This is a genomic window from Nocardia puris (assembly GCF_003315035.1).
GTDB classification, from domain to species: Bacteria; Actinomycetota; Actinomycetes; order Mycobacteriales; family Mycobacteriaceae; genus Nocardia; species Nocardia puris.
The window spans coordinates 1-57,671 of record NZ_QNRE01000016.1 but is presented as its reverse complement, the minus strand read 5'-3'; the positions used below and the strand labels follow the sequence as shown (position 1 = coordinate 57,671).

General features: G+C 66.5%; 49 protein-coding genes and 3 pseudogenes (1 of these 52 running past the window's edge). 19 read left to right on the top strand and 33 right to left on the bottom strand.

The window, feature by feature from the left end; translation table 11 throughout:
* The 4 genes from DFR74_RS29440 to DFR74_RS29425 form a co-directional block, all read right to left on the bottom strand.
* Positions 1 to 103: the start of an alpha/beta hydrolase gene (locus tag DFR74_RS29440; protein ID WP_232110914.1), read on the bottom strand. The gene continues 662 nt to the left of window position 1, outside the view; the window shows 103 of its 765 coding nt (coding positions 1–103); the start codon lies at positions 101 to 103; its stop codon lies beyond the left edge, outside the window.
* A gap of 42 nt (positions 104 to 145) precedes the next feature.
* A complete protein-coding gene (locus DFR74_RS29435; RefSeq protein WP_051047386.1) occupies positions 146 to 862 on the bottom strand; it encodes a HalD/BesD family halogenase in 717 nt (238 codons plus the stop codon).
* A gap of 29 nt (positions 863 to 891) precedes the next feature.
* The gene (locus DFR74_RS29430) at positions 892 to 1,830 is read right to left on the bottom strand and encodes a phosphotransferase (RefSeq protein ID WP_051047385.1); all 939 of its coding nucleotides are present in this window, start codon (positions 1,828 to 1,830) and stop codon (positions 892 to 894) included.
* A 188-nt stretch (positions 1,831 to 2,018) separates the two neighbouring features.
* Positions 2,019 to 2,573 carry a GNAT family N-acetyltransferase gene (locus DFR74_RS29425; protein WP_043737892.1) on the bottom strand — a complete coding sequence of 185 codons (555 nt, stop codon included), beginning with the start codon at positions 2,571 to 2,573 and terminating at the stop codon, positions 2,019 to 2,021.
* A 360-nt stretch (positions 2,574 to 2,933) separates the two neighbouring features.
* Between DFR74_RS29425 and DFR74_RS37410 the strand changes: the two genes are divergently transcribed.
* The 3 genes and pseudogenes from DFR74_RS37410 to DFR74_RS29415 all read left to right on the top strand — a co-directional run bounded on the left by DFR74_RS37410 (position 2,934) and on the right by DFR74_RS29415 (position 6,343).
* Positions 2,934 to 3,728 (top strand): site-specific integrase, encoded by a 795-nt coding sequence (locus DFR74_RS37410; RefSeq protein WP_232110913.1) that lies wholly within the window; start codon positions 2,934 to 2,936, stop codon positions 3,726 to 3,728.
* Positions 3,729 to 3,782: 54 nt separating this feature from the next.
* A pseudogene (locus DFR74_RS37405) lies at positions 3,783 to 4,124 on the top strand (tyrosine-type recombinase/integrase); the annotation flags it as partial.
* Positions 4,125 to 4,201: 77 nt separating this feature from the next.
* Positions 4,202 to 6,343, top strand: a complete 2,142-nt coding sequence (locus DFR74_RS29415; protein ID WP_054814846.1) for a tyrosine-type recombinase/integrase — start codon at positions 4,202 to 4,204, stop codon at positions 6,341 to 6,343.
* Between the two features lie 94 nt (positions 6,344 to 6,437).
* On the opposite strand, the pseudogene DFR74_RS37400 reads toward DFR74_RS29415, so the two are convergent.
* The 4 genes and pseudogenes from DFR74_RS37400 to DFR74_RS29395 form a co-directional block, all read right to left on the bottom strand.
* Positions 6,438 to 6,563: pseudogene (locus DFR74_RS37400) on the bottom strand (recombinase family protein); the annotation flags it as partial.
* Between the two features lie 138 nt (positions 6,564 to 6,701).
* Positions 6,702 to 7,229 carry a PaaI family thioesterase gene (locus DFR74_RS29405; RefSeq protein WP_051047383.1) on the bottom strand — a complete coding sequence of 176 codons (528 nt, stop codon included), beginning with the start codon at positions 7,227 to 7,229 and terminating at the stop codon, positions 6,702 to 6,704.
* Positions 7,230 to 7,250: 21 nt separating this feature from the next.
* Positions 7,251 to 7,694 carry a universal stress protein gene (locus DFR74_RS29400; protein ID WP_043737890.1) on the bottom strand — a complete coding sequence of 148 codons (444 nt, stop codon included), beginning with the start codon at positions 7,692 to 7,694 and terminating at the stop codon, positions 7,251 to 7,253.
* Positions 7,691 to 9,274, bottom strand: a complete 1,584-nt coding sequence (locus DFR74_RS29395) for an MFS transporter (RefSeq protein ID WP_067510767.1) — start codon at positions 9,272 to 9,274, stop codon at positions 7,691 to 7,693. The genes DFR74_RS29400 and DFR74_RS29395 overlap by 4 nt, the downstream gene beginning before the upstream one ends.
* Before the next feature lie 127 nt (positions 9,275 to 9,401).
* Here DFR74_RS29395 and DFR74_RS29390 point away from each other — a divergent pair, with 127 nt between their 5' ends.
* A complete protein-coding gene (locus tag DFR74_RS29390) occupies positions 9,402 to 10,049 on the top strand; it encodes a TetR/AcrR family transcriptional regulator (RefSeq protein ID WP_011212399.1) in 648 nt (215 codons plus the stop codon).
* 19 nt (positions 10,050 to 10,068) lie between these two features.
* Here DFR74_RS29390 and DFR74_RS29385 read toward each other — a convergent pair.
* The 9 genes and pseudogenes from DFR74_RS29385 to DFR74_RS29340 all read right to left on the bottom strand — a co-directional run bounded on the left by DFR74_RS29385 (position 10,069) and on the right by DFR74_RS29340 (position 19,778).
* A pseudogene (locus DFR74_RS29385) lies at positions 10,069 to 13,084 on the bottom strand (Tn3 family transposase).
* Positions 13,085 to 13,307: 223 nt separating this feature from the next.
* A complete protein-coding gene (locus tag DFR74_RS29375; RefSeq protein WP_043737886.1) occupies positions 13,308 to 14,216 on the bottom strand; it encodes an IS5 family transposase in 909 nt (302 codons plus the stop codon).
* 128 nt (positions 14,217 to 14,344) lie between these two features.
* Positions 14,345 to 15,451: a DUF4238 domain-containing protein gene (locus DFR74_RS29370; protein ID WP_170160818.1), complete on the bottom strand. Its 1,107-nt coding sequence runs from the start codon at positions 15,449 to 15,451 to the stop codon at positions 14,345 to 14,347.
* 64 nt (positions 15,452 to 15,515) lie between these two features.
* Positions 15,516 to 15,950 (bottom strand): GNAT family N-acetyltransferase, encoded by a 435-nt coding sequence (locus tag DFR74_RS29365; protein WP_068049986.1) that lies wholly within the window; start codon positions 15,948 to 15,950, stop codon positions 15,516 to 15,518.
* A 280-nt stretch (positions 15,951 to 16,230) separates the two neighbouring features.
* Positions 16,231 to 16,740, bottom strand: a complete 510-nt coding sequence (locus DFR74_RS29360) for an AAA family ATPase (RefSeq protein WP_043737884.1) — start codon at positions 16,738 to 16,740, stop codon at positions 16,231 to 16,233.
* Positions 16,712 to 17,311: an NUDIX domain-containing protein gene (locus DFR74_RS29355; protein ID WP_082393302.1), complete on the bottom strand. Its 600-nt coding sequence runs from the start codon at positions 17,309 to 17,311 to the stop codon at positions 16,712 to 16,714. Before DFR74_RS29355 ends, DFR74_RS29360 begins: the two co-directional genes overlap by 29 nt.
* 134 nt (positions 17,312 to 17,445) lie before the next feature.
* Positions 17,446 to 17,970 (bottom strand): hypothetical protein, encoded by a 525-nt coding sequence (locus DFR74_RS35655; RefSeq protein WP_138456832.1) that lies wholly within the window; start codon positions 17,968 to 17,970, stop codon positions 17,446 to 17,448.
* A gap of 81 nt (positions 17,971 to 18,051) precedes the next feature.
* Positions 18,052 to 19,005 carry a TRM11 family SAM-dependent methyltransferase gene (locus tag DFR74_RS29345; protein ID WP_082393303.1) on the bottom strand — a complete coding sequence of 318 codons (954 nt, stop codon included), beginning with the start codon at positions 19,003 to 19,005 and terminating at the stop codon, positions 18,052 to 18,054.
* A gap of 104 nt (positions 19,006 to 19,109) precedes the next feature.
* Complete coding sequence (locus tag DFR74_RS29340; protein WP_043737879.1) at positions 19,110 to 19,778, bottom strand: hypothetical protein; 669 nt, start codon at positions 19,776 to 19,778, stop codon at positions 19,110 to 19,112.
* 425 nt (positions 19,779 to 20,203) lie between these two features.
* Here DFR74_RS29340 and DFR74_RS29335 point away from each other — a divergent pair, with 425 nt between their 5' ends.
* The 7 genes from DFR74_RS29335 to DFR74_RS29305 all read left to right on the top strand — a co-directional run bounded on the left by DFR74_RS29335 (position 20,204) and on the right by DFR74_RS29305 (position 31,542).
* The gene (locus DFR74_RS29335) at positions 20,204 to 21,577 is read left to right on the top strand and encodes a replication-relaxation family protein (protein ID WP_054814849.1); all 1,374 of its coding nucleotides are present in this window, start codon (positions 20,204 to 20,206) and stop codon (positions 21,575 to 21,577) included.
* Positions 21,568 to 21,975: a pilin gene (locus tag DFR74_RS29330; protein ID WP_228792423.1), complete on the top strand. Its 408-nt coding sequence runs from the start codon at positions 21,568 to 21,570 to the stop codon at positions 21,973 to 21,975. Before DFR74_RS29335 ends, DFR74_RS29330 begins: the two co-directional genes overlap by 10 nt.
* A 2-nt stretch (positions 21,976 to 21,977) precedes the next feature.
* Complete coding sequence (locus tag DFR74_RS29325) at positions 21,978 to 23,903, top strand: hypothetical protein (protein ID WP_198161768.1); 1,926 nt, start codon at positions 21,978 to 21,980, stop codon at positions 23,901 to 23,903.
* A complete protein-coding gene (locus DFR74_RS29320; protein ID WP_082393304.1) occupies positions 23,900 to 26,932 on the top strand; it encodes a PrgI family protein in 3,033 nt (1,010 codons plus the stop codon). The genes DFR74_RS29325 and DFR74_RS29320 overlap by 4 nt, the downstream gene beginning before the upstream one ends.
* A 12-nt stretch (positions 26,933 to 26,944) precedes the next feature.
* Positions 26,945 to 29,461 (top strand): type IV secretory system conjugative DNA transfer family protein, encoded by a 2,517-nt coding sequence (locus DFR74_RS29315; RefSeq protein ID WP_082393322.1) that lies wholly within the window; start codon positions 26,945 to 26,947, stop codon positions 29,459 to 29,461.
* 186 nt (positions 29,462 to 29,647) lie between these two features.
* Positions 29,648 to 30,529 (top strand): replication-relaxation family protein, encoded by an 882-nt coding sequence (locus DFR74_RS29310; RefSeq protein WP_197986985.1) that lies wholly within the window; start codon positions 29,648 to 29,650, stop codon positions 30,527 to 30,529.
* Positions 30,529 to 31,542 (top strand): C40 family peptidase, encoded by a 1,014-nt coding sequence (locus DFR74_RS29305; RefSeq protein WP_051047220.1) that lies wholly within the window; start codon positions 30,529 to 30,531, stop codon positions 31,540 to 31,542. The genes DFR74_RS29310 and DFR74_RS29305 overlap by 1 nt, the downstream gene beginning before the upstream one ends.
* A 504-nt stretch (positions 31,543 to 32,046) precedes the next feature.
* On the opposite strand, the gene DFR74_RS29300 is transcribed toward DFR74_RS29305, so the two are convergent.
* Positions 32,047 to 32,439, bottom strand: coding sequence for a hypothetical protein (locus DFR74_RS29300; RefSeq protein WP_043736124.1), 393 nt, complete (start codon positions 32,437 to 32,439; stop codon positions 32,047 to 32,049).
* Positions 32,440 to 32,985: 546 nt separating this feature from the next.
* On the opposite strand from DFR74_RS29300, the gene DFR74_RS29295 reads away from it, so the two are divergent.
* From DFR74_RS29295 to DFR74_RS29285, 3 genes are all read left to right on the top strand, one after another.
* The gene (locus tag DFR74_RS29295) at positions 32,986 to 33,678 is read left to right on the top strand and encodes a hypothetical protein (RefSeq protein ID WP_067510753.1); all 693 of its coding nucleotides are present in this window, start codon (positions 32,986 to 32,988) and stop codon (positions 33,676 to 33,678) included.
* A gap of 676 nt (positions 33,679 to 34,354) precedes the next feature.
* The gene (locus DFR74_RS29290) at positions 34,355 to 35,557 is read left to right on the top strand and encodes a cutinase family protein (protein WP_170160817.1); all 1,203 of its coding nucleotides are present in this window, start codon (positions 34,355 to 34,357) and stop codon (positions 35,555 to 35,557) included.
* A 297-nt stretch (positions 35,558 to 35,854) separates the two neighbouring features.
* The gene (locus DFR74_RS29285) at positions 35,855 to 36,820 is read left to right on the top strand and encodes a hypothetical protein (RefSeq protein ID WP_043736126.1); all 966 of its coding nucleotides are present in this window, start codon (positions 35,855 to 35,857) and stop codon (positions 36,818 to 36,820) included.
* 201 nt (positions 36,821 to 37,021) lie between these two features.
* On the opposite strand, the gene DFR74_RS38120 is transcribed toward DFR74_RS29285, so the two are convergent.
* The 9 genes from DFR74_RS38120 to DFR74_RS29240 all read right to left on the bottom strand — a co-directional run bounded on the left by DFR74_RS38120 (position 37,022) and on the right by DFR74_RS29240 (position 45,990).
* The gene (locus tag DFR74_RS38120) at positions 37,022 to 37,261 is read right to left on the bottom strand and encodes a DUF4314 domain-containing protein (RefSeq protein ID WP_218017685.1); all 240 of its coding nucleotides are present in this window, start codon (positions 37,259 to 37,261) and stop codon (positions 37,022 to 37,024) included.
* 22 nt (positions 37,262 to 37,283) lie between these two features.
* Positions 37,284 to 37,745, bottom strand: a complete 462-nt coding sequence (locus DFR74_RS29275; RefSeq protein ID WP_043736127.1) for a hypothetical protein — start codon at positions 37,743 to 37,745, stop codon at positions 37,284 to 37,286.
* A 76-nt stretch (positions 37,746 to 37,821) separates the two neighbouring features.
* Complete coding sequence (locus DFR74_RS29270) at positions 37,822 to 38,631, bottom strand: hypothetical protein (protein ID WP_043736128.1); 810 nt, start codon at positions 38,629 to 38,631, stop codon at positions 37,822 to 37,824.
* Positions 38,632 to 38,684: 53 nt separating this feature from the next.
* Positions 38,685 to 38,930: a hypothetical protein gene (locus DFR74_RS29265; RefSeq protein WP_043736129.1), complete on the bottom strand. Its 246-nt coding sequence runs from the start codon at positions 38,928 to 38,930 to the stop codon at positions 38,685 to 38,687.
* Positions 38,931 to 39,011: 81 nt separating this feature from the next.
* Positions 39,012 to 40,712, bottom strand: a complete 1,701-nt coding sequence (locus DFR74_RS29260) for a VWA domain-containing protein (protein ID WP_054814850.1) — start codon at positions 40,710 to 40,712, stop codon at positions 39,012 to 39,014.
* A 43-nt stretch (positions 40,713 to 40,755) separates the two neighbouring features.
* Positions 40,756 to 41,931 carry an AAA family ATPase gene (locus DFR74_RS29255; protein WP_067510755.1) on the bottom strand — a complete coding sequence of 392 codons (1,176 nt, stop codon included), beginning with the start codon at positions 41,929 to 41,931 and terminating at the stop codon, positions 40,756 to 40,758.
* 1,001 nt (positions 41,932 to 42,932) lie between these two features.
* Entirely contained in the window at positions 42,933 to 44,657 is a 1,725-nt protein-coding gene (locus DFR74_RS29250; RefSeq protein ID WP_138456830.1) for a BTAD domain-containing putative transcriptional regulator, read from the bottom strand.
* A 119-nt stretch (positions 44,658 to 44,776) separates the two neighbouring features.
* Positions 44,777 to 45,502 carry a hypothetical protein gene (locus tag DFR74_RS29245; protein ID WP_138456829.1) on the bottom strand — a complete coding sequence of 242 codons (726 nt, stop codon included), beginning with the start codon at positions 45,500 to 45,502 and terminating at the stop codon, positions 44,777 to 44,779.
* A gap of 20 nt (positions 45,503 to 45,522) precedes the next feature.
* Positions 45,523 to 45,990: a hypothetical protein gene (locus tag DFR74_RS29240; RefSeq protein WP_147265984.1), complete on the bottom strand. Its 468-nt coding sequence runs from the start codon at positions 45,988 to 45,990 to the stop codon at positions 45,523 to 45,525.
* A gap of 1,007 nt (positions 45,991 to 46,997) precedes the next feature.
* Here DFR74_RS29240 and DFR74_RS29235 point away from each other — a divergent pair.
* The 3 genes from DFR74_RS29235 to DFR74_RS29225 all read left to right on the top strand — a co-directional run bounded on the left by DFR74_RS29235 (position 46,998) and on the right by DFR74_RS29225 (position 49,893).
* Positions 46,998 to 47,660 (top strand): hypothetical protein, encoded by a 663-nt coding sequence (locus DFR74_RS29235; RefSeq protein WP_043735744.1) that lies wholly within the window; start codon positions 46,998 to 47,000, stop codon positions 47,658 to 47,660.
* 132 nt (positions 47,661 to 47,792) lie between these two features.
* The gene (locus DFR74_RS29230) at positions 47,793 to 48,494 is read left to right on the top strand and encodes a class I SAM-dependent methyltransferase (RefSeq protein ID WP_051047160.1); all 702 of its coding nucleotides are present in this window, start codon (positions 47,793 to 47,795) and stop codon (positions 48,492 to 48,494) included.
* 91 nt (positions 48,495 to 48,585) lie between these two features.
* Positions 48,586 to 49,893 (top strand): DUF2130 domain-containing protein, encoded by a 1,308-nt coding sequence (locus DFR74_RS29225; protein WP_054814853.1) that lies wholly within the window; start codon positions 48,586 to 48,588, stop codon positions 49,891 to 49,893.
* Between the two features lie 70 nt (positions 49,894 to 49,963).
* Here the strand turns inward: DFR74_RS29225 and DFR74_RS29220 are convergent, their stop codons facing one another.
* From DFR74_RS29220 to DFR74_RS29195, 6 genes are all read right to left on the bottom strand, one after another.
* Positions 49,964 to 51,397, bottom strand: coding sequence for a cytochrome P450 (locus DFR74_RS29220; RefSeq protein ID WP_086007582.1), 1,434 nt, complete (start codon positions 51,395 to 51,397; stop codon positions 49,964 to 49,966).
* 5 nt (positions 51,398 to 51,402) lie between these two features.
* On the bottom strand, positions 51,403 to 52,611 hold the full coding sequence (locus DFR74_RS29215) for an MAB_1171c family putative transporter (RefSeq protein WP_043735742.1): 1,209 nt from the start codon (positions 52,609 to 52,611) through the stop codon (positions 51,403 to 51,405).
* Positions 52,608 to 53,114, bottom strand: coding sequence for a hypothetical protein (locus DFR74_RS29210; RefSeq protein WP_043735740.1), 507 nt, complete (start codon positions 53,112 to 53,114; stop codon positions 52,608 to 52,610). The genes DFR74_RS29215 and DFR74_RS29210 overlap by 4 nt, the downstream gene beginning before the upstream one ends.
* Before the next feature lie 90 nt (positions 53,115 to 53,204).
* Positions 53,205 to 53,651: a hypothetical protein gene (locus DFR74_RS29205; protein ID WP_138456826.1), complete on the bottom strand. Its 447-nt coding sequence runs from the start codon at positions 53,649 to 53,651 to the stop codon at positions 53,205 to 53,207.
* A 148-nt stretch (positions 53,652 to 53,799) separates the two neighbouring features.
* Positions 53,800 to 54,981, bottom strand: a complete 1,182-nt coding sequence (locus DFR74_RS29200) for a GAF domain-containing protein (RefSeq protein WP_138456825.1) — start codon at positions 54,979 to 54,981, stop codon at positions 53,800 to 53,802.
* Entirely contained in the window at positions 54,978 to 56,138 is a 1,161-nt protein-coding gene (locus DFR74_RS29195; protein WP_138456824.1) for a cytochrome P450 family protein, read from the bottom strand. The genes DFR74_RS29200 and DFR74_RS29195 overlap by 4 nt, the downstream gene beginning before the upstream one ends.
* A gap of 34 nt (positions 56,139 to 56,172) precedes the next feature.
* Here DFR74_RS29195 and DFR74_RS29190 point away from each other — a divergent pair, with 34 nt between their 5' ends.
* Complete coding sequence (locus tag DFR74_RS29190) at positions 56,173 to 56,778, top strand: GNAT family N-acetyltransferase (RefSeq protein WP_232110912.1); 606 nt, start codon at positions 56,173 to 56,175, stop codon at positions 56,776 to 56,778.
* A gap of 360 nt (positions 56,779 to 57,138) precedes the next feature.
* Complete coding sequence (locus tag DFR74_RS35650) at positions 57,139 to 57,495, top strand: hypothetical protein (protein ID WP_068049976.1); 357 nt, start codon at positions 57,139 to 57,141, stop codon at positions 57,493 to 57,495.
* Positions 57,496 to 57,671 lie beyond the last annotated feature (176 nt).

The following is a 57,671-nucleotide window of genomic DNA, read 5'->3' as shown; positions in this document are numbered from 1 at the left end:
CGCCCTCGTCCATATCCACAGTGATCCCGTGCACCAGCAGCACGACCCCCTTGGCCGGAACGGATGCCATATGGACCGCTGCGTCGAGCCGCACACCGTCCACTGATCCCAATGTGACGCTCTCAACCGGCAAGGTTTCCTCCGCTCAATCCCCAGGCTCGGACCACAGTGCGTCCATCGTCTCGTGCGATACGGGCCGCGACAATTCATCCTCCGCCGCGAACGCCATGTTCACAATCGTGCGGCGGCCCCGCCGAATCGGGTGCACCCGATGCAGCGTCGTACTCGCCCGCATGAGATACACCTGTCCCGGACCGGCCTCCAGCCGGTGGATCGCGCGATCACGAAGTACCTGCTCGATGCCCGGCTGCTGCTTATCCCACACCGTGCCCGGGACACACTCGACGAATCCGCCGTCAACGGTGTCCGGGCATTCGGCCACCCACACCAGCGCGAAACTGTAATCGTCCCAATGCCATCCATGCGTGTCACCCACCCGGTCCAGCTGGGTAACCACGAACTGTTCGGGCTCATACGGGCATGAATACACAGCTTGACCGGCCACGGCAGCCACAACCTCGGCGACCTCGGGTGATGCATACGTCTCCCGGATCACAACTCCGCTCTCCGCGATCTGCGCCCGCCTCACGTTCCTCATCCGGCGAGGCGTGAAACCTGTCTCGGCGAAAGCCAAGTCCCGACGGACGCCCAACTGCTCCGCCAACCAGATGGCCTCAGCCGCAATCGCATACCGAACTGACGCGGGAAAGAGCCAGGACACCACCGCGGCACCGTGCCGCTCCAGGTCGTCATGCGCGGCGGCGATCCGCTGCGCATGTTCGACTTCGTACCTCGTGTTCACACCACCGGTCATAGCGGACCGCGCTGCGCTCACTTCCACCCGACCCGCCGCTGCAACCACGCAACCGTTGCGCGACCTGACTCGGCGCGGTGCCGACGCAGAGCCACCGACTGCGACCCTCCAGGCCGACGGCTCTCTCGGATCCAGTACCCCGCCAGCGCGCACACCAGCGCAGAGATCGCATCAGGATCGACGCCCCGGGTGAGGGCGTGCGAGCCCAGGATCGGTTCGGGATCGACCCCATGCAGGGCGAAGGCGGTCGCCAGGAACACCAGATCCACCCACGCCGCACCCACGGATGGCCAGGACCAGTCCACGATCATCACCGTGCCATCGGGGCGCACCAGCATGTTGTCGGCGCGAAGATCGGTATGCAGCAACGTCTGCCCGACCGTGGCACGCTCCCACCCGGATTCGAGAACAGCGAGCCGATCCACGTTCCGGGCCGACCACTCGTCCAAGTTACCGGCCAGCTCGCCGCCGGCCAGCTTCCGCCAACCTGATAAGTCCGATCCGAGATCATCGGCCAGGGTCGGTACGTCCGGTAGTGGGTTCGGTGTCAGCATCCGTGCCATGTCCTCGACCACGGCGAGCACCGCCGCCAATTCCGTAGGCTGGTCGAAACGGGGATGGCGACCGGTGACGTCGTCGAATACCAGGACTCGCCACCCGTCGATTTCCAGCATGAACCTCACCGCTGGTGCCGGGATCTCTGCTGGGAGCTGAGTCGCGGTGTCGCCTTCGATCCGGTACCGGTGGGCGAAACGGTCTCTGATGGGGATTGCTTTGGCAAACACCGTGCGACCGTCCACCATCGCTAGCCGGGATGCCATTCCGCGGCTGAATCCGCCCGGTTGGGTCGATCCCGAACGCACTCCCGCGCCCAAGCGACTCTCGATCTCGCCTCGCACCGAGATGGGCAGCTCGCTCCACGCGATCCGGGACACCGGGATTTCGATCTCGGTCATCGGACAATAGTGCCGCGCGAACAGCGGCCTTCACCAGCTAATTTCCCGCTCGGCAGCCCGTCCGGGATGATCGTCGTCCCGGGCGATAGCGGGTCATAGTAGCCCTGACCGAGTAGGAGGCCGTCATGGTCGTAAGCGACGGTACCGAATCTGGAGGTGCCCACCGAGGTCAGCCAACAGGCGGCCGATCAGGACAGATCAGAACCCAACATCGAATACATGATCATGTCCCGACGCTCCTCGCCGACCAGCTGCCAACTGCGGAGCAGGCCCTCACACTGGAAACCCACACGCTCAGCCGTCCGCTGGGATGCGGCATTCCAGGGCTCGACATATAGGTGAAGGCGGCGGATCTCCAGGTCAGTAAGGGCCCAGGCAGTGACCGCTCGAAGCGCTTCCGCAGCGACCCGCTGACCACGAGCGGACTTGACCACCCAGTAGCCCAGCATCGCACGCCCCTCGTCCAGGTCCCGCAACCACAGACCGACCGACCCGAGCGGCCGACCGTCCTCAACCCGCACGATGACGAACGGATACCCACTGCCGGTCGATACACGCTCCCACTGCCGACGCACGAAGGCTTCGCCTGCTTCTCGCGAGTACACCGCCGGAACGGTCGTGATCAACGGGATGTGATCGTCGCTCGACGCCTCTCGAACCAGAGGCAGGTCGCTGATCTCCCAGGAGCGGAGCACAAATCTGTCGTTTGCAGTCAAACGCGGGATATCCAACGGGGCAACCATGCTCGCATCCTGCCGAGATGCCCACGCAGGCGCACGCCCATTTCACACCCGAGATCTGCGGGTTCGGCCAACGGAATGGCTTCACCGCCAAGGTGCGGGACGGCGGTGGGACCACGATCGAGCAATGGCGCCTCTAGTCGATCCAGTACCGTCGCATCGTGCTGCCGTCGGCCCAAAGCTCGACCCCCTCCAAGACCCCGCCGCAAGCCTCGATGACGTATTGACTGAACTAACTTCGTAATCCTTGCAGGTCAGCTTAGGTTTCTGCTAGCTTTCCTCGCCATGTGCGAAGAGGGCGGCGAGCGATATCTGTCGAGACTCGTTGTGCCGGACGTCGGTCGGCTCCAAAGGACCGGTGACGTGTGGGAGCCATACCAGCTTCTCGACGCGAACGGCGCGGTCATCGAACCCGCGGCGAGGTACTTCGCCGAGCTACAGGCCACCGACAAGCAGCCGTCGACGATCCGGTCATATGGCAGCGATCTGCTTCGCTGGTGGCGGTTCCTCGCCGCGATCGGCATGTCGTGGGACAAAGTAACGCCAATGGAGGGGCGCGACTTCGGACGATGGAGGTTGTTGGCGGACAAGCCGATGAGAGTTCATTGGCGGCACCGGACCGACGGCCAGTTGCCCGGTTTGCCCCGCGGCCGCCCCAGCCAGGTCGTCAATGCCGTCACTGGCAGGCCGAGCCCGGGACCGAAGTACTCGCCAGCGTCGCGGGCGCACGCCGAGACCGTCTGGCGGGCGTTCTACGACTTCCAGCTGGAACTCGGCAAAGGCCCATTGATCAACCCATTCCCGCTGGACCGCTCACGACGCTCAAGGCGGGCTCACGCGCACCACAACCCGATGGATCCGCATCGGAAGGAGCGGGTCGGCCGCTATCGGCCGAAGGTTCCCAAGCGGATCCCGAAGAAGATCCCCGACGAGCAATTCAACACGGTGTTCGCGGCACTGAAGTCGAACCGGGACCGCGCCCTGCTGGCGCTCTGGGTGTCCACCGGCGCCCGCGCCGAAGAACTACTGTCCGCCTGCCAGGGCGATGAGGATCCCGGCCAGCAACTGATCACGGTTACACGAAAGGGTTCTCGCAAAGCTCAGCAGTTGCCGGCTTCGCCTGATGCGTTCGTCTGGCTGCGGCTCTACCAGGAATAACTCTGGCGCAAGGGCGCTTCCCGCGGTCACCGCCATCCACTCTGGTTCACGCTACGCCGACCTTGGCGGCCGCTGTCCTATCACGCGGCCCGAGCAATGTTCACCCGCGCCCAGGAAGCGCTCGGCTCCAACTATCCGCTCCACGCCCTTCGGCACACCGCGGCCTACCGCATGGCCGATGACCCGGACATGGACATCACCGACGTCCAGTGGATCCTTGACCACGCCGATCTGACGACCACGCAGCTCTACACCACCCCTACCCACGGTGAGGTGATCACGGCTGCGCTCGCCCACCACGCGCGCCAGAACGAGCGCGCGGCAGCCCCACCGGAGCCGCCAGCGTCGGGTTACGACCCACGTTCTCTCGACGTCATATTCGGCAGGACGCAGTGAAATCATCGACAACCACAGCGACGGCTGAGGTCGGTTCGACCAGCCGAAAGCAGGAACTGACGCGCGAAGCGCGTGGAGTGCTCGCCGAGACCATCCTGGATCAATTTCCCGCTCGACCAGTGCTTTCCGCTTCGCGTCAGGCCCTGACCGTCGAGAAAACCATTGAACGGCTCGAGGGGTTACGGCTTCCTCCGGTGTCGGACGATATGCGCTTTCGTCGCAGACTGTGTGTCAAGAGGCTGCTCGGCAGGCTGGAGATCTTCCCTGGCGAGACCTGGCAGCAGCGATGGCAGGCCAGCGGTGCCGAAACCGCTGAGCCGCACTGGACTGCGGCCGCCGCGGAATGGCACCGGGCACACGGCCGGGTAGGCGACAAGTCCCAGCTGCTGACCGCGCTGATGCTGCTGTCCATTGCAAGGATCATCTGTCCCAGCCCGACATTCCTGCTTACTATCAACCGAACCGGAACCTGGACGACTAGGATCGCCGAGTATCGCGATCCGTCGGGTTTCGGGCTACTCAAGACGGCGATGACGCCCGAAATCCGGTCGAGCACCTGCCTCCCCGTCATCCGATGGCAGCTCTGTGTCCTGCTGCTGACCAAGGGCGGCGGCGTTCGCGACATCACCGTCGGAGACTGTGTCGAGTTACGCAAGCAGGAGATAGCCATCGGTTTGCCCGGAAAGGGGCGCTATCTGTTCTACACCCTGCTCGAGGCTGCGGGATTCCTTCCGCAGGGTGCGCCGGTGACCCTGCGCGCAATCATGAACTATGGCGGACGATCCAGCATCGAGCGACTCGTGGATCGGTATCACGTCGCTGATCCCGAGGTCCGCAACCTGCTGGTCAGCTACCTGGCGGAACGGCAAGTCGCCCTGGACTACACCACACTCGACTCGTTGTCGCGGGTGCTGGTTATGAATTTCTGGACGGATCTGGAAGCACACCATCCAGGCATCGACTCGCTCGACCTCGACCCGAAAGTGGCGCATGCGTGGAAAGAACGCCTCCGCGTCAAGATCCAGAATAAGCGCCTGCCGGACGGGACCACCGTCGAGGTCACCGTCCCACGGGTGAACTACCTCCAACTCCTGACCACAGTCCGGGCGTTCTACCTGGACATCGCGCAATGGGCTACCGAGGATTCTGCGCGATGGCCGCGATGGGCCGTTCCGTGCCCCATCCGCGCGTCGGAAACCGCGCACTCGACCAGGAAGGTCAATTCGCGCCGAAAGGCGCGCATGGACCAGCGGACCCGCGAACGCCTGCCCTTGCTGCCAGTTCTGGTGCGGACCGCCGAACGCCGCACCGAGGAGGCCCGCCTCCGACTGGACGCAGCGTTGAATTCTGAACCCGGCAAGCCGTTCACCGTCTTCGGCGAGACCTTCACCAGAGTCTCCGCACGCAGAAACGAAAATCAGCGGCTCAGTATGGTTACGGGCGTCTTCGACTCGACCGGCCGCCGCCGCCACCTTCGTGCCGAGGACCATCGTGCCTTCTGGGGTTGGGCAGCAGTCGAGTTTCTTCGGCACACCGGCGTCAGGGTCGAGGAGATGCTCGAAACGAGCCATCACAGCATCATCCAGTATCGACACCCCCAAGCAGGGCAGATCATCCCGCTGCTGCACGTCGCGCCGTCCAAGACCGACGAGGAACGCCTCCTCGTCGTCAGTCCGGAGCTGGCCGATGTCATATCCGCGATCATCGCCCGAGTTCGGCAGAAGGACGGAGCCATTCCATTGGTCCCCTTCTATGACCTCTCCGAACGATGCTGGGCCACGCCGGCTCCGCTGCTGTTCCAGTGGAACAACGGCAGCCATACGCGAGCCATAGCGGCGTCGACGATCCGCAAATGCATCAGGGAAATACTCGAGTCGACGGACATAAAAGACGCCGGCGGCCAACCGCTCTACTTCGTGCCCCACGACCTGCGCAGAATATTTGCCACGGACGCAATTCTGAACGGGATGCCCCCGCACATTGCGCATGCTGCTGGGTCACAACGACATATCCACCACCATGGGTTACAAGGCCGTCTACCCACAAGAAGCAATCAACGGCCACCGCGCGTTCATCACGCGGCGCCGAGGAACGCGGCCGAGCGAGGAATACCGCACCCCTACCGATGCCGAGTGGGAGGAATTCCTGGGCCATTTCGAGCGCCGCAAGGTTGCGCTCGGCGAATGCGGGCGCGCATACGGAACTACCTGCCAGCATGAGCACTACCTGTCGCTCGTCGATGGCCGCTGCGGCGGAGGTGGCGGCGGCGAGTGCGTTGTCCAGGCCGGCCCGGTTCTTGCGGGTGGTCCCGGAGAACCCTTTGTCGATGAAGATCCGCTCGCGCGGCGCTCCGAGCGCCAGTAGTTGTTCGGTTTGGATCTCGACGTCTTGTTCGTCGGTGGAGCAGCGGCAGTATCCGATGCGGAACGGCTCACCCATGCCGAAAGTGTTCCAGATGGCGGGGGTTGACCGGCACAGTTTGCGGAACACCTCTACGGAACACCGGTGTGCTGGGCCGATGTTCGTTCTGCGTGGTGTTCCGGTGGACGATCGGGTTACGGAACAGGTCAGGGGGTGTTATCGGTGTGTGGGGGTTTGTTGTGGGGTGAGGAAGTGGTTGACGTCGACGATGAGGAACAGTGCGGTGGCGGTGGTGACCACGTGGGCGTGGTCGTTTTCGATGGTGGCTTTCAGGTGGAGTTTGCGGCCGTCGCGGGAGTGGATGTGGGCGCGGAGGGTGTAGGGGGTGTCGAGCAGGATCGGGGCGAGGTAGTCGATGGCGAGGTGGCGGGTGACGGCGGGTTCCCCGACGGTGTAGAGCAGGAGTCCGAACAGTTCGTCGAGGACGGTGGCGACCGCGCCGCCGTGGGCGATCGCTGGGGCGCCGACGTGGCGGGAGTCGAAGCGGTGGTGGGCGTAGACGCCGTGTGTGTCGCGTCGGGCGCGTAGCTGGTGGCCGTGGGGGTTGGCCGGTCCGCAGCCGAGGCAGTGGTCGTGGTGGGGCGGCAGGTCGGCGGAGTCGGGTGCGTGTACGGGGAAGGCGGGGATCCAGTCCGGGACCTGGCGGGGCTCGGGTGTGTGGGTGCTGGGTGTGTTCTCGGTCATGGGTGCTTTCTGTGAGTGTGTTTAGGCGGTGATGAGGATGTCGCAGTGGGTTTTGCGGGCGAGCTCGATCGGTGGGGTGGACAGCAGCTGGGCCAGCAGTGGTGACCGGTGGGGGTTGGCGGTGACGATGAGGTCGGCGGCGGTGGCCGCGGCCAGGTGCAGCAGCGCGGGTAGGGCGGGTTCGTCCAGGATGTGGGTGTCGACGTCGGTGGCGCCGTGGGCGAGGGCGTGCTGGTGGGCGATGCGCAGGACGGTGTCGGCGGGGGTGCTGCCGTGCAGCGGGGAGGTCTCGGGTCCGGGCCGGTCGAGGTGGGCCTTGGGTGTGTGTTCGTCGATGCGGTGGCGAGCGCAGACGATCAGTAGCCGGGCGTGGGTGGCGTGGGCGAGTTCTGCGGCGTGCTCGACCACACGGTAGGAGCGGTCGGATCCGTCGGTGTCGACGATGATCGTGTGGTAGGCCGTCATGACGGGCGTCTTTCACGAGGAGAGGCGTGTGAGGAGGGGGGAGAGGTTCTCATGTGCGGGCGTGGCGTGCGGCCGGGGGCCAGGACGGCCAGCACGATCGCTGTGGCGGTGGTGAGGGCGGCCAGTGCGAGCGCGGCCTGGCCGCTGCCGTGCACGAACGCGGCCTGGGCGAACTCGGCCAGCGGCGCGGCCACCGGTCCGGCCTGGTCGGCGACTTGCAGGGCGGCGGCCAGGGAATCGGCGACCGGGCCGCGGGCGGGCTCGGGTAGCCGGGCCAAGGCGGGCTGGATGCGGTGGGTGTAGCCGGCCGCGAGGACGCTGCCGGCCACGGCGATCCCGATCGCGGCGCCGATCTCGCGGGCGGCGTCGTTGACCGCGGCGGCGACCCCGTGTTTGGCCTCAGGGGTGTCGGCGACGATGGCATAGGTCGCCGGGGCGGTGCACAATCCCAGGCCCGCGCTCATGATCAGCAGCGGCCACAGCAGGTCGGGATAGTTTGCGGCCAGGGTCAACCGGCTCACCAGCACCAGCCCGGCGGCGATGGTGAGCAGGCCGGTCACGGTCATCACCCGTAACCCGACCAGGCTCGACAGCCACGGCGCGATCACCGAGATCGCGACCAGCGGCACCACCATCGGCGCCAGTGCCAGCGCCGAGGCCAGCGGCCCATAACCGAAGATCAGCTGCAGGTACTGCACCAGCAGCAGGAACACCCCGAAGGTGACCAGGAACTGGATGGTCACCGACAGCGACCCGGCACCGAAACCGCGGCGGGTGAACAACCGCACATCCAGCAGCGGCGCCGCGCTGCGCAGTTCGACGACCACGAACGCCACCGCCGCGGCCACACCGATCCCGGCCGCGGCGGCGACGAGCGGGTCGGCCCAGCCGCGTGCGGGGACCTCGATCGCGGCGAACACGATCGCGGCGACCGCGACCGCCACCGCGCCCGCGCCGACCCAGTCCACCGGCGGATGCTCACGCTGGCGGGATTCGGCGATGGTGCACGCCAGCACCGCCAGCACCGTCCCGGCCACGGTCAACCCGACGAACACCGAGGGCCACGACCATCGTTCGAGCAGCACCCCGGCACCGAGGATCCCCAGCACCGCCCCGGATCCGGCGACCCCGGCCCATATCCCGACCGCCCGGCCGCGATGAACAGGGGCGAACCCCGCGGTCAGGATCGACAGCGTCGAGGGCATCACCAGCGCCGCGCCCGCCCCGGCCAGGGCGCGCGTCGCGATCAGCCACACCGGCTCGTCCAGCAGCAGCGGCAGCGCCGAGGCGGCGGCGAACACCACCAATCCCGCCACCAGCACCACACGTCGCCCGTAACGGTCACCGACGGCGCCGGCGGGCAGCACCAGACACGCCAGCACCAGTGTGTAGCCGTCGACGATCCAGGTCAGCTGAGCTTGGGTGGCCCCGGTCGCGACCGCGATCTGCGGCAACGCCGAATACAACGCCGCCATCGCCGCGACCACCAGCGCCACCGCCAGGCACGACACCGTCAGCATCCACCACTCGGCCCGGGTCCACCGGGCGATCTCGACAGTGTCCGTCCCAGGCGTGTCCACCGGCACCTCCCGACTTTAGAGACCGATAGTCTCTGTGCGAGACCATTCGTATCATAGGGGTCGGGGTGTGGGATAGAGTCCACTCACACCCACAGCCGCACGGCACGAACCGGAGGAACACGCGTCCATGACCGACCCGCACCCCGCGGACGACGAGCAGGCCGATCCGCGGCTGGCACGCTCACGCAACCGGTTGCTCGACGCGGCCACCCATCTGCTGTCCACCGGCGGTGTCGAGGCGGTCACCGTCGAAGCGGTCACCCGCGTATCGAAAGTCGCGCGCGCCACCCTCTACCGGCACTTCGGCAGCACCACCCATCTGCTCGCGGCGACCTTCGAACGGCTGCTCCCCCACGTCGACGCCCCCACCGGCACCACCCCGGTACGCGAGCAGCTCCTCACGCTGCTCACCACCCAAGCCGACCTCATCGAACAGGCCCCGGTACAGATGACCACCCTGGCCTGGCTGGCCATGGGATCCATCGACGACAACCACACCGACCCGGCCGCGCTCACCTCACTACGCGCCCGCGTCATCGAGCAATACCGCCGACCGTTCGACCAGATCCTCACCAGCCCCGACGCCCGCGCCACACTCGGCGAACTCGACACCACCTTCGCCATCATCGAACTCCTCGGCCCGATCGTGTTCGCCCGCCTCACCGGACTACGCACCATCGACCACGACGACTGCGCCCGGCTCGTCGACAACTTCCTCACCGCTCACTCAACAGCCACCGCATCAACCAGCCCGACCGGCACCGGCAGGCCGTAACCACAGATCGGCCGCGCAGTCAGAACAAGGTGTCACGCACCCGCAGCGGCCGGTACCCGGTCGGGCCCAGCTGGGCCAGCTCGGCGTCGATGTCGACCTCGATCGCGCCGAAGAAATTGATGTTGGCACTGTGGGCCGGGCTGATGTGGGCCAGGACCTCGTCATCGATACGCTGCCCGGCCCGACGCATCTGATCGACAGCGAGCCCGTAATACTCCGTGGTCCAAGCGATCACAGCGTTGGTCGCCAAGGTCAGGCACCAGGCTTGCTCGGTCTGGTCCTCGAGATGGCGTGCCCGAATCATCCCCTTATGGGCATAGAGCAGGTCGCGCCGCAGCGCGTGCAGCGACTCGCCCTTGTTGAGCTGCCGCGAGATCTTGCGCCGATAGTCCGGATCGGAGAGGTACCTCGCGGCGTAGATGGTGCGCCGCAGCGCCCCGTACTCCTTGAGCGCCGCGGCCAGAGTGTTCTGCCGCCCCGACGCCGAGAGCTTGCCGACCAGCAGCGACGCGGTGGCGTGCCCGAACTTCAACGATCCGGCCAACCTGAGCAGATCGTCCCAGTGCTCGGCGATCAAACCCGAGATTCGCTTTGCGGGTCATCAGCGGGCCCGCGTGCGGGAACCGGGCCTCGGCCTGCGCGCGCGGGCCCGGCCGGTACAGGGTGATCCGGCCCAGATCCCGGATCCGCGGCGAGAGCTGCATCCCGAGCAGGTCGAACAACCCGAAGTTGACCAGGGTGACCCCGTGGGTGTCGGTGGCGTGCTCGGTGATCGGCAGATCCGCTGCATTGCCCAGGATCTCATCGAGCACGTAATGGGCTTCACGTTTGGTCGCCACGATCACCTTGGTGCCGTAGGTGGCATGCTGATCGGTGACATGGGTGTAGGTCGACAGGCCCTCGCTGGCGAAATACCGGCTCAACGGCCTGGCCGTGGTTGATTTCCCACGCGTCGGGAACCGCTGCCCATCGCTCGACGACAGCGTTCCGGCACCGAACACCGCGGTCAGCGGCAGCCGCTGATGGTAGCCGATCAACACGAGGTTGGCCGCGCGCAGGGTCTCCTCGCGCACATACCACTCATCGGTCCAGGCCAGGATGTCGTAGGTGATCCCGCACGCCTGCGCCATCCGGGTCAACCCCAGGTTCGTCGAGTGCGCCAGCAGTACCGCGATCAGATTGCGTTTGAGCTCCGGCGTCCGGGTGGCCTGGCCGCCGGCGTGGGTGAAGCAGTCCAGGTAGCCGGTGCGCTTGTCCAACTCGATCAACAAGGAAACGATCGGCGCGAACGGCAGCATCTCGGTCAGCTCGGCCTTGAGCGCGATCGCCTCGGCGGGAACATCTTCCGCGCTCAGCGGCGAGATCACCAGATCCCCGCCCTCGTCCACCCTGACCGGGCCGTCCCCGCCGGCCAGCACCGCCTCCAGCTCACCGACCGCATCGTGCAGTTCGGCGACCACGGCCGCCAGCGCGACGCCCGGATCGGCGGATCGCCCGACCAGGCGGCAGAACTCGCCGCGTTGCGGTTCCCACTGCCCAGTGGTGATCAGGTAGGCGGCCGGGTCGGCGTAGCGGCGCGAGCCGGGCACGAACACATCCCCGCTGCGCAGCCCGTCGCGCAGTCCGAGCAGTACGCACAATTCCCAGTAGTGCCGGTACGCGGTGGCGCTACCGGTCTTTCGGGCCTCGTCGAGGTAGCCGCGCCATTTCGTCGGCACGAACCCGGTCGGGGCGTCGTCGAAGACCTTGCGCCGCCCGGTCGCGTTCAGCTCGCGCAGCATGTTCACCGCGATCAGCAGCTCGGTAGCGGCGGTGCCGCCGGCGAAGCGCACCGCTTCAAGCACTGCGGGGGTGAACTGGCGCAGGTAGTTGTAGGAGGAATCCAGCGCTGCCAGATGCCCGTGATCACGCGGCAACCTGGGTTTGGCCTGGGCGATCGCCGCGCGCAGGCGCTCCCACCCGATCTTCTCGCCGCGGATCAGCGCGCCGATCTCCTCATCAGCCACCGTCGGGTCGGTGACGATTTCCAAGAGATCGTCCAGCAGCGCCTGGCGGTCCTCGCCGGTCTTGCCGCGCTCGGCCAGCTGCTGCTGCATCTTCCGTTCGGCGGCACCGAACTTCGCCGAGATCGCCTGATCGAACAACACCACGACCTCATCGAGCACATCGGTGCCCGACTGGGCCAGCACCGTGAGCAGGATCGGATACCGGCGCTGCGGATCCCGACGCTCCAGGGCTTGCGGACTCAGACGCCGGCCCATCGTGGCCAAGAACCGGCGCCGCTCGGCGGGCAGCACCGACAGATCCAGCCGATCAGCACCCAAACCCCGCAGAAACCCCAGCTTGTCGACCTCGGCGCGGACCGCAGCCGCCGACGCCTCCACCGGCCCGGTCGACAGCCACCGCAACCGCGAGATCCCCAGCGACGCGTCCGTGACCAGCAAGCCGTCCAACTCCGCACACCGCGCCGCAGTGAACTCGTGAGCGAGCCGGTCATAGGTTTCGGTCTGGGCCTGGTGCCGGGCGTGGGCGACCCGCTCCACCACGGTGACAGGGCCCGGCCGGATCACCTTCGCCGAGATCAGATACTCACACGCCAGCCGGAACAACAGAGTCGGGGAATCGTGCTCCATCGCCCGCGCGAGCAGGAACTCGTCGAGCTCCTTGAACTCCAGCGCACCGGCCGCACGCCATCCCAGGTACCGCGCGGCCAGGCGCACATGCTCGGTGCGGGTCTTGGCTCGCCTGCCATAGGCACCGATCACCACCGGGTCGACCCGCAGCTGCTCGGCGAGGCGGGCCACCGCCCCCGGTGGGGCCGTGACCAGCCGATCCGGCACGAATCCCAGCCACGGCAGCGTACACAACGCGATCGCCAAGCCCAGCCGTTCGGCCGGTCCCCTGCCGCGGCCCGGATCCACGAACGCCAGATCCGCCGACGTGAGCGTGAAGTATCGAAACAGCTCCTCGCGGCTGATCTCCGGGAATCCCCGCAGACGTTCCAACTCCTCGTCCGCGAACATCCGCGTCGCCACGAACCCCAGCCTCCACCAGCGCCGACCAACACCAACACCGGCAGCCAAGCACCAACCAGCCGACAGCGCATGCCGAACCCGAAACCCGATGCCTACCAGGCGGCTACGCCATATCCGCCTGATTTTCGGCGGATGCTACGGCTACCCCTTTAGGGGATCGATAGGTGGTAGCGCCGCCGACTCCGGTGGCCAGGGTGTCCGCATCGTGCTCCTAGGCCGCGTTTCATAAGCCTTGGCCGGATAACCACAGGTTGATTGCGGCGACGCGGACCGTGGCCAGGTAACGGACAGCGAGTTTGTCGTAGCGGGTGGCGACAGCGCGGTGCTGTTTGAGGCGGCTGATCGTGCATTCCACGGCGTGCCGGAGTTTGTAGAGACCAGGGTCGAACGCCGGCGGCCGGCCACCGGCGTTGCCCTTGGCCACACGATGCGCTGCCTGGTCCGCCTTGATCGGGATGGTTGCCTTGATCCCGCGTTTCCGCAGGTAAGCACGGTTGGCCGCCGAAGAATAGGCTTTGTCGGCCAGGACCCGATCCGGCCGCGACCGGGTACCACCGACCGAGAGCCGCGGCACCCGTATATCGCCGAGCACCGTCGTGAACTGTGGGCAATCAGCCCACTGACCAGGCGTGACCACCAGCGCCAGCGGCCGCTGCCCCTGGTCGGCGGCCAGGTGCAGCTTCGTGGTGAACCCGCCCCGCGACCGTCCCAGCCCGTGGTCAGCGGGTTCGTCGTCGAAACCACCCGCCGCCTCGACCTGGCCGGCGAAGTCGCGGCGCGCACCCGCCGCATGCTGGTGCGCGCGGGCGATCGTGGAGTCCACGCTCACCGTCCACTCGATCTCACCGCCCGCATCGGCGTGGGCTTGCAGTGCGGTCAGCACCGATTCCCACGTGCCGTCACGCTGCCAGCGGCGGAACAACCCATACACCGTCTGCCACGGCCCATACACGCTCGGAATATCACGCCACGGACTGCCGGTCCGGATCCGCCACCGGATCCCGTCGATCAACTGTCGTTTCGACCACCGCGGTGGCCGGCCCGGCTTCATACCAGCAGGTAGTAGCGGTTCCAGTTTCGCCCACTGAGCATCGGTCAGATCCGCACGGCACGTTGCCGTTACGCTGTTCACGAGGTCTCCGGTTGGTTTCCGGTTGTGCTTGGTCGTTCAACCAACTACCGGAGACCTCGCCATATCACCAACTTCTCAACCCGGACAACGGGTTCCGTCCCCACACCATCGGGCTTATGAAACGCGGCCTAGTCAGTGGTCCATCGAGATAAGGGCCACTGCGGCGAATGGGGCGCGTCGGTCCATCGGGTCGGCAGGAGAACGGCGCGAGCGAACTCCGGAGCGGAGGTGATGCTACTTGACCAGTCCTGCTTCTCTGGGTAGTTGGGGATCTGAATCTGCGATGCGATCGAGGTTCCGCTTTTTTCGAAAACCAGCCGATTGCAGTTGTAGCAGAATTCGCGATTTAGAAACTTTGCCTCAGTCGAAGATAGTTCGAACGGGGGCTTGATCTTCACATTCTTCCGGCTCAGAATTAGGAGTCGATTAGGACTGATCGGAAATACAATTACTTCAGAATTTCTTATCGAGACCGGAAACTGGCGAGTGTTTCGCTTCGTTGGAATTCCGAGTACGGGTTCATCGCAGGTCAATAGATCGCCTGTGGAGCTTGCCAGCCAGTAGTCTCGATCGTTTTCAATCAGCGGGGCGAGAACGTTCTTCCAGGCGCCGATGGCTGCATCGATTGCCTTGGGCTTGGTTTCGCTGCTGACGGCCCGCTTGGCGAGTATCTGATTCACGATAGCCTGGTGTCTCGCTTCTGAGTACTCAATGCCGTACTCGCGACATAAGATCGGAAGCAGGCCGGTAATGTTCAGAATATGGCTGGCTCCGTAACGGTTCACTGCTGCGTCGATGCCCACGTCGGTCTGTCGCCCACGCTGGGTGCGCTGGCTTTGTAGGCTGATGTATACGGCTAGGTTGGAGATTAGGTTTTTATCCTTGATCCTCCCATCGGGCTGACCGTCGAGCGCGCGAAGCCAGTTCGCGGCCCGGCCCTCTATGCGTCCCATGTGGGTCTCGAACCACATGTCTGGATTTGCGTCGGCATCGATGTCGGGTGCCGATATTTGATAGAAGTTATCCTCGACGGCTGTCGATTCTATGGGTACGCAATTTGATTCTTTGGTGTCAACGTTTGTGACCTGAATTTCCCCGCTACCGTCGGTAGTCCACCGCTTGAGATACATTCTTGGCACGTAGTGGTGTCGGAATGTGGTTTGGGCGTTTTTACGAGTCTCTTCCTTGGATTTTTCGATCTCGACGTCGGTTAGCCAACGATTGACGGTAGTCACAGTCTGCATTGTAGGTCGCGCAGCCGCGAGCGACTCAATTCGGCAGTGCGACGAACTCTGGCAGTCAATGAAGCCCAGACAGTTCAGAGAAGATCCGTCGCGATCCGAGATTCGAATCGTCGCAGGTGAGCAGTATCCGGTCGATACCGATCGACCGGGCAACGACGATACTGCGGCGGAGAATGGCGCCACCGTACCCACGCCGCCTGTACTGGGGCAGCACGGCATACCCGATGTGCCCGCCTCGTCGACGTAGGCCCTCGTTGAGGGTGTGTCTGATCGAGGTTCGACCGACTACTTGGCCGTCAACAGTTGCGAGCAGATATGTGGAGGCCACGATGCCATCCGGCAGATTGGCACCCTGCCGCTGTTCCTCCCGGGCGCGGAGATAGTCCGCCCAGCTCATATCGGGTTCAAGACCCAATGCAAACGGAAAGCTATCGCCCTCGGCCAATTCGAGATGCGCGGCGCGGACAACTTTTTCGTCCGTTTCCTGCAACGCGCACGGCGGCGGATCCGAGCACTGTGTCGTGCTCCTCAGCGACGAACATCGCCCGAGTCCGGGTCCAGCGCTTCCACTGGTCGACGCTCCAAGCCAGTGCCTGCTCGTAGGTGGTGGAGAAGGTGCCTGCGGGGCTACCAGCGAGTGCGTCGAGGCGCACTGTTCGGGCTGTCTGCCAGCCGTCGGCGGTCAGGCGGCGCACGATCATGTACAGAACGATCAGGACTCACTGCGCCAGCAGGCAATCCAATATTGCCTGCCGCGCCTCATTTGACCGTCAGCGGAGTCGGTCGGTGGCGAGGATGTCGGTGTGAATCCGCTCGATAATGGAGTCGCGGCTCCAGCTGGAGTCGATGCGGACCTCCTCAACGTAGGACAGGGGTTGCCAACCGTGATACCACTCGGCCATCTGGTCAGGAGGAATCGTTGCGGCCTGCGGCCGGCCGGCATGGCGAGCGAGAGTTTCGTCGAAGGTGAGGTCGAAGCCGTAGTGGAGTGCACAGCCGGCGGTGTCGGCGAGACGGTGCAGCATCGCCCCGTAGCGATCGGCGTCGAGGATGCCTTCCACGATCGTCACCATCCCACGGGCCAGGCACAGTGTCGCGATATGTTCGATCAGCTCGATATTCCACCCGCCGGGCTCGTCGCGCTCACGGACAATCTGCCGTCGCACTACATCCTGACCGATGACCGCGCAGTGGCCGTGCTCGAAGCGACGTTGGAGGCCGGCGGCGACGGTCGATTTGCCCGACGCGGAATTACCGCGGATGACGACCAGCGTAGTCATCGAGCGGCAGCGGGTTGGAGGACGGTGTCGAGCTTGCGGATGAAGCGTGGGAGGTGGGGATCGGTGCTCGGCAGGCCGTGGGGTCGAGGTCCCACCAGCGGCCCCCGTCGAACTCGGCGGGATCGAGGTCGTAGTGCTGGGCCCGGTCACCCCGAGCGACATGCCACAGAGAGATATCAACATGGCCAGCGGTGGGGCCGACGGTGGGAGTCACTGTCAGGAACAGGGGCTTATCCCCAACGACATCGAATCTCGGGTCGAACCCGAGTTCCTCGCGTGCTTCCCGCCGCGCCGTAGTGCATGGGTCTTCGCCGGGAGCCAGGTGCCCGCCCATCGGGAGTTCGAGACCGGATTTGCGGTGTCTACCGAGGTAGATGCCGCGCTCGGTGGGGTCGACCAAGACCACGTACGCGACCAAGTGCTGCGGTGGAGTCGCTGGTGGAACTCGGCGGAAGATGTCATTGGTTTGGGCGAGCCAGGCCAGTGTCTGCTCGATGTGTTGCTGTTCAACCTCGTCGATAGGCGTGATCGCGGCAACAAGATCAGCGATGGCTGCGGTGGCGGGCTCCATGTCGCGCGAGCATAATCACGCCCTGCGACACCTCGGAATGCCCTGCCCTTTCGGTGCTCCCCGCCTCCGGTTCACCAACCCGGGCCTGCCGGTACACCAGCCTGGACAGATGGCCGGTTGACGCGGCAGGGTGGTCATGCGCCGGGTGCGCCGGGCGCTCGCCGTTCCCTCCGGCGGGCTTCCTTTCTGGGGCGTTCGAACCCTGCCGTAGCGCTGATGTCGACGAGGCCGACGGTGTCCGGCACGGCGATTCGTGTCGTGCCGTACCAGCGCCCCCAGAGTGCGATGTTGCCGGTGTCGGCCTCGGCGAGCAGCTTCTCCACCGACCATCGCTTGTTCGAGCGGTCGATCTCGATGGCGATGCACGGCAAATGGTCGTCGCGCCAGCAGAAAACGTCCAAATGGCCGTGGTACATCCGCCGTCCGGTACGCCTGGCGATCAATGCCTCTCGCTCGAGGTCGACCGTCCAACCGTTGGCGTGCCCCCACCGGACCGTGTGTTGGGTGATCAACGCTGTCGCTTCCCGCGCGGACAGGCCGGTGACCCGGACTTCGGAGAGCCATCTTGTCAATGACGAGGCCAGCTCAGCGGTTTCTACAACGTTCCCCACTGGCTTGATCCTAGAACGCGGCGGCGATGTCCATTCCGGCACGGCCACGGCCTCGCGAGACCTGCTTCCGGAGGCAGGGAGAACCGGGTTCCGGCGAACCCGGTTCTCCCGCGTGGCTATTCTCGTAGTTCATGCCGCCCATTTGCGGTCGACCCAGGCAGCCGTCGACACCAAACTCCGGTTTGGATGAGTTTGCTTGAGCTGCAACGAATCTGGCACGTCCCTGCGCTCGAGCACAATGACGTCCTCGTGTGCGATCAGGTGAACGGGAAGCCCTCCGCGGCGGTTCTTGACGATGAAGTCGCGCTGGAAGAAGCTGCTTCGGGCGATGATGTCGTCGTCGGCGAGGCGGCCGAGGAGTGCGACGCAGCGTTCGACGGGGGTGAGTCCGGCAAGGGTGCCGCAGGTGGTGATGTGGGTGGGTAGGTCGATGAGTTCGGCGTGCTGTCGCCAGGGGCGAGCGGTGATGACGACGTGTCCGCCGGGTTTGAGGTAGTCGGCGACGCCGGTGAGGATTCTGGTGAATCCGGTCAGGAGCCGGCCGATGCCGACGTTGGCGAGGTTGCCGCGGTCGAGGACGGCTCCGTAGCGGTGGTCGTACTTGCGGACGCCTTCGCCGGGCTTGACTCGGACGTGACCGTGGGTGGAGTCGCCGTATGGGGGTGAGGTGATGACGAGGTCGACCTGGCCGCGCAGGTCGGCAGGAAGCAGAGTTGGAAGTTTTCGGGCGTCGCCTTGGTAGACGGCAGCGTCGAGGTCGATGCCGGCACCGTAGGCGAGGTCGATGTTGGTGCGGGCGAGGTCGGCCCATCGGGTTTCGTATTCGACGCCGATGGCGCGGCGGCCTCGGTGCAGGGCCTCGACGAGGGTGGTGCCGATGCCGCACATCGGGTCCAGGACCAGGTCCCCGGGGTGGGTGTATGCCTCGATGGCGTGGGCGGCGATGGCGGGCAGCATTTTCGCGGGGTGTTTGACGCTGTCGGGGTGGTAGCGGCCGGTGCGTTGAGTAGCGGGCGCGGCCTGCGCGGTCGGCCATACCGATACCGCGGCGATGTTGTTCTCCGTTTTGTGGGTTGCGGTCATCGAAAGGTGCCTCGATTCGAGATTCGGTGGTCAGGAGCTACATGCCGCCATCGTGTGCCCAGCGTCGTACGGCGGGGCCCAGTACGGCAGGGCCACTGCGGCGATCAGGGGCGCAAAAGAACGGTGATATCGGTATGCACGATGCTGTGCGTGCGGGCGTGCCCGGTGTTGTCGAGTCCGGGTGCCGCGACGGTGTCGCCCGCGATCGGGACGGCGACGATGTGCTGAAGGAACAGCAGGTCGGCGGCCTGACCGGCGGCTACTGTCCAGCCGGTCGGATCGAGCAGGACACCGTCGCGGGTGTGCGTGCAGCGGGTGAACACGACAAGCACGCCGCCGGGGTTCAACCGGGTTGCGGCGAGCGCGACGATCTCGTCGACTGCCGAAGGTGATGTGGCCTCGGGAGCGAGCAGGCTGGCCAGGACGAGGGCAACAGCTCCTTCGTGCGGTGGCCGATGTTGGTGAGCATCGGGGCGTTCGATCAGGCTGTCGCGGCCGAGGCTGTCGATCACGGCGAGCACGTCGGCAGTGTCCGGCGTCGGGAAGGGTGTGTCGGGGGCGGTTGAGGCCGGGGGCGCCAGCAGCACTTGGTCTCCGGGGCGGGAGAACTCGGTGACGGCGCGGGAGACGATCGGCGTCGGCCATTGGTCGGTGGGGTCGATCGGGTCGGTTCCGGAGGCCCAGATGGTTGAGGGAACCTCGGCCGCCGGAGCGCGGCGCGAGCCGGACGAGCCGGTGTGGCGACGGCGGCGGACTGGGGTGTGTTCGGTCATCGGCGCGGTCCTTGTCGATTCCAGTGCATGGGATGTGTGCACTGGTCAACTCCTCACGAATTCGCCGTTTTTGGACATCGAACCGTCCCGAAAACTATGCAAATCGACTGATCGATCTTCGATATCCACAGTTGTAGAGCGCCACATCTGACGCCAATTTTTCGACGGTCCACCCGAAAGCTTCTCGCGCGGTGTACAGCGCCACCGGAACGCCACCAAACGTACACAACCCCTGGTAGATAGCAGTTTCCCGGCACCGCGCTCAAGCTCCCGTACCGGTTCCGTGTGGTCGAATCCGGCTGATCGGTGATCGGCCGGAGGTCATCTCGAGGTCGTTTGGAGGTTATTCGGAGGCTTTTTGGTGGCGGCCGTTCTGTGTCCTTGCCGAGTCGGATTTATCAACGCTTCGAGCAAGGGGAATGGCAATGAATGCGAATTACAGTATTTCTGCGGAGAGGCCGGATCATGCGGAAGCTTCGCCGCTGGCGGTCGTGCGGTCGGCGCTCGACCGGATAGCCGATCACCCGCTACCTGTCGTGAGGAATCAGGTATCGGGACTCGGCAGGCAGGTCGATACCTGGGGCCAGTTGCGGCAGGTGCTGTCGGACCCGGCGCTGCCGATCGAGACCGTGGATGCGGTCTGGGTGTGGCTGATCGGCCGGTCTCGAACCCACGGTTCGGATGCAGCCTTGGCGTGTGCCGGGATGGCGGCACCGATGTTGGCGGGGATGGCCAGCGTGTTCGGACCTCGCCGGCGCGAGGACCGCGCTGACATCGAGGCCGATCTGTTGGCCGAGTTCTTCGCCGAATTGCCGCGCATAGATGTCGAGCGCCCGTTTCTGTGGTTCCGACTGCGGTGGGCGCTGTTCCGTGGTGGCCGGGCTTGGGTGCGGCGGGAGGCCGCTGCCCCCGTGCCCGGTGCGGATGTCGGCACTGGAGCCGACATCGACACCAGAGCGGACGAACCGGTGCAGGTGATGTGGGCCCCGGCGGGGCATCCCGAACAGATTCTCGCCGAGGCGGTCGCGGAGAACGTGATTACCGCCGAGGTCGCCGAGTTGATCGCCGCCACCCGGCTGGAGGGGCGGTCGGTGACCTCTCTGGCAAGCGATTCGACGGGGTTGTCGCACTGGGCGTTGCGCAAGACCCGCCAGCGAGGCGAACACGATCTCCTCGACTGGCTGGTCGCGCGCACGGCAGCCACCGATCCGGCACGCACCAGCACCGTCGAGCACCGCGCCCTGCAACTCCTGTCCTGTTCGGCCGACGACCAGGGCTCAGAAGTGGCCGCGCAGCGACAGCGACTCACCGAGCGGGACCTGGAAGTGCTGCGGCTGCTCGATGCTGAGCAGGGTCTGAGTGCCGACCAGGTCGCCGACCTGTTGTTCCCCAGCGTCGACACCGCACGGAAAAGGCTGACGGCGCTGACCCGTCGCGGGGTGCTCACCCGTTGCCGTCGTACCCGCCCCGGTGTGGGGCGTCGTGGTGTGCCGCCGTGGCAGTACGCCCTCAGCCCGCTCGGCTCGGCGATCCTCGCTGTCGGCCTGCACAACACCACACGGCACGGCGAGATCACTGGCGAGCACGCACCGCGGCGGTCGGGTTCAACAGGTACTCCCGCGGCGGAGACCGCCTTCACCACCTCGCAGCCGACTACCCGCGCTGGCCGATCTGGCGATTTTCCGGACACTCCCAGGTCCAAATGTGGCTCGCAAACGCGGAGTAGCCAGTGCGGGCGGACATCGGCTGCCCCCGCACAACCGGCAACCCAGGTGGAGGTGAATCGCCGATGCGCATGATCGGTTTCCCTGAAGTTCGTTCTGCGACCTCGTCACACCGGACGGCCCAGCCCGGCACCATCCGGCGGGCCCTTGCCCCGATCGCGGTATTCGCGGCGGTGGCGCTGACCGCCATAGCGACCGCGGGTACCGCTGCGGCAGAACCCGTTTCGGTACTCGCCATCGCTGAGTCGTTCGACCAGGTACTCGACAATATCCGGAACTGGCTGGTCGGCATCCTTGCCGGGCTGGCGACGGTGTTCCTGACCATCGGCGGCGCCCGCTATGTGCTGGCCTCCGGCGACCCCAGCGAGGTCGAGAAGTCCAAGACCGCGCTGCGCGCTGCATGCCTGGGTTACGGCCTGGCGATGCTCGCGCCGGTGATCGTCGCCGTTCTCAAGTCGATCGTGGGTGCCTGACCATGACCGCGGCCTTCCCAATCGGCACCTCACCACCGAACCCCCGAACAGGCTGGCCGTTGCGGGTGGTGGCGGCCGTGGTCGCGATGCTGGTGGTCGGGGTTGGCATCGGTGCGACTGCCGCCGCCGAGCCCACCGCCCCACCGCCACCGCCGCCGGTGGCGACGACACCCCAGCAACCGGCACCGACCGCGCCGACGCCCACGCCTCCGCCCACATCGCAAGGTCCGAGCACACCCGCGACTCCGTCGCCTACTCCGCGCGGCTCCTGGCCGGGCGACTCCAGTCAAGTACCGGTTGAGCCGTCGGATACAGGTGATTCCGACTGCGGAATTCGCAATATCTCCGGTTGTGTCGCGAATGCTATCGACGGTTTCTTTGCCCGCCTGGTGGATTCGGCGCTCAATCCGCTGCTCGAGCTACTGTCGCAAACACTGTTGACCACCCCGGAGCCCGGTGACTTGCCGCGGGTCGGTGAGTTGTGGGACTCGTCGTGGCATCTGATGCTGGCCATGTACGGGCTGCTGGTGGTGGCCGCTGGCATCCTGCTGATGGTCCGCGAAACATTGCAGACCCGCTGGTCACTGCAAGAACTGCTGCCACGGATCGTGGTCGGGTTCATTGCCGGTGCCATGAGCATGCTGCTGGCGACCCAGGCGATCGTGTTCGCGAACGCGCTGGCCGAGGCATTCGCCGGTAGCGGGGTCGAGTCCGACTCTGCCACCACCGCGCTGAAGGAACTGACCGGGTCGGTCACCGGGAACGGAATCTTCCTGGTTCTGCTGCGAACTGCGCTTGTCGTGATGCTGGTGGTACTGCTCATCACCTACGTCGTGCGCGTCGCGATCACCATCATCCTGATCGTAGCGGCACCACTGGCTTTGATGTGTCATGCGCTGCCTGGTCTGGACTCGATCGCTCGCTGGTGGTGGCGCTCCTTCGCCGCGTGTCTGGCGATTCAGGTGGTCCAGTCGCTGGTGTTGGTCACCACCCTGCGGGTTTTCCTCACCCCGGGAGGATGGGGATTCTTCGGGCCCAACATGGACGGCGTCGTGAGCCTGATCATCGGGCTCGCCCTGATGGGCGTGTTGATCAAGATCCCGTTCTGGCTGATGTCGACCATGCGAATCGGCCACGGCCGCAGCATGGTCGGATCCCTGGTCCGCGGATACGTCGCCTACAAGACCTTCGGCCTACTCAAGAGCGGCGAGAAGGCTGCCGCCACGGCGATTCGACGCCCCACCCCACAGGGCAACGCAGCCACTGCCAACAGGGTGGGCAACGGCCGCCGAGGTGCCGCCGCTGCAGTGGGCAGCGCCGACCCGTATGCGCGGACACGGTCGACGCGGGACGGCCAGCTGATGTTGCCCCTCGAAGGAGTCCACCGGGTCCGGCGAACGCAGGGTCCTGCAACACCACCGTCGCAGTCGGCCACCACCACATCGGCTCCGGCCTCACCCGGCACCGCCCCTGGGCCGACGACCCGCCCGAGATCGCGAGGCCGCCAGCTCGCGTTCGATTTCACCCCGCCAGACCCCTACAGCGGGATTCGCGCCAATCACCGCGGCCAGTACCCGCTGCCGATCCCTGTTGCCCGGGTCCGACGGACACCCGCCCCTGCCGGGCCTCCCGCAGCGCCGGCACCGGCGTCGGCGTCGCCGCCGCCGCGTCCTCGGCAGGGCACGCAGTTGGCGTTCGAGTTCGATCCGCCCGATCCGTATGAGGGCAACCGGCCGCTGCGCAGCGGCCAGTACCGGCTGCCGTTCCCGGTGACCCGGGTCCGGCCCGCCGAGCGAGCGAGCACGCCGCCACCGGTTCCGCCGCCACGTCCCTCGACACCGGCAGGTCGTCAGCTGCATCTGCCGCTGCCCGATCTCCCTGTCCGCCGGCGCGCACGCCGCACTCCCCGAGGAGGAAACCCCAGATGAGCACGCCCGTTCGTATTCCTGCCGATGTCGACCGGCAAGACCGGTTGATCGGCCCATTCACCGCCCGCCAGCTCGCAGTCCTCGCGGTCACCGCGCTACTGCTGTATCTCGCGTGGACCGCAACTCGTGAAGTGATCGCCCCCGCAGCGTTCTTGGCCGGAGCCGTCCCGCTGGGCACCGCGGTCGCGGTGCTGATCTTGACCACCCGCGACGGCCTGTCGGGCGACCGGTTGCTGCTGGCCGCCGTACGGCAACGTCTGCGGCCTTCTCGCCTGGTAGCCGCGCCCGAAGGGATCGCTACGGCACCACGGTGGCTCACCCGCGCTGCGGGTCGAGGGAAGAAGCCGCTGGTGCCGCAGCCTTTGTCGGCCAAAGCATTACAGCTACCCGAGGCGGTCACCAGCGCCAACGGGGTCGGGGTGGTCGATCTGGGCCCGGACGGGCTGGCTGTGGTCGCAGCGGCCGGGACGGTCAACCTCGCCCTGCGCACTCCCGAGGAGCAGGATGCCCTGGTCTCACAGCTCGGGGGCTGGCTGCACACGCTGCGCCAACCGGTGCAGATCCTGTTGCGGTCGACGCGCCTGGATCTGACCGGCCAGCTGCAGAGTCTGTGGCGTTCGGTCGGTGAGATGTCACCGGAGCTGGCCGCTGCCGCGCACGGTCACGCCGACCACCTGGCCGGACTCGCGGCCGGGGAGGACCTGATGCACCGGCAAGTACTGCTGGTCTGGCGTGAACCCCTCGACCTCCCGGCGACGAGCGACAGGCTGGGTGGACCGACGCCGGCGGCGATGCTGGGCTGGCTGGTCGCGGGGCGTCGGCGTGCTCGACGGGAATTGTCGGCCGCGGCACGGCGCGCCGCGGAGGCCCGGCTACTGCGGCGGGTGCATGAGGCCGCCGACCTCCTCGCCCCGATGGGTGTCACCGTGACACCGCTCGATGACGCGCAGGCCACCGCCGTGGTAACCGGCGCCTGCAACCCCGGCAGTCTCGTTCCCTCCTCCGCAGACATCGCCGGCCCCCACACCGTCATCACCACCGACGGCCCGGACACCGAGACCTCCACCGATATCGAACTGGCCGACGATATCGACGCACACCCGCATCGGCGAGGATCCCTGCGTCGCCGACGTCGCCAGATCGCCGGTGCCGCAGCTGGATTCGGGCCGGATTCGCTGGCGATCGGGACACGGCACCTCGAAGTAGGGACAGGATGGGTGGCGACGCTCGCCGTCACCGGGTATCCGCGTGAGGTCACCGCCGGCTGGCTGGCTCCGCTGCTGTCGCACCCCGGCCGCCTCGACGTTGCCCTGCATATCGATCCGGTCGACCCGGTCACCGCCGCCTCCCGGCTGCGGCGCCAGCTCGCCCGGCTGGAGTCGACCCGATTTCACGATGCCAGCTACGGCCGCCGCACCGATCCCCTGGTGGAGGTCGCGGCCGAGGATGCCGCAGAACTGTCCTCCCGGGTGGCACGCGCCGAAGCTCGACTGTTCCGAATCGGCCTGTATCTGACCGTGCACGCCCGCTCGGAAGCCGAGCTGGCCGACGAGGTCGCCGCCGTCCGCGCCCTGGCAGCCAGTCTGCTCGTCGACACCTGCCATCTGTCCTACCGCACCACCCAGGGCTGGGTTTCCACGCTTCCGCTGGGTCTGGATCTGGTGAAGGTGCGCCGCACCTTCGACACCAATGCCCTTGCGGCGGCGTTCCCGTTCTCCAGTCCGCAACTGCCTGTTGGTGATCCGGCCCGCGCGGCATCGCCAGAAGGGGTGCTCTACGGGCGAGACGCCGCATCCGGGCTGGTGTTCGTCGACCGGTTCGGTCCCGAGGCGCACAACCATAACGCCGTCGTGCTCGGCCGTTCCGGCGCCGGTAAGAGTTACCTGGTCAAGACCGATATTCTGCGGTCGCTGTATCGCGGGATCGAACAGGTGATCATCGACCCCGAAGACGAGTATCGCGCGTTGACCGAGGCGGTCGGCGGCACCTATATCCACCTCGGCGCCCCCGGGATCCGGCTCAATCCCTTCGATTTGGAGGTCCATACCCGCCCCGACGGCCGCCGCACCGCACCGTCGGATGCACTGAATCGACGGAAACTATTCTGTCACACCGTGATCCGGGTCCTGCTCGGTGACCAGACGGCTGCGCAGCGTGCCACGCTCGACACCGCTGTGACCGCCACCTACGCGAGTGCGGGGATCACCGAGGACCCCGCGACGTGGACCAGGCCCGCCCCGACCCTGGGTGTCCTGTGTGAGCAGTTGGCCGCGCTCGGTTCGGCCGTGGCTGATGACCTTGCCGCGTCGTTGGCTCCGTTCGTCGGCGAGGGCGCGTTCGCGGGCCTGCTCGATGGGCCGACGACGGTCAGCCCGGATGCGGCGATGGTCGCCTACTCGTTGCGGGAGCTGCCCGATGAGTTGAAGACGATCGGGACGCTGCTCGTGTTGGATGCCACCTGGCGGCGAGTCGCCAACCCGGCGAATCGTCGGCCGCGGATGGTGACCGTGGACGAGGCGTGGCTGATCATGCGCCAGACCGCCGGTGCGGAGTTCTTGTTCCGGGCCGCGAAGTCGTTCCGCAAGTACTGGGCCGGCCTCACGGTCGCCACCCAGGACTGTGCGGATGTGCTGGGCACCGAACTCGGTAAGGCGATCGTGTCCAATGCGGCCACCCAGATCCTGCTGCATCAAGCGCCGCAGGCGATCGACGAGGTCGCGACCGCGTTCAAGCTCTCGGACGGAGAACGACAGTTCTTGTTGTCGGCGGCCCGCGGGCAAGGGCTGATCGCTCTCGACGGCACTGACAGAGCCGTGTTCGCCTCGATGGCCTCCGTCGAGGAGCACGCGCTGGTCACCACCGATCCCAGCGAACTCGCCGACACCGCAGATGCCGAGGAGTCAGGTCTCGACATCACCGAACCCGCCCCGTTCACTCCGATTGTCACCGACGACAACGCCGATGTCGACACCGGACTGGCGGATGAGGACGGCGACGGGGACGTCTACGTCGATGTGCAGGCGGCATAGGCCATGTCCCTCATGCTGTTTGCGGCGGACCACGGCATCGTGGGCGAGCTGCTGCTCGACCCCGCCGCAGCGATGCGCGAACTCGCCGACACCGCTTTACGGGTGGTGACCGGTCCGGCGGCGGTGATCGCTGTGGGGCTGATGGTGGGCGTGCTCGCCGCGGCGAGGGTTGCCGAGCGACTGCGCCGGCACCGGCTGGCCACCGACGCCCGCCAGGTCACCGTCCTCACGCCTCCCAAGGTCGATCCGAAGGGGGCGGAGGCACTGTGGGCGCATCTGACCGGGCAGCTGCGCCCGTCCTGGCGGCGGATGCTGTTCGGGCAACCGCATCTGGGGTTCGAGTACAGCATCACCCCCGAGCACGGGGTGGCGATTCGGCTCTGGGTACCCGGCCGGATTCCGCCAGGGTTGGTCGAGCGGGCGGTGGCCTCCGCGTGGCCGGGCGCGCACACCCGCACCGCCCATACGGTCTCCCCGCCGCTCACACCTCCTGGGCTTGAGGATCGTCGGCTGCTGTCCGGAGGTGAGCTGCGGCTCGGGCGCCGGGAAGCACTGCCGATCCGCACCGACTACGGCGGCGCGGACCTGGTTCGTGATCTCATCTCCGCCGCCGATGATCTGGGCCCCGGGCAGGCCGCCTGCGTGCAGGTACTGGCGCGACCGGTCACCGGCCGCCGCGTGCGGCGCGGCACCCGAACCGGGACCGGTGCGGCATGGCCTATCCCGCTGCTGCGGGAGGTGCTCGATCTGCTCACCCCGGGCCCGGTCCGCCGCGCTGGCCGCGTCCGTGCCGCGGCGGCGGCCCAGTCGAGTGATCGGCAGGCCGCGATGCGCGAGACGACCGAGCAGCGGGCCGCCGCCGGTAAAGCCCGTGGTGCGCACTGGGAGACCGTCATCCGCTATGCCGTGTCGGTGCCCGATACCGGTGACCGGGTCGCGGCGCGGGCCGTTGCGCGGGGTCGGGCGGATGCGCTGGCGGTGGTGTTCGGGTCCTGCACCGATCACAACTACTACCGGCACCGCCGCACGCGGCGGCTCGGCTCGGCGCTCTCGCAGCGGCGGCTGGGCCGCGGTGATCTGTTGTCGGTGCCGGAGCTGGCCGCACTCGCCCATCTTCCGCATGATCCGGCCATTCCTGGTGTGCAGCGGGCCGGAGCCCGCGCCATCGCACCGACACCGGAAATCCCTGCGGCGGGACCGTATTCGAAACCCCTGGGCGTTGCCGACAGTCCCGGTGGACGCTCGGTGGCGGTGCGCGTCGCCGACGCCCGCCACCACCTGCACGTCCTGGGCCCAACCGGCGTCGGGAAGTCAACACTGCTGGGGCGGCTGATCCTCGAGGAGGCTGATCAGGACCGCGGCGTGGTCGTCGTCGATCCCAAAGGCGACCTCATCACCGACATCCTCGCCCGGTTGCCCCGGCGTTGCGCCGACCGAGTCGTCTTGTTCGACGCCGACTCCCGCAGCCGCCCGCCTTGCCTCAACCCGCTCGACACCCCCGCCGACCGAGCGGGGACCGACCGCGCGGTCGACAACCTGGCCACCATCTTCCACCGCACCTTCGCCCAATGGTGGGGCCCGCGCACGGACGACGTCCTGCGAGCAAGCCTGCTCACCCTGTGCCGCCAACCCGGCGTCGCCACCCTCACCGATCTACCGCGCTTGTTGACCGAGCCCGCGTTCCGCACCCGGGTCACCCGCGCCACCACCGACCCCGTCCTGCGTGGATTCTGGTCCTCGTATGAGGAATTGACCGACTCCGCACGCAACCAGGTCATCGGACCGTTGTTGAACAAGTTGCGGCACTTTCTGTTCCGGCAATTCGTACGCGACGCACTCGCCGCCGGACCCTCCACCGTCGATCTCGGTGACGTGCTCGACCACGGCGGCATCTGCCTGGCCCGGATACCCAAAGGCTCTCTCGGCGAGAACACCAGCCGCCTGATGGGATCGCTGCTCGTAGCGCGCACCTGGCAGGCCACCACCGCCCGCGTCGGCACCCACCCCGACCAGCGCCCCGACGCCACCCTGGCCCTCGACGAAGCCCACAACTTCCTCAACCTCGCCACCCCACTCGAGGACATGCTCGCCGAGGCCCGCGGCCTGCGCCTGTCTCTGGTCATCGCGCACCAAAACCTCGGACAGCTGCCGACAGACATGCGGGCGGCGGTGTCGGCCAATGCACGCAACAAGGTCATCTTCACCGCGTCCCCCGAAGATGCCCGAGACCTGGCTCGCCACACGACTCCCTGGTTGTCCGAGCACGACCTGACCCACCTCGACGCCTTCCACGCCGCCGCCCGGGTCTTGGTCCGCGGCCAGCAGGCGCCACCGTTCACCCTCACCACCCAACCCCTGCCACCAGCCGTGCCGGGGCGCGCCCGCGAGATACGCGCCGCTGCCCGTGCTCGCCTCGCCGCACCGCTTCCAACCACGGAGCCGGCAGAACCCGACACCGACGAACCGGGGCCGGATCTCACAAAATCTGCTGCTCCACCGGTCGGTGGCGGCGATCCCCGCCTGTCCTGACCCAGTGAGTCCACACGGATTCACCTGTCTAGCAAGGTAATTCAACTCTCGGAGGTTGCTGCGATGATCAATCACCCGGATAGGCAGAGGGATCTGCGAGCACCCCGACCAACCCGGGCACCGTCGGCGATCGGCCACGCCGGTCTGGCTGTGCGGCTCACCGGCAGGGATCGGTGGATTCTGCGGATGCTGCTCGAGCATCGCGTCCTGACTACCACCCAGCTCGCCGAGTTGGCCTTCCCCACCATCATCAAAGCCCGTCGCCGCCTCACCCTGTTGCACAGGTATCGGGTCGTCGACCGGTTCCGGCCCCTCCGTGCGCGAGGCACCGCCCCGGGGCACTGGGTCCTGGCTCCCGCCGGCGCCGCGGTGGTCGCCGCCGAAGCCGGTATCGAGGTCCGTGAGCTGCGTTACCGCCACGAGCGCGCCCTCGCTATCGCCCACAGCCTGCACCTCGCACACACCGTCGGCGTCAACCAATGGTTCACCGCCCTCGTCACAACTCCCGGCCACGGGCGGGTGCTGGCGTGGTGGTCGGAAGGCCGCAGCCGAGGGCTCTGGGGTGATCTCGTCCGCCCCGACGCCTACGGCCGCTACACCCACACCGGGGCGACCCTGGACTTCTTCCTCGAATTCGACCTCGGCACCATCACCCTCTCCTCGGTGGCCGGCAAGCTCGCCGGCTACGCCGAACTCGCCCGCTCCACGGGCATCGTCACTCCCGTTCTGCTGTGGGTGCCGACCACCGGACGCGAAACCACCGCCCGCCGCGCCCTCCTCGAGACGTGGCAAACGCTGCCCGACCCCGGCGCGGTGCCGGTCGCAACCGCCGCTGCCGATCTTCTCGATCCCACCGCAGAACATCCGAGCCCCGCCGACCGTGTCTGGCTGTCCCTCGATGGTCACGGCGGCGAACGACTGGCGCTGCACCAGCTCCCCGCCTCGTGGCCGCATCTCACCCCGCCCCCGGCGAGCATCCCGCAGTACTCCGCGCCGACCACGACCAGTGGGCCGGCGGTCCTCGACCCGCCGTCACCGATGCCGCCCTGCGAGACCGGAGGTTCGTGATGTTCGCCAAAGCACTCGGTGTCGGTTCGGCCGCGGTCGTGTTCTGCACGGTCGTGATCGCCGCGGTCGTCGCCACCGTCGCCGTCTACGACCATGCTCCCACCCCGGCTCCGGCACCGGGCGCGGCCACTGCGCCGAGTACCGAGGCCCTGACCGATATCCCGCCGGAGATGCTGGTGCTGTATCAGCAAGGCGCCGGCTCGTGTCCGGGCTTGGATTGGTCGGTACTCGCCGCGATCGGCAAGATCGAAACCGACCACGGCCGCTCCACTTTGCCCGGCGTCGCCGCCGGGGAGAACTTCGCCGGAGCCGGTGGACCGATGCAGTTCCTGGCCCCCACCTTCGACTCCGTCGTCGCCCGGCATCCGCTGCCCGCTGGCGGGGCGACACCTCCGTCGCGATACAACCCGCACGACGCCGTCCACGCAGCCGCCCATTACCTGTGTGATTCCGGCGCGCCGGGCGATCTCTACGCGGCGATCTTCGCCTATAACCACGCCGACTGGTACGTCCGCGACGTTCTCGCCCAGGCCGACCGCTACTCCACGCACGCCACCGCACCACCGCCCGGCAGCGGTGACTGCGCCGACCTACGGGCCGCGAGTCCCGCTGCCGCGACAGCGATCTCGTTCGCCTGCCAGCAACTCGGGCAACCCTACGTCTGGGGCGGCAACGGCCCCGAGGTCTCCGGCGGCTGGGATTGCTCCGGCCTCACCCAAGCCGCCTACGCCCGCGCCGGCATCGCCATCCCACGCACCACCTACGACCAAGTCCACACCGGGCCCTCTATCCCCGAGGACCAACTCCTGCCCGGTGATCTCCTCTTCTACGGCACCGACGCCGACGTGCACCACGTCAGCATCTACCTGGGCGCCGGGAAGATGCTGCACGCGCCGACCTTCAACGAGCCTGTTCAAATCTCGGAATACCGCTGGCGCGGCGATGACTACTACAAGGCCACTCGCCCCGCCGACCTCGCGCCGCCCGCTGCCGGTCCGGCACCGCAGCTCTAGACCGATCGGTCCGAGAGCGAGCCGTCACATCTCGACAGGAGGCTTCCCCATGACTCTACCGGCCACCGTCACCGCGCTGGCGGACTTCGCCCACATCCCGCCCGGCGGCACCGAACTCGTGCACCACATCGACGAAGTCGAGATCCCCATCGCCGACCCCCGCCGATGCCAGCACCAAGACACCATCTGCGCCGAATGCGCCCCCCGTGTGGAAATCCCAGCACCTGTTCGCCGAACCCCTTCCCTGGGATCACGAACATCCCGACAATCCCAGAACCTGAAAACGGTGCCCGCGAAGACGTTCATCCGGACGAGGGCCAACCACTGGATGCTGCGGCAACGGCATATAGGCCCGGCACACCCAACCGCCATGCAGAGCACCGAGCATCGCGGCACAGAAGGGGCGATATCCACCGCTCGCGCCGGGCGCATATGCATGCCGCGACGCACGTGACCCGCGCGGCCCACGCGAGGGAAGCGAGCCGCGCGGGTCACGTCTGCGGGCTACTCGTTTCGGTTACCACCGACGGCGTTGGCAGCGGCGGAAGGATTGGTGAAGATGCGGCCGTCGGGCAGCATCAAGCCACCGCAGCCCGTGATCACCGCCGTGACCTCGCTGTCGGGACTGGCCAATCGATCGCCGACACGCACGTGTCCCGCGTCGAGCAGATCGCGGACGGTCACCCGGGCCACACGCTCGAACGGGAACGGCTCGTCGAATTCATAATCCAGCTGCCACGACGGCGCACACTCGGTGCAGATTCTGCCCTCGCTATGGATGCAATCATCCACACAAGTCACCTGGAAAGTAACTTCCCGGATGCGGTGGACGCATTCACTGGTGCCGATGACGGTGTAGGACTCGTCCAATCTTGCAGTGAGAACGGTGTTATCCATGAGAAGTCTCCAAACTGTTCCGAAAAGTTGTGCGTAGCGAGTGATTTCACGAGGGCCCCTCCGCCGACATCGCGCACATGATCTGCGCTGCCCACGCCGGGGCCAGTCAGCTTCGCCAGGAACGGTCGTTCCCGAGCCCGACTTGAGAAGATGCTGCGACTCAGCTGGTTTCGCGATTGTCGTGGTCAGTGGGCATGCGGCTTCTCCGGAGTTCGATCGAGGGAATCGTGATTGGCGACCCGGCCGGGGTGGTCACCCATTCATCGGCAGGATTGCCGAACCACGGGTTTCCACGACCATCGACGCTCGATAGACCCGGGTTTGTCAAGACCACACCGAAACGGAATCAATTCCCATGCAGACAGTCACGGCCATTTCAGTGACATACCGCCGATATGACCGCTTCGTTCCCGATTCCGCTTGACAATTCACCCCGTATCGAGCGTCCATGGAGACCGGCGCCCCACGAATCCGAATTCCCGGGGTGCCGTCCCGGCCGGGACATGACGAAACACACCACCAGCCACCATTTCCCAGGAGAATGTCATGTCCACCACGACAGAATCTGCCCGCACCGCCGTCGAAGACGCCCTGTGGACGGTCATCAGCGCTGACCCCAAACCCGCCGCCGAACTGGCGACCGCCGCAGGAATCAGTCAGTCGAAGACCCGCAAGCTCCTCAACATGTGGGCCGCCGACGGCAGCATCTCCCGCCACACCGACGAGACCAACCCCCACGCCGCCGCCCGCTGGAGCATCGCGCCCACCACCGAACCCGACACCGACACCTCCGGCGACGGCGAAGCCCCTGACGATGCTGAAACTCAGCCCCGCACACCGGAGACCGACGCCTCGCATCTCGATGACTCCACCCCGCCCCCGCCGAACATCGACGAAATCGTTGACAACGCCACAACTTCGGACGAACCGGCCACCGACACCGACACCGACACCGACACCGACACCGACACCGATGATGCGGGACCAGCCGGTCATACCGGCGAAGGGTCGCCGCATCCGGACAAACTCGCTCCCGGTGCACTGCGGGGGCTGGTCGAGGATCACCTGCGTGACCACCCGGGCCAGGAGTTCACCCCGCACCAGATCGGCAAGGCGCTCGGTGGTCGGTCCTCGGGCGCAGTCCACAATGCCCTCGTACGGCTCACCGACTCCGGGGTCGCGGAGATGACCACCACGCGCCCCAAGAAGTTCGCACTCGCACCGTCCTCCCAGTCCTGAACCGAACCACCCGGACCCGGCGGGAGTAGAGCGGCCACCCTGTCAAAGGGCAACCGCCCTACTCCCGCTCTCGCCATTTCCAGGACGTACGCCCGTCGATGCCCGCCCAGCCGTCGCGAACGCGCGTCCCCGATCCCCATCGCCCCGTCTCCTGTGGCGCGCGAACGACAACCGCCTGGCGCAGATTCGGTGGGTTCTGCGCGCCGACCCTGACCATCCTGATTCGCCGGGCAACGCATCCGAACACCCCTTTGAGTCGCATACCCACCGTCAGACCCGCTGAAGGGCGTCTTCCGTTCGCCCCGTCCGTTCCTCTCGATGGCTTTGCTGACCCGTTGTGTCCAAAAGACCCCTGAAATCCCGGAGTTCCCAGTGCGGCGAGAGAACTCACCCGCACGACCGAATACGACGTCCCTGGGAGCCCCATATGTTCAATCTCCGACTCACACCGTGGCGTGCGCCCGCCCGCCGCAACCGTGCAACAGCCCCTCGGTTCGCCGCGCGTGCGGTAGCGGCTGCGGCTGTGGTGGTTGTCGGCGCCACCGCCGTCACCACCGTCGCGACCGGAGTTGCCACCGCAGAACCTGGCAGCGCGGCATGCCCCCGATGGACGGCGGTCCTGGTGCCCGGCACCGGCGAAACCAATCCGGGCGCTGACCCCACCCGATCGGTGGGCATGCTGGCACCGATCGGTGACGGGCTGCGCGCCCGCTACGGCAACGACATCGACGTACGGTCCCTGGCCTATGCCGCTGCCCCCGCCCCGTACCAGCAGTCGGAATCCGGTGGAGTACAAGCTCTGTCCGGGCTGCTGGCGGGGCTGTGTCCGACCACTCAGGTCGTCATGGCCGGGTACTCACAGGGTGCCGATGTCGTCGGCGACGTCACCTCCACCATCGGCCGCAGCCAAGATCCGATTCCGGCCTCGCGAGTGCTCGCCGTTGGTTTGTTGTCCGACCCGAACCGTGACCCGAGCACACCGCAGCTCGGACAACCGGTCGACGGGCAAGGGATCGCCGGCCCCCGCGACAACTTCGGCAGCCTCGCCAACCGAGTACGCACCGTCTGCGCCGCCGGCGACCTCTACTGCGCCACCTCGCCGGAAGAATCGCCCGGACTTGCCGCTGTCGGCCGCGCGTTCACCGGCAACTCCTCCCTCCTCGACGACACCACCACCACTTCGTCTTCGACCGGTGTGCTCGATCCCTCCTCGGTGACACGGCAGGTCATCCTCGTGCTCGGCGGTCTCGCCGAGTTCGCCGCGAACTTGCCCGCTATCGGCGACAACGTGCTGCGCCTGCCGCCCACCGTGCTGGCCGGAGACATCGGCGGCACCCACCGCATCAGCGGCGAACTCAACAACCTGTTCAGCCCGCTGGTTCGCATCGCCGACCAGGTCGACCTACGCCTCGTCGCACGTGCACTCTCGATGGCCGCAGCCGCCGACCCCAGCGGCTGGACCGCCGTAGCCGCCCAAGTCGTCGGCATCATCGGCCGAGTCGACCTCGGCCGCGTCGCCACCGACATCGGTCTCGCCCAAGAAGTCGCCTGGCGCGCCGTCGACAAACTCGCCCTCGGCGATCCCGTCGGCGCCGGCCTCGAACTGACCGGACTCGTCCCGGTAGCCGCCGACCTCGCCGCCACCGCGGCCTCGGCGCTCGTCGGAGACGGAGCCAGCCAGCTCACCGGTCTGGTCGCCGACCTCACCGCCCGCACCGACCCCGCGACCAGCGCTGCCCTGTCCGACATGGCCGACCTTGTCCGCCAAGGCAGCGACGCGGCCGAGTTCTACACCTCGGGAGTACACCAAACCGGTTACGGCCCCGGCGTCCAGGACGTTCTCGACTCGCTCGCCAGCAGCATCGACAACAGCAAGTGAACCTATGAATCCGGCCGGACCCTCACAGGGCGGCCAGCTTGGGGCCCGGCAGACGCCGGGCCCCTGCTCGTGGATGGTGGTCTCGGCGAAGTTGGTTCTCGACGAGCACGCGAGAGGATAAGCTCTCCTGCGGAGTGACAGGCCGCGCACGCGCTCCTCGTTCTCGCCTGAGTTGCCTCGCCCACGCCGGTTCGGTGACGTTGATGGCCAAGGTCCTTCCCGGGGCCCGCGTTCACACTTCCCCTGTTCGCATGCTTGTTCGTTGCAGGCAGGGTGGCGTGGGCGCCTCTGCCGGGAATGGACGAGAACATGCCGAAGAACAGCAGTGCGCGGCGGCGCCGTCGCGCTCGCAGGATCGCAGCCGAGGACGGCGTGCAATATGCCGAAGCTCTCCGACGCGGCGAAAAGCAGGCCGCGCAGGCACGCGAGCAGGCCGAGAGGAACTCACGGCTGCGTCCGTTGAAGATCAGCGTCGACGGGACCGGGAAGTATTGGCGCCGTGCCGATGCCGAACAGCTGGGGCCTGACGGCCTGGCGGATCCCACCTGCGAGGATGTCCTCGCCGCAGCTGATGTGCTGTTGCCGAAGGTCCACGCACTTCAGTCCGCCAAGTTGACGCCGACGACCGTGGTCGTGCCCTACTGGCAGCGAGACACACTGAGCCAAAGCGAGTTGAACGAGGAATTCCGCACGAAGGTCTCGCAGGTACTCGACGACCTGAAGCGCGTGCGTGCCGACGCCGAGATCCGCTGTGTCGAGTGGAGGACCGTTGCCGCCGCCTACTACGGAGTGGATGTCAAGCTGCGAGGGCTGGATCGAATCACCGGGGAGCGGCTGAGCGACCTGCTCGATTCCGCCCTGGACTCGGCTGCCGTGCTGTCCATGACGGCTGAAGCCGTCCACAATCGCGGGTGCCTGCTCGGCTCGGACCGTTCCCGTCGCCTGGGCTGGGGGTACTCACCATGTGGTGGCGGTGAGGTCCGGGTGCGCGTCCGGATCTTCGATGACGAGGTTATCGTCACCGTCCCCGGGTGCCCCCGGCACGCTGCCGAGGAGATCGTCTACTTCGACTACGAGGTCGAAGACGGCATGGTCGGTATCGAGGTGATGGGCGGCACGACCGCGGACCTCGATGTGATCTACGACATCACCGAACAGGTTCGCCGCGAGCGCGACGAACTCCGGCGAGAAAGGGAAAAGGACAAGTCCGGGAGCTGGACGGTACCCGTGCCGCCGTGGCGACGTGGCGCGGACTATTGGTGATCGCCAGTCGGGCCCTTCGATGACAGGTTCGCCGGTGTCATACCCGGCGGCGGGGTGGGTGCCCCAGTTGATTTGGGCCAGCCGGTCGCCAGGCGCGTGGTGGGACACCCGAACGCAGACAGCTGAACAGGGCGCTGACGATGCCCTGGGGCCGCTGGTATGGCGGCCCCAGGGCATCAGCGGTGCTGCATTCCGCGCGGGTCAATATGGCCCGCGTCTGCTGCTCCTGGTGTCGGCGGCAGCCGGGCCGGGTAAAGCGGCCCCTCGATCGCCAGGTTGTGGCGGCGAGTGCGTCGGAAGGATCTCGAACGGGTCGGATTCGAGCAGGATCAGTGATCTCCCGTTGTCCCAGTCGACAAAGATCTGGCCGGGGCATGAACTGGGGATCCGTGTCACCGTTCCGATTGTTCCGATTTCCAGCGGCGCGGGATCGTCGGGCATGAGCCCGGTGATACGAACGCGGTCACCGACGCGGGGTGTGATCATCGCGGTTGTTTCCTTCTTCTCGTTCATCGGCGGCGGGAATGGTGTCGTGCAGGTCGAGACGGAATAGCCCCTGCTCGTGTGGTGGCTGGGTCAGTGCATTGTTGCTGTCGGCGGCGCGGATATCGCTGGCGTAGAAACTGATGTCGAGGTCGAGTTCGTGGTCGCGAATGTTGTTGCCGTCGTGGTCGCGGAATCCGGCGACGCCGAGCCCGCCGTAGGGTGCCCAGTCGAGCAGCACGGTGCTGATCGAGGGATTGCGACGGCCGATCTCGGCGGTGATGATCGCGAGGACAAGGTCGGTGATGCGCTGTTCCCGTGCACGCCCGAAGGGCAGGTCGTACGCGGCTTCCAGCTGGGCGCGTAATGCGTCGGTGTGCTGGTGGCTTGGGGCAGGACCGGTGGCCGATGCGCTGCTCGTCGCAGATTCGTTCCAGTTCATGACGTGGCTCCTCGGGGCATTTTCGGTGGCCGCAGGTGATTTGGACGCGGTGGGTGGCGGGGCCGCCGGAGTGGGATCAGTGGGGGTGGGGCGTGGGCATGTGTGCCCATGCGGCGGGTAGCGGCCCGCCGGTGTCCAGGTGGCTATCGAGCGCGGCCATGGTGTCGTTGGCCTCGGCATACAGGGCTTCGAGCCGGTCGTGGTGGTCGGCGCAGGCAGACGAGTCCTCGGTGCCGTCTTCGCGGGTGCTGTAGCAGTCGATCTCGTCGCGGATGCGCTGTTGCAGGACGCGGAACCATGCGAGCAGTTCGTCGGAACCGGCCGGTTCGGCGGCGCTGTGTCGCTGAGGCTCGTCGGTGGCCGACAGCCCGGCGGCGACGACCCTGTCATCGAGTTCAGTCACTTCATGCAGCGCGAAGGCGAAGGTATGGGCGAGGTTTTCCACGGGTTCGCCGGGGTCGGGGGTGTCGCCATCTCGGAGTGCGGTGGCGATGGTGTTCAGCCGCCCGGCGAGGTCTTCGGCGTGTTCAGCGGCCTCGTGCCGCTTTCGGCGCAGCGCCTCCATCGCTTGGTCACGTTGGGCCTTCTTGAAGGTCTGCATCCGGTCTCGCCATTCGCGGGACGGTTCCGTATCGGCAGGCACCAAGGCCCACGGTGGCGCGAAGCCCCGCCTGCCGTCGGCTGTTTCGATCGCGCATTCCGCGACCTCGTCGTTGAGGTAAATGGAGCGGACCCGGCCGCGCCATGTCGGGTTGTCACGACCGGTCACCTCGTCACCGACCCGGATCGGGCACTCGGCCCCGAATCGGCTGACCTGATCGCCGGTGGTGTTCGCCGCGCTGACCGGTGCCTGGTTGACCGTCGGGGTGGTGTCGCTGTTCATCATGGCCGAACTCCTAAAGAGGTTGGTAGTGTGCCGATTTCGTCTCGGTCGGTGCGCTATGGGCAGTCGAGGGCATCCGTTGCGACACGCTTGGACAGGCCGAACACGTCGGTGCGCATGATCTCGGCGGTGCCGTCGCGGCGGAATCGGACGATGCGGACCAGGGTTCCGGCCGGTAGCTGTACGCCGTGGAACCAGATCGGCCGGGTGGTCGAGCCGATCAAGGTTTCGCTGTCGGATTCGGTGGGTGACTGCGGATCGGGTGCTTCCGCTGCTGTTGGCGTGGTGCCGTGGGTGTCCATGTTCTTGCCCCTTCGTTCGGTGGTGGGTTCGGCGCGGGCAGTTGGATCCCGCTGGTGGCTGATTGGCTGCCGCTACGGGAGTCAGGCAGTGCGTACGGCGGCGGTGGCCGCGCGGCCGATGGCGTGGGCGGTGGTAGCGGGGTCGGTGATCAGGTGCAGGTTCGCGCCGTTGAGGGGGTCGGGTGCCGTGCCGGTGTCGGGTGCCAGCCACAGCACGGCACAGCCGGTGGCGCGGAGCCGATCGAGGAGTTTCTGGGCGCGGTCGCGGTTGCTGCCGTCGTAGTAGCCGTCGGAGATGATCACCAGCAGGCGGGTGTTTTCCGGGCGCGACAGCTCGAGGGCACCGTCGAGGGCCTCGATGGCGTTGTCGATGGCGTGCAGGAAATCGGGGCAGCTGAATTGGGTGACCCGGGCGGGCGCGGTGCCCGGGTAGGTGATCGGTGCCACCGATGCGCCGAAGGTGACCGTGGCGGTAGCGGCGGGCATGGTGGCCAGCTCGGCCGCGCGGGCGATGATCCATGCGGCCGAGGCGACCGGGTCGGCGTAGTCGCTCATGGAACCGGACACGTCGCAGGCGATACCGACCCGCAACGGCGGGATCGGCACGGTTTTGCGGGTAGTCCGGGTGAACGGTTCGGCCGTGGGCAGCGCCCCGGCGGCGCGTTGGGCTTCGCGGGCCAGTGCGCCGCGCATCCGCAACCGGCCGGGCGGCAACGCGGAGGTGGTTTTGATCGTGGCGCGTTCGCGCTGTGCGGCGTTGTTGAGGGCGCGGGCCAGCACCCGGGCGGCGGCGCGTTCGTCCGGGTGCGGCGTGCGGGTGGCGCGGGTGCTGGCACTGGTGCCGGTCCCGTTGCCGTTGCCGAACACCTTCTGCGCCCGCGCCGCCGCGCGCCGTGCGGCACGCTGGGCCTCTCGTTGCGCGGTGGCCGCCGCTTCGGCAGGGTCGACCGGGACCGGTTGCGCGGCAACGGCGTTGCTGATGTTGGTGACGGTGTCACCGATCGCGGCGGACAGGACCGAGTTCGGATCCGGGTCGGCGTGCGGGTCGGGGCCGACGATATCGAGCCACCGTTGCCCGAGTTCGAGCATGGTGTTGGTGTCGTCGTCGGCCACGGTGTGGGCCTGCTGCCAGATCGCGCGCAACTTCTCGAGCTTGTCGCTGCCGAGGATGGACTCGATGACCCCGGCGGCGGGCGCGCATTCCGACGCGGTGAGGATGCCGCCATCCACGCGCCCCAGCAGGAGGGCGGCGTTGTGGGCGGCGGCATAATCGGTGGGCGGGATCTGGGCGGCGGCATCGGTGCCGCCGTTGTCGCCGATCACGATCTCGGTCGCGCTGGCGCGCAGCCAGTGCCGGTCATCGGGGCGGCGACGGATCTGGGCGGCCTCGATGCGGGATTCCTCCAACAGCAGGGCGGCCTCGACCACGGCCGGATTCGCCACCGGCGGCGCTTCCCACACCGAATGTTGGGCGTGGGCGCATTCGTGGACGAACGCGCCCCACACGGCGGCGTAGCGGGCGCGGTCGCTGTTGCGGTCCGGCCGCGCGGTGGCCGGGTCGATGCCGAGGCGGGTGCCGTCGATTTCGATGGCGGCGCTGTGGGGCATGAACACCGCCGGGTGCCCGTGCGCCGCGCCGGGGGCAATGGTGACGACCAGGTCGTCGCGGTCTGCGATCGGTGGGGCTTCATCGGTTAGGGCGGCAGACAGGGCATCCCATCCGGCGGTGGCGGGCGGTGGTGTGGGTGTGGTGGTGGGGTCGGCGATCAGGTGGCCGGTCATCGCGGGGGTTCCTTCCGGGCGTGTTCGGGCGGGCCGGGGTGGGTTAGATGCGGGGGCCGAGGGCCAGGGGTTCCAGCCGGGTGCCGAACACGGTGCGCACCACGTCGGCGACGATGGCGCGGTCGTCTTCGGGTGCGGCCCCGATCAGGTTCGCGGCGGCGGTGTTCGTGTCGGTGGCGGTGGCGATTTTCTGGAACGCCAGCAGTTCGCGCAGCTGGGGTGCCCACCCGATCTCGCCTTTGTCCTGTCGGGTGGCCAGGTTCCGCGCGGCGCGGACTGCTTTCGGGTCCACCCCGAGCTGTTTGGCGAGGTCGTAGTCGGAGCCGACCTGTACCTGGAACGCGAACCGGCTGGCGAGGGCGTCGGACAGGATCGCGCCGTGAACGCCGGGGTTGTGCCCGGCCACCACGAAGAACCCCGGCGCGACGGTCACGATTTCGCCGCTGTTGGCTTTGATCACGATCTCGCGGCGGCCGTCCATGGCCGGGTACACGCATGACAGCACGGTCGGCGGGATGAGGGTGGCGTCATCGATGAACAGCACCCGGCCCTCGCGCATGGCGCGGACCAGCGGCCCGTGCACGAACGCGAAGGTCCCGTCGGGGTTTTGCGTGTATTCCCCGACAAAATCGGCGACGGTGGTGTCGCAGTCGCCCTGGACCGTCAGAAGGTCGCCGTAGGCGGCCTCGATCAGCGAGGTTTTGCCGGTGCCGGACGGGCCGTACAGCAGGACCGGGACCTCGTGGTCGCGCATGGTGCGCAGCACGTCCACATCGGCGCGGCCCGCCAGGGTCCGCAGGTGGTATTGCTGCCCGTTCGGCCGTGTCACGGCCGAACCGGTGCGGGCCGGGCTCGGGGTGCCCGATGGCGCGGCGGGGGCCTTACGCGCCCGACGGGCGGCGGGCCGCTTGGCCGGGGTTGCGGCGGGCGTGCCGGTGGCGGGTGCCGGGGTGGGGGCTCCGGTCGCGGCGCTGCTGGTGTTCGTGTTGGCGCGGTAGCGCAGCGGTTTGGCGCTGGTCTGGTCGGCGTGTCCGGCGGCGGTGAGGGTTTTCATCGCGTTTCCGATCGCACCGGATGAACGGCCGGTGAGTTTCGCGACTTCGCGGGGTGTGTATTCGGTGCCGGGGTTGTCGGTGAGGATTTTGGCGACCATGCGGCGCAGTTCGCCATTGCCGAGGCGGTTGGCCGGTGCGGGGGCCGGGCCGGTGGGGGAAGTCATCTCGTTTCTCCTTCGCACTGCACGAATTTTGTTGCGCCGCTCACGGCGGATCCTGGCACAGCGGTGGCGCGGTGGTCATTTCGGATTGGTTGACAATTCGTTTCCCCGGGGTGTGGGTCGACGCTATCTCGACTCATCCCGGGAATTCAACCCCGTTTTCAACCTTTTCTCAACCAATTTCCGCAGATCAGGGCAACAATTGCATGGCAAGCACAGAATGGAATGCGTTAACGCGGCCAGGCCGGCAGCAGACCGTACATGAGGAAACTATTGATTTGAAACCGATTGGAATGCATCGAATGAGGACGGATATCGATAGTTGAATAGCGGAGTCATATCAGCAGGGCCAGCCGAACGATGGCAGCGACGCCAGCGGGCCACGCCCGCCCCAACGTGTTCTTTCTGTTCCCTGCGGGTAATCCTGGGGAGCCAGTTGGGTCGGATAGTGGCTTCTAGCTGGTAGTTTGCGGCATCGGGGTGGGTTGATTTGACTGACCCACCTAGCGACCCGCCAATGGACCCACCTAACGACCCACCTAACGATCTCCACGATCAGCCAGGCCGCGATAACGCGAGCTGCACCCCCCGTGGCGGCGATCTCCGACAACCCGAAGAAATTGCGAACATCCACCCGTTGTGCCGTGAAATTGCCGTACGGAATCCCATTCTCAATTGAATTCCACAAATAGCGATCAGATATCCGCAAACCCTACTGGGCTAATACCTTACCCGACGAACGCCGAGAAGCACGCACACCTTCTGGCTATTATTGCGTACCGTCAATACTTGGCGGCGGGTGTCGCCTCGAATTCCCGAGGCGGATGTTAGCCTTTGTCCCGCGCGGATTCCGCACTCGAGTCAGGCGAGAGACTTCCCCATCCTCGCCTCCGCCTCATCAGACGAGCTTTTACCTTAGACCCAGCGTTTCCGCCTATCTCATCTCGAGTGTTCGCCGAGGCGTTTTCTCGGCCATTACGCATCTCGGATAGAAGACTCCGGTTTCAGTGCCGGGCTTGTTTTTGGAGCCTTTCTGCAAGGTCTCGTGTTTCTGCGGTGGGTTCTTCTCCTATTTTGGAGAGTTTGTGTGCCAGGAGGCCGAGTGTGCGTTCGATGGCTGTGTGTTCGCCGAGGCGGGCGTGCAGGCGAAGGATGTCGCGCCACAGGAGTTCGTTGAGCGGGTCGTGGTCGAGGGCGGTTTCGAGGAGGTCCAGGGCGCGGCGTGGGTCCTGCTCGACCACGGTGGCGGCCAGGGCGCCGACCGCGGTGATGGTGTCGCGGCGGGCGGATTCCCGGATCGGTGCTACCCAGTCCGCTGTGAGATCTGCGGCCAGGATCCCTCGGCAGGAGGTGTCGATGATGTGGCGGCACGCTTCACCGCGCTCCGTGCCGTTGCCCGCGTGGCGGCGTTGACGTACCGCGCGAGCGAACTGCTGGTAGTCGGTGGCGATGATGGTGTGGTCGAGCTGATAGCGGATGTGGTCGCCGGCCAGAATCCGGGGCACCGTGCCGTCGGTCGCGTCTCTGATGGAGGCGGTGAGTCGGCTGATCGCGGTGTTGAGTGCGTTGACCGGTCGGCGGGGGCATCGTTCCCCCCACAGATCGGCGATCAGGGCCTCGCGGGAAATCCCTTCTGGGTGCAGGGTCAGCAGGGCCAGCAGTTCGCGGCTCCGGGGCTGCAAGTGGGTGGTGATGTCGACAACGCCGTCGTCGCGGTGCCAGCAGACACGTAGCGGCCCGAACACCTCGACTGCCAGGGTCGGCCCACCCGGTGCCGATTCGTTTGCCGTGGTGGCGACGGGGGTAGCATCACGCGCAACGGGCACTGTCTCCGTAGGGGGCTGGCCGGTCTCGGTGACCTCGAGACCGAGGTCGTCTACTGGGGATACGGCCGGGGCGGCGTCCTGGCCCGGGATTCGATCGGGAACTGGCTGGCGGGCTCGATACACCCGGGGCGAATCCGCCCGGATGCAGACCCCGAGACCGTGACGCCACCGGCCCGGTAACCGGGGCCACGGTGACGGTTGCCGGCCTAGAAGCGGATTCGAGTGTGCTGGGGTCAGTTGTGTGTGCAGTGCGGCGGCAACGACGCGGGCAGCCGCTGCGAGCCCGTTGCGTCCTCGGCGGGAGTATCGGGCGCCGGTCAGCAGCGCTTCGGCACCGAGGCGGTCGAGTGGAAGCCTGCCGAGCACCGGGACTCCGAGAGGCTCGGCGAACTCGCCCGTGCGATCCGAGCCGACCAGCAGCACCGCGCAGCGCCGACAGCCGGCGGTGACCTCGCGGACGCGCCGGCCGGCGCGGACGGGGTCGGCGAGGTCGCCACGGACCACGACGATCAGAACGTCGGCGCCAGCGGCGATCGGAGTGGCGGGCGAGGCCGGATCGGCGAGACCGCAGTCGGCGATGACCACCAGATCTGCCAGCCTTGGGACTGCGGCGGCGGGCATGCTCACCGGGGCCGTCAGCGTCGCTGCCATGGCATCGGCACTTGGAGGTGCGGCGAGGAACGGCACACCCGAACCCAGCGTCTGGACGTGCTCCCACAACTGTGTCGAAACCGGAGAATCTCCTGGTGACTGGGTGGTGGCAGCGGCAAGGCTGGCCAGTCCGCGGTGCGGGTCGGCGTCGGCGAGTCGCGCGAGTCGTCCCCCGGCAGGATCCGCCTCCACCACGACAGCGGGTTTCGTGCCCGGCCATGCGTTGGCGAGGGCGACCGCGGTAGTAGTCACTCCGGTGTGAGGATTCAGTCCGGTGAGTGCGATCAGCACGGTCACCGCCCCCTTTGGTTGTTGGTCGCCGATCCAATCGTCACGTTGGGTCGACGATGGGGTACAGGGATGGGGCCCGGCTACTCGGACACGATCGCGGTGATCACCGAGTGCCGGTCGAGTTGTGTGGTGGAGATCCGTTGCCGCCACACCCGTGGTGCCGCACCGGGCGGGGTGTCGGTGATCTCGACCGCGTACAAGCCGGGGTTCAACCGGCGGATCCGGGCACAGTAGGTGGTGCCCAGCGGCGCCGAGTCGATGCCGGCCTGGATGGTGGCGGCATCCGATATCGCGGCGTCGGCCGCGACGACTTCGCGAGCGAGTACGCCGTCGCGGGCGTGGTAGTAGGCGGCCTCGAACGCAGCAATTGCCGCTGCGCCGGTGGCCGGCCGTAGGGGGCGAGGCCCGGCTACGGCTTCGGTGGCCTCGATGGTTTCGGGACCACAAGCGGCGGTGCTCCCGGTGACGGTGAGTGCGTGTTCGAGGCCACCGGGAGAAAGCGAAAGCGCGACGGTGAGAGACATCGGCACGTCAACACCGTGGTCTACGCCGTCGATGCCGGAGATGAGCATGGTTGCCACCACCACGGTGGCAGCGACCACAGCGAGCATCACCACGCCGCCCAGGACGGCTCGCGCCCTACCCGGCCCGCCGGTGCGGTACTCGGAAGTCAGCCAGCGTCGATCTTCCGCGGTATCGGGTGCACCGGCGGAGGCCAGCCATTCGGCTATTTCGGTCGGCGGCGGCCCGTCGAGCACGATCTGCCGGTCATCGTTCGACTCGTCCTGGGGGTCGATTCTTCTCATCACCGATGCACCCCGCTTGGTCAGCCGAGCGCCGGCGGCCATTGCGCCAGCACGTCGTTGAGCACCTGCGCGGCCTGGGACTCGACCGTCTCGACCACGTCGGCGACAGGTTCGCTGACCACCACCGCCGTCACCTCTTCGACGATCGGCTGGGGTACCGCGGCCTCGACCTCCGCGACCACCACCGGGAGCGGCACAGGCTCAGTGCCGACACCTAGCGCAGCATCCACATCAGGGTCCGCCAGCCCAGCCTGATCCAAGACCTCGGCGGCCTCGGCGACCACGATGTCGTTCCAGTCGCGTTCCCGTTGCGCGACCTCGGATGACATCCCCTCTGGCCGCGGCACACTCACCCCACCGAAATGCAGCGAATCCTCGCCCACCACCGACGCCTGCACCTCGGCGTAACCGTCGCTGGTGCCCGGCTGCGGGTATACCTCGACCACTGGCTGCGCGGGTTCCACAGCCACCTGCGGCTCGATCGCCACCTGCGGCTCATAGCCCATTTCGGGCCGGGACACCGACGGGGGCTCCGACCACACGTGGGGTTCAGGAACTATCCGGGGCTCGGGAACGGCCTCCGGCTCGGGCAGGACCTGGGGTGCCGGTGAGATCGGGGCCGGCATCTGAGCGGGCGCCGGGGTATCGGTCTTCTCATCGGGAGTCGACCGGTCCGGCCCGACAGGAATGGTCCTGGTCCGCGGTTCCGGAACCACGGGGCCTACGACGCCCGCTTGTCCTGGCCGGGGGTCCGAGATCACTCCCGGCTGACCCACTGGACCCGCATGCGCAACCGGTGCTGCGAACACCGCCGCCGCCAACGGGACAAGCGCGGCCATCGCTAGACGATGCCCTGCACAGGCTCCGAATCCAGGTAGCCACCGATGCCTCCGAGACGAGTGCACCACCGGTCCGGTCGCCCCGATGACCCCACCGACCGCAGGACCGCGCAACGAGGTCCACAACGCCCCTGGATGCAAGGCGCAGGCGTGTACCACACGAACATCGACGCCTTGCCCGTCGAGGTAGTCGACAATGACCTCAGCACGGCCGATCACCGGGTCGGCCAACCGCGACGGCGCGACGACAACCACCACCGCAGCGTCGACCCCGTCCGGTCGGCACGCTGGAATGTCCTGGTCGAGCCGGAACACCGCCTCGCAACTCACCACTCGCCTGCCGCGCATCCAGATCACCCAGATCCCCACGGAGGAGCTACGGCCCCCTCCGGCAGCACGCGCTGCCGCCACCACCGCCGCGCCGGACACCGCAGCATCCGAACGGCTGTTCATCGATGTAGTCATGACTTACCTCGCTCTCTGCGTCGGTCACGACCCCGGGGCGGCCCCTCCTCCCACCAAGTCGTGAGATACACCACCCAAACTATGCACGTATCTCGAACTTTTCAAGAATAAAACAGTAACTTTTCTCTGGATGCCGAGGGATTTGGCTCCTGATGGCGACTTTTCCGAACTTTACGGGTACAGTTCTGCTCATGGGAGCCCACGACGAGTTCTTCGCCCGGATGGTGCGCGAGCGGCGTCAGCAGCTGGGCAATCTGACGATGCCGGAGGTGCACCAGCGCGGCGGACCAGCGGTCCCTGCCCAGCAGCGGGCCGACCGTTGCGAGCTGTCGGCCAATGTGCGGCCGAGTACCTTCGCCAAGTTCGACACCGGCCTCGGATGGCAGGAGGGCTCAGCGCGGGCCGCCTACTACGACCGTCGGCCACCGGTGCCGGTCGAGTCCGACACTCCCGCGTTCGAGCCAGGCGCATCCAGCATCAGCCTCAGCCTCGAACAGCTCCTGCCACTACTGGATGCCCAACGGTTTCTCCGAACCGCCCCCATCGCCGAGCTGCCGAACGCGATCGGCAAGCTCGATGATGCCATCAGCGGCATTGTCGGCCCGTTCGTCACGAGCGTCCTCGAAGCCAACCGTGGCACCCAAGTCCATCCGCTCGTCGAGATCGCCTTCGGCGAATCTCTCGCCGCGCCGGTTTCCCCAGATGACCCCGACGCCACGGAAAAGCTGTACCGGCGCTGGCTCATCGGACGGGCGGAAGATCTCGACGATGCCCTGCAGCAAGCATTCGAACAGCGCTTCCAGAAACGCAACCAGGACGCTGCGACCACATCTCGCGCGGTCGCTCCGAACTGAACGCCGGGCCTCACCCTGATAGGCCCGAAATGGCTGCGGTTCTGGCGAAATCCACAACACCCTGGGCACCGGGGTAGGCGTGTGCAAAGCTGTGTCCCGGGACTGACAACGAGCAGACAATACGGGGTGGTGATGGGCGGTTCCCACAATGACACCGGGTCGCCGGTGTCCGGCGATGCAGTCCGCAGGGCGGCGGCACCGTACTGCCTGCCGTTTCTGGCCATCTACGACATCTGGGTGATCCGGCTGAGCAACCGATTCGGGTGGCGGTGCCCCGCGGACACCATGCTCGCCCCATATCACCGCCACGCCGGCCGCCGCCACCTCGAAGTCGGACCCGGTTCAGGCTGGTATCCAGCCCACACCCGATTCCCCGACGACGCCGAGATCACGCTGACGGATCTGAACCGAACCTCCCTCGCCTACGCCGCCCGTCGACTGCGCAAGGCAGGACACACCGTGCACGAAACCGTCGCCAGTGTTCTCGAGCCAGTGCCCGCCCCGGCCGGAGCGGGTTACGACTCGATCGGCATCAACTTCGTTTTACACTGTGTCCCTGGCGATTTCACCGCGAAGGGTATTGCGTTCAGCCACCTTGCCCGGGTGCTCGCGGATGACGGCACGCTGTTCGGCTCCACCATCCTCGGAGACCACACACCGCACACCGGGTTCGGCCGGCTTCTCACCACCACCTACCGGCGCGTCGGCGCCTTCAACAACCGCCACGACACCCGGGCGGACCTCGCCGCAGCACTCGACGCGGCCTTCGGCGAGTATCACCTGACCGACATCGGAGACGTCACCCTGTTCACCGCCTCACAACCGCGTCGATAACCGCTCAGCGGTCGATCCGGAGCTGCCATCCTGGTGGACGGGCTCGGCTACCACGAGGTGCAGCGCGAGCACGAGCGGGGAGGAGCTCGAGATGGACGTGGCGTGGGATGTGCGGCGGCAGGTGATCGTCGAGGCCGCTGAACTCGCCTACCACCAGGGGCCGGACTTGGGCCCGTTCGAGTGTCTTGGTTGCTTCCAGCCGGCAGCAATCTGTCCACGGTGCGGCGCAGAGCTCGGCTCTGCCTTTATCGAACAGCTCGCAGCACCGCAGGTCGCCAGAGTGCGCCTCGAACTGGAACAGGATTTCGCTGCCCGAGAGAAAGCCATGGAGAACGACGTCCTGACACGGGTCCGCGCCGGGATGCGAAACGAGGTCAATCGGCTGCGGAACCAAGCGCAGCGAAGTAGCGAAACCGCGGCAACGGAGAAGCAGCGGGCTCAGGCCGCGACGGTCGCTCTGGCCGAGGCTCAGGAACAACTCGAGCAGATGCAGGCCGAGCAGTCGCGGATGCGAGATCAGATCGCTCGCAGTGAACGCAAACGGGCGCAGCAGGAGGCCGAACGGAAGTATCGTCCGGTGATTCTGGAGTACCAGAACCGGGAGAAGCGGGCGCTGGACCAGCTTGCTCTGGCTGAGAGCAAGATTTCGCCGGGGCCACCACCACAGCCGACGGGAGTCGCCTACCAGCACGCATTCGCTGAGGAACTGCAGCGCCGCTACCCCGAAGATGAGATTTCGGTGATTCGGAACGGTCAGAAGGGCGGTGATGTCCTCCAGATCGTGCGTGTCGACGGCCGAAGCTGGGGATCTATTTTGTGGGAGTGCAAGAGAACCAAGCACTTCAGCTCGGCGTGGATTCCTAAGCTTGTCCGTGATGTTGATCGTGATCACGCCGGTCTCGGAGTGCTCGTGAGCGCGTCGATGCCGGCCACGGTGGATGGTGTGGCAATCCGCGACGGCATCCTCCTGTGTGCCGCCGACCTGGCAACGTACATGTCCATTCCGTTGCGGCAGGCGGTGATCGACAACAAACGTCACGCGATTGCGGGCAAGGCCCGTCGTGGGCGTGCCGACCGGTTGCTCGAATACGTCGACCGGGGCGGGTTCTTCGCCCACCTGCAGCGGATCGTCCAAGACGCGCGCGAAACCCTGGCGACCGGGGCCAAGCTGCGAAATCAAGTACACGCTGCTCTCGCCAAGCTGGACCAGCACCAGCAGGACGTGCTCGACCGAATGTTCACCATGTTCGGCGAGCTCGACGCAGCCGGCGTCGCCGTCCCACCCGCTCTGCACTCAGAACATGTGACCGACCATCGGTCGGCCTCTCCCAACGGTGCACGAAAGGAGGGCCCGTCGACCCGACACCCGACATCGACGGCCTCCCGGACTCGAAACTGAATCCGGCGATATCTACTTGCTGAGACAGGTGGCCTGGACGGCGGGCACGCTTGATCGCAGGGTCGGCCGGTTAATGCGTCGTCAGATCCGTGCGGCGGTCGACTCGTACCCGCAGTCCGGCTGGTTTGAGGGTGATCTGCTCTGCGACGTCGAGGGTGTAGTCACCGTCGATGTGGATCTCGTACTGGTGGAGGACGTGGGCGAGAGTGAGCAGGACTTCGTGATTGGCGAATTGGCGGCCGATGCAGGCGCGGTGCCCGACCCCGAACGGCCTGTATACGCGACGGCGGTCCAGCTCACGCTGCCGCTGAGGGGCCCATCGGTCCGGGTCGAAACGTTCTGCGTCCGGACCCCAGGTTTCCGGGTCGCGGTGCGCATACCAGGTGAGCACGAATACCCAATCGCCTTGCTGGAAGCGGTATTTGCCGTCACCGATCGTGACCTCATGGCGCGCCTCGCGGAAATAACCGGGCGCGACCGGCCACAACCGCAACGTTTCATCGACCACCCGCCGCAGATACCGCAGCTTCGCGACGTCCTCGTAGCTGGTTATCGGCCGGTCGCGCCCCGGGAAATGGTCGTCGACCTCGGCGCGCGCTCGTGCCGCGACCTCGGGATTCTTCGCCAGCTCGTAGAGCGCGAAGGCCAGTGCGCCCGCGCTGGTCTCGTGGCCAGCGACCAGGAACGTCAGGATCTGGTTGCGGATATTGGTGGCATCGAGATGCTCGCCGGTGTCAGGGTCGGTGGTGGTGAGCATGCGGTCGAGCAAATCGTCGTGCTGGCCGACGGTGCCACTGGTCCGGCGTGCGGCGATCACGTCGTCGACGGTTCGGTGCATAAAGGCGATGTCGCGGCGATGCTGCCCGGCGGCGCGCCGTCCCAGGGTGTTCTGCAACAGCGGGGGGAGGTTGGCGTTGCGGTTGATGTAAGTCAGGCCGCGCAGCATGGCTTCGACGAAGGGGTGCGCTTGGCCGGGGGTGTAGGAGAACGAATCGAACGAGTAGCCGAACCCGGTGCGGGCGATGATTTCCAGGGTGAGCCGGTTCATTTCCTCCGCGATGTCGGCGATGTGGTGCGTGTCGCCCCAGGTGTCGAGCAATTCACCGATGGTGGCGGCCATCGTCTGGTGGTAGGAACGCATTGCTGTTTGGGTGAAGGCTGGCGCGAGGATGTTGTGTGCTGCCGACCAGGCCGGTTCGTCGTTGCGGGCGGTGAACAGTCCGTCCCGGGCGACTCGGCGCAGCTTGCGCAGGGGCACTCCGAGGTGCTTGGTCCAGTGGTGTTCGTCGTTGATTTCCGCGATGAGGTCGGCGCCGGAGACCACGATCATCGGCCAATTGGTGATGCGCCGCTCGAAGATCGGCCCCAGCCTTCGGGCATCCCGCCGCGATGTCTGGGTGGGTTTGGCCACGTTCATGGTGAACAGGTCACCGACGACAGGCAGCCTCCACCTCGGATGCGGCAATACTGCCGCCTCGTCCCTGCCGGTCCGGGGCGGACTCATCGCCATCACATCGTGCTCCTACTGGTCGAAGGTGTCGCGCACCGAGTGCTCAAGGGCGTTTCGATCGAGGCGATATGTCGGGCTGTCGGCCACACACCGGCCAGGTCCAGCAGTTCGTTCAGGTCGGTGGTCAAGTCTCGCGGACCGAGCCGAACCGGTTGGAGCCCGGGGCTGGGCTCGTCCTGCGGTGCTCGCCCGGCGTTCTTCTGGTCGATCGCCGCGAGAATTGCCACTGCATAGGACAGCATGCCCTCACGGTCAGGGCCGGCCGGGTATCTGGCTGTGGTGTAAGGCTTGAGGTGCAGGAGAGCGTCGCGGATCTCGACGATCATCCGGTGAAGCCGCAGCGCCGGTTCCACCCCGCCGCCATCTCCTGGTGGGGCGAGCACGATCTCGGGGACACTGGCGGTCAGGTCGCGCCACACGGGCTGCAGGCGGCGGCAATAGCGGCTGGTCCGGTCGTGTCCGGTTCTTATGAGGATTGTGCTCACCAACGGCACTGCTACTGCAGCAGACGCGACAACATTGGCCAAGAAAAAGGTCCAGCCTTTGCTGCTCATATCCGGGTCCGCAGACGGTTGGTTCTGCACGACGGCGAACCCGGTCTGGAATGGAATTGCGAGCGAACTGAGCCCGAGTCCGGCGGCGAGAACAAGTACACCCAGGTACAGCACACGCTCGCGCAGGAACGCGTCGCTGCGCAACTCGCGGAAGCTGATGCGGGCGATTACCCATGCGGTGATTCCGAGCGGCAGATAGAACGCCACCCACGCGATCACCGCCGGCCAGCCCAATGCCTCGTCGATCAGCTGATCGGCACGGCGCGCGGGGGTGCCGGCGATCAGGATCACCGCGGACGCCGAGAGGGCGACGAGGTCATAAACGCGCTGTCGACGCCAGGTATCTGCAGGGTCCGCTCCGTCCCACAATTTCGCAATGCCATAGATATAGGAGACCGATACCAGGATTGCCCCGAACGAAGCTTGGCGGCACAGCTGCACCATCTCGGCATCACCGACGAACCACACGAGGCGCGCGGCCAGGTCTTCGGCCCACGCTTCCCGCATCAGTAGTCCCGCAATCGCTGCCAGCAGAGCCCGGTTGATCAGCCGATCGACGACCTTGTCGCCCAGCAGCCACCACCGTCCGGCGGTGATCGCGGTGACAGCGAACAGCACGGGCCAGGCCAGTAGGCCGGGAATCGGCGAGGTCATCGGTGCCGCCCGAGGAAGAAGGTGGATCGGAACGGCGAGGGTCGTCGCCGCGGCAAGGTCGCCTCGACCATCACCAACCCGGCGAATGATTCGGCAGCCTGTTCGCGGGCGGTCCCATAGTCCCGGCGCCAGAGAACGCTGCGGATCGACGCCGGATCCAGTAAGGGCATCAATGTCTGCAACGGCAGTACATCACCGTCGGGCTCCGGAGTGGACGAGCCATGTCCCAGGAGCATGTGCCCGATCTCGTGGGCGATGATGTGTCCAGCGTGCCATTCGGTTTCGGCCCCGACCATGATGATGTCGTCGTACTCCCGAGCGATCCACAACCCGCTACCGGTCCCGCACCCGGCTCCCGACAACGCATTCGCGTCGATGGGGCACACCGTGATCGGCCGTTGCCGATACTCCGCGACCCGCTTCACGTACTCGTTCGGATCCCACGGCCATGGCACCGGCACGATCCGTGCGGTCTCCTGGACATGTACTGCCGTGTCGTTCATTGCTATTCATCCCTCCCGGTGGCGTCGCGTGTGCGGCGATCTCCTTCGCATTCGGCGTTGTGTCGGTAAAGCACGGCCCGGTCCCTCTGGTCAGGCTGCGCTGTGGTCTGGAGGCGCGAGCCTGGACAGCTCGCGAGTCAAAGCGGTGATATCGATGTCGTTGCCGCGCAACGCCATATGCCTGACGCCGGCATCGCGTGCCGCCGATAGCAACCGCAACTGGCGGTCGACGGGGCGAGCCTCGTCAGAGGTACCGGTGAGATACACCGGCAGGACGTGGAAGTGCTGGGCAATGGCCTGCAGCACCGTGGGGTCGACTCCACCGCTCGTGCTGCCGGTCCGCAGCGCGATGATTTCCTCGGCAAGTATGGTCTCGCCGACGATGGCGCTGACACTGCGAGCGACATCTGCCGGGTCTTGCTCGGGTTCCGTGCGAGGGTGGAACGTGCTGAACAGCCGGTTCACCCTCGTCGGCAACTCGATGATCTCGTCGGCCATTGTGGCTGACTGCCGTTGATCAATGGGCGAGCTTTTCATCGGTACCCTCCCTGGTTGCCTGGATGAGACCACGCTCGGTCCGCAGGACTCGAGCGCTCATCCGGCGTCCGTCAGAGACTGGTACCGGGAATCAGAACTTCGCCATCATAACAAACGCCTATCCGAGGTGGTAGGTGTTCACATTCCGTCAGCTCGGGAGCGGGTCCGGCTGTTCTGGATCGTCAAGCCCGGGATGCCCTGCATCTGTGGGGGCCACCGGGTCGGGTTCGTCGGAGTGCCCTGTCACCCGCAGTTGCAGCACGGCAAGCGCGGGACCCGCGTCAGAGGTTCCGACTATGGCACCGGAGCCGTCAACGACAACCCATCCACCCCCGCGGCGCCTCAACCGCACATCGTGCACTTCAGCGGATTCGGCTTTGCCGGTGAACACGTCGGCGGCGGCGGCGAAGATGCGTTTCACGTCGTCAGGGTGTGGGGTGTCGCGTTGGTCGACCTGCCCTTTCCACTGGACGTCGGGTAGCGGATCGGTGATCCAGCGGATCAACCGCATCTTGGCGATGTCGACCAGCACCATATGGACCTGCGATATGCGCGGTATCGCGGCCAGTGCCGCTGCCTCCAAGCTCATCCCGGCCATCGGAGTCGAGGTTTCGAACAGCAGTCCACGCCACTTCGCTGGAGGCTGTGGGGGCGTGCCAGCGGCCATGACGACATGACCCGGCCTGTTGTTCTTGCCGACTGTTACGGTGACCGCACCGCTCCAGCTGTCACCCGGTTGTGACGACAGCAGCGCCCTGATCAGTGAAAGCCCGTCTGCTGGTTCGACGAAGCGGAAGATTTCTGGTGCCGTGAGTTGCGAGCGCGGCGTCCCGCCGGTCAGCGCCGCCGGAAATTCCGCGAGCCGCAGGTGGGAGTCCCAGGTGAACGCGAAGGCCGACACCGGCCGCTGCTGTGGTTGGGTCCCATCGGGACCCAACCACACATGCGCGCCGTGGAGCGCATTGTCCGGCCCGATCACCGGCACGAGACGGGCGCTGACCGTGTGACCGTTGCGCAGGACGCGATGCGTGGCCGCCGCTTCGGGATGCGACCGCATGTCGGCGATCAGCGCTTCCAGCCATTGTGCAGCCTCGTGCCCTGGGGCTTTGCCGATTCCCAGCTGGTCGGTGACGGCTCGCTCGAAGGAGGTTCGATCTCGGGCTTCGTGATCGCGCGCAACGACGGTGAGCCGACCCGGCTCCAAGGTTTCGATGAGCGTCCATCCGCTTTTCGGCATCGCGTCGATCTCCGAGGTCGCTGATCCTTCCTGGTTGAATCTTTCAACGATCTTAGAACAGCGCGCCGCAACGGTGCTCGAACCGCAGGTCACGCGGTGGATACGGAAAGTTCCGCGAGGGCATAGGTGAGCCACGACGGCCGCAACAGATACTGCTCGCGCGGCTTGACCGGTTTCAGTACCGGGTACTTCTCCAAGACCGCGCGGGCGACATGGACGGCTTGCATCTCCGCCAAGGCGGCACCGATACAGAAATGTCGACCGTGTCCGAATACCAGGTCGTGACGTTCCCGCCGGGCGGGGTCGAGATGAGCCGACCGCAGGGACAAGATCACGGTGTGTCCTCGGGGGATTCGGATTCCGTTGACATCGATGTCGGTCAGCGGGAACCGGCGCAGCGCATAGTTCACCGGCGCCACGGCACCCATCACCTTGCGCACCAGCCGGGCGAACTCCGGCGGTGACCCCAGTAACTCGCGCGCCTCCTCGCAGCGGTACCGGACCAGTTCATCCAGCACCGCAGACGTCAGCGAGGTGACGTTCTCGAATCCGCCGATGATCACGGCAAACGCCAAACTGATCAACTCGTCCTCACTGAGACGGTCCTGCCCGTCGCGGGCTGAGAGCCAGCGCGAGAGCAGATCATCGCCAGGATCGCGCCTCTTGTCGTCGATCACCCCGGCCACCAGCATCAACATCGTCCCCATCGCACCCTGCACCGCCGCGCCGTGCGTCGATGTGTCGATCAAGAACAGAGGCCGGGCCGCTGCACGGAAGGCATCGAGCTTGTCGGCGGGCAACCCGAGCAAGGTGCCGATCACCTGCGGCGGCAACGGCTCGCACAGCCCGCCCATCAAGTCGATATCGCCAGTCGCCGGCAATGCGTCGACCAACTCCGTCACGGCAGCCCGCACCACCTGTTCCTGTGAGGCGTGATGTGCGGGCGCGAACGCCTCGGCCGCCAGTTTCCGTACACGTCGATGCTGCTCCCCATCGATATTGAGCAGGTTCGCCTCCAATGCCGCGGGCAGGTTCTGGCCTCGGAAGCCGGTGGTGGAGTCGGCCTTGGCCGCCGACATCCGGGGATCGGCCAGTAGTGTGGTCACCGCGTCCCATCCGGTGACCACCCACACCGGTGACCCGTCCGGTAGCTCGGCCTCGTGCACACCGGGTTCACTGGTTCTGAGATCCTCGTGAAGTTCGTCGACCGCATGAATTCCCGCCGTGAACGGGCACCGCCCCATCTTCATACCCATCAGTGTGCCAACCCATCAGGAGTCCGCCGTGCCGATCACCACCCGTGCCGCCACCACCGCGGACATCACCGACTGCGCCCAGGTACTCGCCGACGCCTTCCGCGACGACCCGCTCATGAGCGCGATCTGGCCCAACCCGCAGCAGCGCCACCGCGCCCTGCCCAGGTACTTCACCGCCTCCCTGCGCCACTTCCACCTCCCCGGCGGAGGAGTTCGCGTCGCCACCGACCCCGACGGAGTCATCCGCTCAGTCGCCGTCTGGGACCCACCCGCCCGATGGGACCAACCCGTCAGCACCACCCTGCGTGCCGCACCCGACCTTCTGCCCGCCCTCACCAGCCGCACATTCGCTGCGATCACCGTCCGGCGCACCCTCGATCGACACCACCCCCACCAGCCCGAACATTGGTACCTAGCCAACATCGGAACCTCACCCGCACACCAAGGGCACGGCTACGCGACACGCCTGATCACCGATCGCCTGACATCGGCTCCCGCCACCCCTGCCTACCTCGTATGCACCCGGGAAGACAACACCCCCTACTACCAGCGACTGGGGTTCGCGACCACTGAAAGCTTCCATCTACCAGTAGGTGCCAGGCCCACCATGTGGGCCATGACCATCAACATGTGAAGCCGCCAGCCCCGGAATCGGGGCGAGAAGACAACTAGCCAGCCGGAGAAGCCGATTGCCCGATGCGAGGCGCCGGGCTGATATCGAGCGCCTCGAGCCTGGCCACGCCTACGGTTGCCGCTCAAGGCCGCAACCATCACACAGCCCTGCGGACCCGCGCCGAGGTGTGCTTCGATCGCCGCGACGCAGGGCCTCCGGGCATGCCACTACGTCGAATCCGGCCGTTCCACCGGCCGTCGGTGGAGTGGTTTACGGGGGTTGGTGTGTCCAATCCGGGGCCGAAAACGAGGAGTTACCCGTAGAGGCCGCCTCGGCACCGCCTTGGTGCCGGTGGACAGATCTGGACACTGGAGGACCACCGTGAACCGACCCGACCCCCATATCGGAGTGAACCTGCCATCGGGGCACGACCCGATCGACTCGTCGACCGAAGCCGCTGTCGAGCCCGTGCCTGCGGAAACCGATGAGCCACGCCCGGATAAGCATCCGGCCGGTCGGGTCGAACATCGGGATAGCCAGGCGAAGCCACGGGCGCAGCGCGTTTCTGTACGTGACACCCGCCGAGACCCGCCCGATACCCGCAAGCTTGCCCGCCTGCTGTCCAGCCTCTTGACCACGGCAGAAGAGTCACGCAATGAAGACGCGGCACAACCTCCGAAGAATTCATCAATCCTGGATGAAACTACAGAATTCAACTCCAACAAAAAGGCCGCCTGAAATCCCCCGATTCACAAATTTGATAGATCTCGAATTAACGACCACAGAATTAAGGACCACAAGGAATATAACACCCTCTGTCGAATCATAATAATATCGATCGCGAAAATACCGTGACGTCGAGAATAAGGAATCTCCATGGTGAGCGCGTACGTAGGCCCGGGGAACGATGCGGA

Coding starts and splice junctions, on each gene's coding strand:
- DFR74_RS29430 (WP_051047385.1), bottom strand. CDS start 1,830: ATGACCGAGATCGAAATCCCGGTGTCCCGGATCGCGTGGAGCGAGCTG.
- DFR74_RS29425 (WP_043737892.1), bottom strand. CDS start 2,573: ATGGTTGCCCCGTTGGATATCCCGCGTTTGACTGCAAACGACAGATTT.
- DFR74_RS29405 (WP_051047383.1), bottom strand. CDS start 7,229: ATGACCGAGAACACACCCAGCACCCACACACCCGAGCCCCGCCAGGTC.
- DFR74_RS29400 (WP_043737890.1), bottom strand. CDS start 7,694: ATGACGGCCTACCACACGATCATCGTCGACACCGACGGATCCGACCGC.
- DFR74_RS29390 (WP_011212399.1), top strand. CDS start 9,402: ATGACCGACCCGCACCCCGCGGACGACGAGCAGGCCGATCCGCGGCTG.
- DFR74_RS29360 (WP_043737884.1), bottom strand. CDS start 16,740: ATGACTACGCTGGTCGTCATCCGCGGTAATTCCGCGTCGGGCAAATCG.
- DFR74_RS29355 (WP_082393302.1), bottom strand. CDS start 17,311: ATGGAGCCCGCCACCGCAGCCATCGCTGATCTTGTTGCCGCGATCACG.
- DFR74_RS29345 (WP_082393303.1), bottom strand. CDS start 19,005: ATGACCGCAACCCACAAAACGGAGAACAACATCGCCGCGGTATCGGTA.
- DFR74_RS29340 (WP_043737879.1), bottom strand. CDS start 19,778: ATGACCGAACACACCCCAGTCCGCCGCCGTCGCCACACCGGCTCGTCC.
- DFR74_RS29335 (WP_054814849.1), top strand. CDS start 20,204: ATGAATGCGAATTACAGTATTTCTGCGGAGAGGCCGGATCATGCGGAA.
- DFR74_RS29330 (WP_228792423.1), top strand. CDS start 21,568: ATGCGCATGATCGGTTTCCCTGAAGTTCGTTCTGCGACCTCGTCACAC.
- DFR74_RS29325 (WP_198161768.1), top strand. CDS start 21,978: ATGACCGCGGCCTTCCCAATCGGCACCTCACCACCGAACCCCCGAACA.
- DFR74_RS29320 (WP_082393304.1), top strand. CDS start 23,900: ATGAGCACGCCCGTTCGTATTCCTGCCGATGTCGACCGGCAAGACCGG.
- DFR74_RS29315 (WP_082393322.1), top strand. CDS start 26,945: ATGCTGTTTGCGGCGGACCACGGCATCGTGGGCGAGCTGCTGCTCGAC.
- DFR74_RS29310 (WP_197986985.1), top strand. CDS start 29,648: ATGCTGCTCGAGCATCGCGTCCTGACTACCACCCAGCTCGCCGAGTTG.
- DFR74_RS29305 (WP_051047220.1), top strand. CDS start 30,529: ATGTTCGCCAAAGCACTCGGTGTCGGTTCGGCCGCGGTCGTGTTCTGC.
- DFR74_RS29300 (WP_043736124.1), bottom strand. CDS start 32,439: ATGGATAACACCGTTCTCACTGCAAGATTGGACGAGTCCTACACCGTC.
- DFR74_RS29295 (WP_067510753.1), top strand. CDS start 32,986: ATGTCCACCACGACAGAATCTGCCCGCACCGCCGTCGAAGACGCCCTG.
- DFR74_RS29290 (WP_170160817.1), top strand. CDS start 34,355: ATGCTGGCACCGATCGGTGACGGGCTGCGCGCCCGCTACGGCAACGAC.
- DFR74_RS29285 (WP_043736126.1), top strand. CDS start 35,855: ATGGACGAGAACATGCCGAAGAACAGCAGTGCGCGGCGGCGCCGTCGC.
- DFR74_RS38120 (WP_218017685.1), bottom strand. CDS start 37,261: ATGCCCGACGATCCCGCGCCGCTGGAAATCGGAACAATCGGAACGGTG.
- DFR74_RS29275 (WP_043736127.1), bottom strand. CDS start 37,745: ATGAACTGGAACGAATCTGCGACGAGCAGCGCATCGGCCACCGGTCCT.
- DFR74_RS29270 (WP_043736128.1), bottom strand. CDS start 38,631: ATGATGAACAGCGACACCACCCCGACGGTCAACCAGGCACCGGTCAGC.
- DFR74_RS29265 (WP_043736129.1), bottom strand. CDS start 38,930: ATGGACACCCACGGCACCACGCCAACAGCAGCGGAAGCACCCGATCCG.
- DFR74_RS29260 (WP_054814850.1), bottom strand. CDS start 40,712: ATGACCGGCCACCTGATCGCCGACCCCACCACCACACCCACACCACCG.
- DFR74_RS29255 (WP_067510755.1), bottom strand. CDS start 41,931: ATGACTTCCCCCACCGGCCCGGCCCCCGCACCGGCCAACCGCCTCGGC.
- DFR74_RS29245 (WP_138456829.1), bottom strand. CDS start 45,502: ATGAGAAGAATCGACCCCCAGGACGAGTCGAACGATGACCGGCAGATC.
- DFR74_RS29235 (WP_043735744.1), top strand. CDS start 46,998: ATGGGAGCCCACGACGAGTTCTTCGCCCGGATGGTGCGCGAGCGGCGT.
- DFR74_RS29230 (WP_051047160.1), top strand. CDS start 47,793: ATGGGCGGTTCCCACAATGACACCGGGTCGCCGGTGTCCGGCGATGCA.
- DFR74_RS29225 (WP_054814853.1), top strand. CDS start 48,586: ATGGACGTGGCGTGGGATGTGCGGCGGCAGGTGATCGTCGAGGCCGCT.
- DFR74_RS29220 (WP_086007582.1), bottom strand. CDS start 51,397: ATGAGTCCGCCCCGGACCGGCAGGGACGAGGCGGCAGTATTGCCGCAT.
- DFR74_RS29215 (WP_043735742.1), bottom strand. CDS start 52,611: ATGACCTCGCCGATTCCCGGCCTACTGGCCTGGCCCGTGCTGTTCGCT.
- DFR74_RS29210 (WP_043735740.1), bottom strand. CDS start 53,114: ATGAACGACACGGCAGTACATGTCCAGGAGACCGCACGGATCGTGCCG.
- DFR74_RS29205 (WP_138456826.1), bottom strand. CDS start 53,651: ATGAAAAGCTCGCCCATTGATCAACGGCAGTCAGCCACAATGGCCGAC.
- DFR74_RS29195 (WP_138456824.1), bottom strand. CDS start 56,138: ATGAAGATGGGGCGGTGCCCGTTCACGGCGGGAATTCATGCGGTCGAC.